We start from the raw sequence: 56,210 nt of genomic DNA, 5'->3' as shown, positions 1-56,210 counted from the left end.
CGCTGGCCAACGTCTACCTGTGCTTCGCCGCGCTGCTGATGGCGGGCCTGGACGGCATCCAGAACAAGATCCACCCAGGCGAAGCCGCGACCAAGGACCTGTACCACCTGCCGCCGGAAGAAGACAAGCTGATCCCGACGGTGTGCGCCTCGCTCGAAGAAGCGCTCGAAGCGCTGGACCAGGACCGCGAATTCCTGACCCGCGGCGGCGTGTTCAGCGACGGCATGATCGACGCCTACATCGAGCTCAAGAAGGCCGAGGTACAGCGCATGCGCATGACCCCGCACCCGGCCGAATTCGACATGTACTACTCGCTCTGAGCTGCGAAGAGATCATTGGATGGCGCCGCATGCATACGTACGCGACGGTGCCGGATCGCCCTGTTTCAACGATGGAAAACACAGTGAAAAAACAAAATGCAACGGCAGCCAAGGCCGCCGAGACGGACGCCATGCTATTTCGTTCGCTGGTCGGCGATACCGATGAAAAGCTCTCCAGCAAGGTATTGATCGATCGCCTGCAACTGGCCGGGATTGCCCCCGACGATCCGCGCGTGGCGCGCCTGATCGGGCAACTCGAGCGCGAGCCGGGCCGCCTGCCCGATCTCACCCAGGACCAGTTTGCGAAGCTCGCGCAAAGCTGCGCGGTATTGCTGCAGAAGGCCTTGCAAGGCAGGCTGGTACTGCCCGACTTTCCCAGGTTCTGCGCCAAGATCGCCGAGATCTATGTCAAGGCCAAGTCCAACAACGGCGGCAAGGTGGCCGCCTATATTCCCCAGTTGGCCAAGGTGCCGGCCGATAAATTCGGCGTGGCGGTGTGTACCGTCGACGGCCAGCGTTTTGCACTCGGAGACGCCGGCGAGCATTTCAGCATTCAGTCCACGTCGAAGCCGGTCAGCTACTGCCTGGCGCTGGAAGAGCTGGGAGAAGAAGTCGTGCACCGGCATATCGGACGCGAAGCCAGCGGCAGCGGCTTCAACGCCATCACGCTCGATGCGCGCGGCCGTCCACACAATCCCATGATCAATGCCGGCGCCATCATGGCCTGTTCGATGGTGCGTCCTGGCGCCAGGCCGGCCGACCGCTTCGATTACGTCATGTCGGTATGGCAGCGCATTGCCGGACACCTGAAGCCGGTATTTAACAACGCCGTGTACCTGTCCGAAAAACAGACCGCCGACCGCAATTTTGCGCTGGCTTATTTCATGAGCGAGAAAGGCAGCTTCCCCGAAAATACCGATCTGGTGGAAACGCTGGAATTGTATTTCCAGTGCTGCTCGATCGAGATGAGCTGTGAAGCCATGGCGCTGTTGGCCGGGACCCTGGCCAATGGCGGCGTGCATCCACTCAGCGGTGAACGCATCTTCCAGTCGAGCACCGTCAAGAACTGCCTGTCGCTGATGAATTCATGCGGCATGTACGATTTTTCGGGCGAGTTCGCGTTCACGATCGGCCTGCCCGCCAAGTCCGGCGTGGGCGGTGGACTGATGGTCGTGATTCCCAACATCATGGGTTTGTGCATCTGGTCACCGCCCCTGGACGACAACGGCAACAGTGTCCGCGGTATCGAGTTCTGCCGCGAGCTGGTGCGCGCGTTCAACTTCCATAATTACGACAGCCTGGTGGCCAGCGATGGCGCCAAGACCGATCCGCGCAAGAAGCCGCTGCAAGCGAAGCTGGATGGCATCATGGCGCTGTGCTGGGCTGCATCGCAAGGCGATGTGGGCGAGATGCAGCACCTGCTGGCAAGCGGCGTCAGCGTCAACGAGGCGGATTACGATGGCCGCACGCCCCTGCATTTGGCGGCATCCGAAGGGCATGCGCAGGCAGTGGAATTCCTGATCCATCATGGCGCATCGGCTAGCGCGCGCGACCGTTGGGGCAACACGCCGGGCGATGACGCCGGACGCGGCGGCTATCAGGAAATTTCGGCCTTGCTGGCTGCCTGAGAACAGCGCCACGGCAGCGCGCGGTACCGGCAGGCGGCCCGGCGTGGCCGCGCCGGCGGGGGCTCGGTACTACTACTGAGGCCGCAACAGGTCGAATACTGAGAAGGCCGCATTTTCCGTTGAAGGTCCGAGCAAGCCTGATTTGTTTGGGCTATACTCCGCTCAGTCTTCTATAGGACTTCCCGCTCAATGGACGCCAGGGATATCGACTGGCCTACCTGACAATCCGTGTCAGCGCGTCATATCCATGCTGCCTGCAACGCGGTCCGGCTGTTATCCAGCCGACCGTTGCCTTGCCTTCGCAATGCGTCGGTTGCCGAGCTTTGTTGTAGTTCTCACGGACCGCGACAGGTCCCGACAACCCGTTCCTTATCGGTGCCTCCATGCCGCCAGCAGGCGGCGTGGAAACATTCCTTTACCGAGCCATTGAACTTTTTAAATCTGATTGCATGCCAGGCCATCGCAAACATTTTTCAGGTGATACTCGTATGCGTACCTCGCTTCTTGTTGTCCTTTCTTGCTTCATTGTTGCATCGTGCAGCAAAGCACCCGCGCCATCCAACGACAAGCCGGTCGACGTCGTCCTGATCGGCGCCGGCGTCATGAGCGCCACCCTGGGCACCATGCTCAAGGAACTCGATCCGGAACTCTCGATCCAGATGTTCGAGCGCCTCGATTCGGTCTCGGCCGAAAGCTCCGATGCGATGAACAATGCCGGCACCGGTCACTCCGGTTTCGCCGAGCTGAACTACACGCCCGAAATGCCGGACGGCACCATCGACACCAAGAAGGCTGTCGACATCAACGAACAGTTCGAAATCTCGAAGCAGTTCTGGGCCTATCAGGTGCACAAGCAGTACCTGGGCGCGCCGAACACCTTCATCAACAATGTGCCGCACATGGCCTTTGTCTGGGGTGACGACAACATCAACTACCTGCGCAAGCGCTACGCCGCGCTGCAAAAGGAAAACCTGTTCAAGGGCATGCTGTTCACCGAGGATCACGAGACGATCCGCAAGTGGGCGCCGCTGATCATGAACGGCCGCGACGCCAACCAGAAAGTGGCTGCGACCCGCATGGACATCGGGACCGACGTCAACTACGGCACCCTGACCCGCAGCATGATCAAGCACCTGACCGGCACCCACGGCATGACGCTGAACCTGCGCACCCAGGTGGAAGACATCAAGCGCGGCGAGAACGGCCTGTGGAACGTGACCGTCAAGAACCTGGCGGACAACAAGCTCAGGACGGTCAGCGCGAAGTTCGTGTTCATCGGCGCCGGCGGCGGCGCGCTGCCGCTGCTGGAAAAGACCGGCATTCCTGAAGCCAAGGGCTACGGCGGCGTCCCGGTCGGTGGCCAGTGGCTGGTAACCACCAACCCGGCGCTGATCGAAGCGCACCACGCCAAGGTGTATGGCAAGGCGTCGGTCGGTTCGCCGCCGATGTCGGTGCCGCACCTGGACACCCGCATCATCGACGGCAAGAAAGCCCTGCTGTTTGGACCGTTCGCGACCTTCTCGACCAAGTTCCTCAAGAACGGTTCGTGGATCGACCTGCCGGCCTCGATCGGCACCGGCAACGTGCGTCCGATGGTGCAGGCCGGCATCGACAACATTCCGCTGACCAAGTACCTGGTCGAGCAGGTGATGAACTCGCAGGAAGACCGCGTGGCCACCCTGCGTGAATACCTGCCGGAAGCCAAGATGGAAGACTGGGAACTGGTCAACGCCGGCCAGCGCGTCCAGATCGTCAAGGACGACCCGGCGAAGGGTGGCCTGCTGCAGTTCGGCACCGAAGTCGTTACATCGAGCGACGGTTCCGTCACCGCCCTGCTGGGTGCATCGCCAGGCGCCTCGACCGCCGCGCCGATCATGCTGAAGGTGCTCAAGGCATCGGCCTTCCGCGACAAGCTGGAAACACCTGCATGGCAGGCCAAGATGCACGAGATGATTCCTTCGTATGGCCGCAAGCTGAACGACGATCCGGCCTTCGCCAACCAGATCCGCCAGCAGAGCAGCGCTGCGCTGGGCCTGAAGGCGATCACGCTGGACGTGGCGGCGGCGACCCAGGAGTAATCGTGTAGGAATTGGCTGTGGCTTGGGCCGCAGCGGTATCAAAAGACCCCGGTGCTCGACAGCACCGGGGTCTTTTTTTTATCGGCATCCTCGGGCCGGCGAGGACTCGGGCGCCGGCATGGCCGGTGCGGCGCATTGTCCGATGGCATACCAGCCTGCGACGCCGGTCATCGGTCCCGTGCGCGCCCTGTGCATGCGAGGTCTTGTCGCCAAGCCTGACGAGTGCTACTGCCATGGTCATCCTCGCTGTGGACGTTCAGGACATCACCGCCAGCAGCTCGAGCCTGAGCTCCTTCATGCCGGCCGGGACGTAGATCGACATCGACTGCGCCTTGAGCATGCGCTCGTACATCGCCCCTTTCGCCTCCAGGATGAAGTAGCAGGTGTCGGGCCGCACCGGAATCGCGGCCGGCGGCTGCGGCGTGTACAGCAGGCGCACGCCGGGCAGTGCCGAGAGCACGAACTTCTCGACGTCGTCCGGTGCGCCGACCTTGAAGCGCAGCGGCGCTACCTCGACCAGTTCCAGCGCCGGGATGTCGGCCGAGACGGCGATATAGAAGGTGGTGGTGTCGTCGATCTTGCCCGAGTCGAGCATGCCGATGTGGTAGCAGGGCCGCACCTCGCTCAAGGCGATGCCGAAGTACTTGGCCGAAATGACGGTATCGAGCAGCTCGCGCACGAGCAGGTACAGCTTGGCGAAGGCGGGACCGGGATCGTGGTGCTGGTAACTGGGCAGGTCGGCCAGGGTCCAGCTCCTGGAAAACGTCATCAGGCCGCCGGCCACGTCCAGCAGCGCCTCGAACAGGCGCTCGGGGTGCAGGGCCGGATGGTTGAAATGGTGCGACAGCGTGGCATACGCCGAACTGGCCGTGTGCAGCAGCCAGAACGACGACATGTCGCCCGAGCGGAATTCGATCACGTTGCGGGTCGGTTCGCGGTGGTGGCCGTACAGCGCGCCGACCTTGGCCTGCAGCGCGTCGAGCAGGCGCCGCAACTGCTGGAACAGTACCGGCGCCGCGCCCAGCGACAGCGATGGCGGCACCAGCGCCGGATCGAGCTCGAAGCCGCCGGTGCTGCTCCTGCGCACGCGCAGCAGCGGAAAGTGGATATAGGGGTCGCGCGGCTCGAATTCAGAGACCAGCCGCAGTGCGCGCTTCAGGTAGGCCAGCTGCACCGGCGCCGCCTGCGTGTACAGGTCGGGCGTTTCTTCATTGGCCTGCAGGAAGCGGGTGATGTTGGCCGCCTGCCCCGGCTGGACGAAGTTGGCGTTGAACGGTTTCAGGCCCGGCAGCGCCGCGTAATAGGTCACTGCCTGCACCGCCTGCTGCAACTGGTTCAGGTCGACGGCGCCGGGCAGCGCGTCGCTGCCCGGCGCCTCGTAGATCTCGCCGTCCTGGAAGCGCAGCGACAGCCCCAGCACCCGCAGCATGCCGCTGGCCAGGGCCTCGCGGTCGATCTCGAGCTGCTCGACCCCCCATGCATATGGATGCGCCGCCTTGACGCCCTTGTACAGGCAATGCTCGTGATAGGCATCCTGGCGCTGGAAATGCTGCGGGCGTAGCAGCAGGCCTTCGCCCCAGAGAACTTTACTGGTCATGGCTGGGATTCCCCACATTGTCTTTGCGAGAGGAAACGATAACGACGAGATGCCGTTGTGCATGTGAAGTTGATCAAAGGTTCGCACTGAACACCGTGGCAACATGCGATTGGTTTTCAATGCGCAACACTTCACCATGGGCGCGCGACGCCGAAGGGAGAACGATGAAGGGATTCACGCCGGACCTGTTCGACCGCCTGCTCGGTCAGCCGCAGCGCGATGGCGTGGCGGCCGCGCGCCTGAACCTCGAGGAACTCAAGGATGCGGTGGCGCGCGACCTGGAAGCGCTGCTCAACACGCGCTCGACTATCCAGGACGGCGCGCTGGCCGCGTTTCCCGAGTGCGGCCAGTCGATGGTCGGCTATGGCTTGTGCGACTTCGCCGAGCGCTCGCTGTCCAGTCCCACCGACCGGGCCCATATCTGCGCCTGCATCGAGCAGACCATCGCGCGCCATGAACCGCGCCTGCAGAACGTGAAGGCATTGCTCGAGATGCGCGACGACGCCGCGCCTTCGGTCAACCGCCTGGGTTTCTCGATCACGGCGGTGCTGGTGGCGAGCCGGTCGCAAGAGCCCGTGAACTTCGACGCCGTACTGCAGCCGTCCACGCTCCAGTACAGCATCCGCAAGGCCGGCCGCGCGGGCGCGGCCAGTGTCGTGGCAAGCGTCGCGGCAACCGCAGCCGCGGGGGCCTGAATTGGATCAGCTGCTGCCCTATTACGAAAGCGAACTGGCCTACCTGCGGCGTAACCTGCGCGAGTTCGCCGAGCGCTATCCGCGCATCGCCGGCCGCCTCTTGATCAGCGGCGAGGTCTGCGAAGACCCGCATACCGGACGGCTGATCGAATCGTTCGCGTTCTTGAATGCGCGCATCGCCAAGCGCCTGGACGACGATTATCCCGAATTCACCGAGGCGCTGTTCGACGTGCTGTATCCGCACTACCTGCGCCCTTTTCCCTCGTGCTCGATCGCACGCATGGACGTCGCCGCCGCCGCCAGGCAGCAGACCTCGGTGGCCACCATCCCGCGCGGCACCAAGCTCACCACGCGGCCCGTGCGCGGCGTGGCCTGCATCTTTCGCACCGTGTACCCGGTCGCGATGGCGCCGCTGTCGCTGGTTTGCGCGGCGTTCTCGCCGATCATTCATGCGCCGGATGGCGCGCGCCTGCCCGCCGGCGCCACGGCGAGCATCAGCCTGTCGCTAGCCGTCACCTGCGAAGGCGGCGGCCTCGATGCCATCGACCTGCCAAAGCTGCGCCTGTTCCTCGACGGCGAGCCGTCGTTCTGCGCGGCACTGCGCGACGCGCTGCTGGCGCGCACGGTCGCGGCCTACGTGCAGGTCGAGGGCGGCCACTGGAGCGCACTGCCGGCGCTGCCGGTGCACGCCGCCGGCTTCGTCGAGGACGACGCGCTGATCGACTTCCCGGCCCGATCCCACGCCGCCTACCGCCTGCTGACCGAGTACTTCTGCTTCCCCGAGAAGTTCAACTTCGTCGACCTCGACCTGGCGCTGCTGGCGCGCAGCCTGCCCCCCGGCACGCGCCGCTTCAGCGTGCACCTGGCCCTGAATGGCATCCGCAGCGACTCGAACCTGGCGCGCATGCTGGCCACGCTGTCGACCAACAACCTGGTGGCGGGCTGCACCCCGGTGATCAACCTGTTCGCCCAGCACGGCGAGCCGGTCCGCCTGACCCATGTCACGGCCAGCTATCCGGTGCTGGCCGATGCGCGCCGCGCCTATGCCTATGAGGTCCATGCGATCGACGAGGTCAACCTGGTGCGCCAGACGGCGCAGGGCGAGACGGTGGTGCGGTTCCAGCCCTTTTATTCACTCAAGCATGCGCAGACGGCGGAACAGAACGGGCATTACTGGGCCCTGCGCCGCGACGACACGATGGCCGAGCGCAGCCCGGGCTTCGAGACGCAGATCTCGATCGTCGACATCGACTTCGACCCGGCCGAGGTCGAGACCACGACCCTCAACCTGGAGCTCAGCTGCACCAACCGCGACCTGCCGCTATTACTCAGTTACGGCCAGCCGGGCGGCGACCTGTTCCTCGAAGGCGGGTCCAGCGTGCGCGAGATTTCCTTCCTGCGCAAGCCGAGCCCCACCTGGCGCTTCGCGCGCGGCCGCAGCGCCCACTGGCGCCTGATCTCGCTGCTTTCGCTCAACCACCTGTCGCTGGCCGACGGCGGCGTCGACGCCTTCCGCGAGATGCTGGCGCTGCACGACCTGCCCCGTTCGGCCGCCTCGACGCGCCAGGTCGGCGGTATCCTGGCGATCGCCTATACGCCCACCAGCGCCTGGTTGTCGGGCAATCCCTTCAATTGCCTGGTGCGCGGGGTCGAGGTCAGGATCAGCATCGACGAGGAGGCCTTCGTCGGCAGCGGCATCCACGCCTTTGCCCACATCGTCGAGCGCTTCCTGGCGCTGTACGTGCACGCCAACAGCTTTACCCAGCTGGTGATCGTGTCCCACCAATCCGGAGAGGAGCTGCTGCGATGTGCGCCCAGAAGCGGCGAGCTGAGTCTCCTGTAATCGAACGCCTGCTGCGCGAGCCGTGGCGCTTCGAGTTCTTCCAGGCAGTGCGGGTGCTGGAGCTGTGGCTCAAGCGCCGCGGCCGGCCTTCGCACGGCCTGGTGGCCGACATGCTGCGCTTCCGGAACTCGATCTCCCTCGGCTTTCCGGCCAGCCAGCTCGAGACGATCGAACCGGAGCTGCGCGACCTCGACATCGGCATGCCCTTCGACATGCCGGTCGACGCCGCCGCGCTGGGCGACGCGGTGCAGCGTGGGACCTTGCACCGCCTGCACCTGACGCCCGCCTTCATGGGCCTGCTGGGCGGGCATGGCGTGCTGCCGGCCCACTACACCGAACGCATCGCCGAGCACCAGGCGCGCCACAAGAACGAAGACGAGGACGAGGGCCCGCGCGCCTTCCTGGACGCCTTCTCGAACCGCTCGCTGGCGCTGTTCTACGAAGCCTGGCGCAAGTACCGCCTGCCTTTCAAATACCAGCTGGACGGGCAGGATGCCTTCCTGCCCCTGCTGCTGTCGCTGGCCGGCCTGGGTGACCCCGCGCTGCGCCGGCGCCTGGCCGGCGCCCGGGAGGGCGCCGTGCTGGACGAATCGATCGGCTATTTTGCGGCCGCCATCCGCCACCGGCCGGTGTCCGCCGTGCAGCTGGCGCGCGTGCTGTCGGAATACTTCGGCGCGCAGGTCGAGGCCGAGCAATTCATCGGTTCGTGGTACGACGTGCCGATCGCCCAGCAGAGCGTGCTGGGCCAGGACAGCGCCGTCCTCGGCGCGCGCGCGATCGCCGGCGCGCGTGTCTGGCAGCGCAGCCTGCGCCTGCGGCTGGTGGTCGGCCCGCTGGCGCACGCCGGCTTCCAGGGCTTTCTGCCGGGCGGCCTGGCGGCGCGCGCGCTCGAGAGCGTGCTGGCGCTGTTCACCGGCGTCGCGCTCGAGTACGAAATCGAGCTGGTCCTGCGCGCCGCCGACGTCCACAACACCACGCTGGACGAACATCACCCCGGCCGCCTGGGCTGGGACGCCTTCCTGGTGCTGGACGCCCCGCCGGGCGACCGCCACGACGTGCACTACGACCTGCATGCGGCGTGCCGGCCGTCCTCGTGACCGCCATCCGCCCTGTCGAACGCACCGCCGTCGCCCGATGGCGTATGCTGGCGATGTCAGGCCTCGCGCCTCAATGAACGGGAATGGTGATGAGCGAACGTATCATCTCGGCGATCAAGCTGGGCGGCCAGCAACTGGCGGCCGTAGTCACGCTGCCGGGGCCGGAACGCTACGAGTATTTCATCAAGCGCGTGGCCGACGCGCGCGAAGTGTGGGGGCTGTACCAGGACGGCTGGGCCCTGGCCAAGACCGACGACGGCACCCTGGTGTTTCCGATGTGGCCGGCCAGCGACTATGCCAGCCTGTGCGCCGAATACGAATGGGACGGCTACGACGCCCAGGCGTTCTCGCTCGAGGAGCTGATCGACGAACTGCTGCCGCAGCTGGAAGAAGACAGCGTCTTGCCGGGTGTGTTCTACACTCCGGGCGACAAGGGCATCACGCCCAGCGTCGTCCAGCTGATCGGCGACCTGGAGGACGAACTGCGCAGGACCTGACGATCGATTCCGGCTTCCCGCATTTCACAACCGCGCCAGCAATTCGTCGACCACGTCCAACTGCACCGGTTTGGTGAGATGGTGGTCGAACCCCGCTTCGCCCGAGCGCCGGCGGTCGCTCTCGGCGCCCCAGCCGGTCAGGGCCACCAGCACGATTCCTTCCAGTTCGGCCATTGCGCGCAGCGCGCGCGCCACCTCGTAGCCGCTCATGCCCGGCATGCCGATGTCGAGGAACGCGACGCGTGGACGGAACTCGCGCGCCAGCGCCAGCGCCTGGCAGCCGTCATGCGCCACCCGGGTGACGTGGCCCGAGGTATCCAGGATCATGGACAAGGTCACCGCGGCGTCCATATTGTCGTCCACTACCAGCACCTTCAGGCCGGCGCCGCCGTCGCGTTGCGGTGCGCGTACGTCCTGCTGGTCGGAGGCCTGGCCATTCCCGAGCTCCGCCAGCGGCAGGCGCACCGTGAAGACGCTGCCGGCGTTCGCGCCGTCGCTCTGGGCAACCACGCTCCCGCCATGCATCTCGACCAGGCGCCGCACCAGCGACAGGCCGATGCCGAGCCCGCCCTGCGAGCGGTCGACGGTGCGGCCGATCTGGCTGAACATCTCGAACACCCCGCCCAGCGCGTCGGGGGCGATCCCGACCCCGGTGTCGCTGACGGCGATCACCGCTTCGGTCCCCTCGCGCCGCACCGACAGCCGGATGTGGCCGTGCGCCGGCGTGTACTTTGCGGCATTGTTGAGCAGGTTGGCGACCACCTGGGCGATGCGGGTGGTGTCGGCGTCGACCAGCAGCGGCAGGTCGGGCAGGTCCACCGCCAGCGTGTGCTGGCTGGCCTCGATCAGCGGCAGGCTGGTCTCGACCGCGCTGGACAGGATCGGGCGCAGGTCGGCCTGCTGGCGCTTGAGTTCGAGCTTGCCGCCGCTGATGCGGGCGACGTCGAGCAGGTCGTCGATCAGGTGCACCATATGGCCCACCTGGCGCTCCATCATTTCCCTGACCTTGCCGACCGCCGCCGGCTTGTCGCCGCCCAGGCGCATCACCGACAGGCCGTTGCGAATCGGCGCCAGCGGATTGCGCAGCTCGTGCGCCAGCGTGGCCAGGAACTCGGTCTTGCGGCGGTCGGCCTCGGCCAGGTCGTCGGCCAGCCGGCGCAGCTCTTCCTCGGCGCGCTTGCGCGCCGAGACGTCACTGAACAGCAGCGCCACCTTGCGGCTATGCTCGCCCCCGATACGGCTGGCGTAGACGTCGAACCAGCGACCCATGGCCGGCGCTTCGTTCTCGAAGCGCGCCGGTTCGCCGGTGAGCGCCACCCGGCCATAGGTCTCGAACCAGAAATCGTCCAGGCCGGGCAGCATCTCGCGCGCCGTGCGGCCCACCGCGTCCGCCAGGCCGGTGTGCCGTTCGAACATCGGGTTCATCTCGAGGAAGCGGTAGTCGCTCGCCTTGCCGGCGTCGTCGAAGATCATCTCGAAGATGCAGAAGCCCTGGTCGACCGACTCGAACAGGGTGCGGTAGCGTTCCTCGCTGGCGCGCAGCTGCTCCTGGACCAGCTTGCGCTCGGTGGTGTCGAGCACGATCGCGACCAGGCCCTCGAATTCGCCATCCGGGCCGCGCAGCGCGTTGACGCTGCTGGTGGCCGACACCTGCGAGCCGTCCTTGTGCAGGTAGTACTTGTCGAGCGCCACGCCGCTGGCGCCGGTCTTCAGGCGCTCGAGCGCGTCCAGGGTCGCCGCGCGCGACTGCGGCGCGGTGACTTCGGCCACGCTCATGCCGAGCAGCTCGGCTTCGCTGCGGCCCACCATGTCGCAATACTTCTGGTTCGCCAGCACGATGCGGCCCAGCGTATCCGTCTGGACCACGCCCGTGGCGGCCTGGCTGACAATCTTCTCGAAGCGTTCGTGGCTGGCGTGCAGCGCGCGCTCGGCCTCCATGCGCTCGGCCCCGGCCCGCACCTGCTCGGTGATGTCGCGCGAGATGGCCAGCAGGCGCGTACCCTGGTCGCCACTGGCGGCGGTACGGCTGATCATCACGTCCCACCATCTGGGGATGCCCTTGACCGTCGGACAGGCGGCGCTGAAGTGGCCGGTATCACCCGCGCGCGCCGCGTCCAGGGCGCGCGCGATCGTCGCATGGCACTCCTGCGGCCACAGATCGGTCCAGGGCTTGCCGCGCACCGTCTCGACATCGTCGATTTCCATCGACAGCAGGCCGTGGCGGTTGATCGCCACCAGCACGCCATCCGTGTCGAGCACCTTCACGCAATCGGGAAGGGTTTCGAACAGAGCCCATCCCAAGGTGATCGTGTCCGGTTGCGGCGTGGTGGCGTGGTCTTCCTGCATGCATGTCATCCCGATAAAACGTCATCTATACCACAGCGTTTCGAGCAAAGGCCCCGGCGCCCTGCGAATGTCACAGAAATGTTAAAAAATTCTGGTGGGAAAGCGCAAGGGTAATCCATTGATGTCATCAAACTGTGACCAAACTGTCACAGCGTCGTCATCTTGCCTTACTACTATTTGGAGACTTTTCTTTCCCCCAATAGAAACAGGATCTCCTTCCGTGAACAAGCCGACCGATTTCTCCCGCATCCCTGCCGAACATGATGATGTCGATTCGAACGATTCGTCGAACGAACATTTCAGCGACGTTCTCCAGAAACGCCTGAGCCGCCGCAATATGCTGCGCGGCGGCGCCGCAACGGCCGCGACCGCCCTGCTGGGCAGCTTCGGCCTGACCGGCTGCGGCGGTTCGGACGACGATCCCGTCACCCCGCCGACCAACCCGCCTGCCGGCACTACGCCACCGCCGGCGCCAGTCGAGAAGCTGCTCGGCTTTACCGCCGTGGGCAAGAGCCTGGCTGACACCGTCGTGGTCCCGGCCGGCTATACCGCCACCGTCCTGTATGCACTGGGCGATCCCCTCACCAGCAGCACCCCGGCCTACAAGAACGACGGCACCGATACCGATTTCGAGAACCGCGCCGGCGACCACCACGACGGCATGGAATTCTTCTCGCTGTCCGACAGCGGCGGCGTCTCGACCACCGGCGCAACCCGCGGCCTGCTGGCGATGAACCACGAAGCTACCACCAACGAAGGCCTGCCGTCGTTCTTCGTGCACGCCAATGGCGGCACCAACGCGCTGCCACGCCCGGCTTCCGAAGTCGACAAGGAAATGGCGCTGCACGGCCTGTCGATCGTCGAGGTGCGCAACAACGGCGGCAAGTGGGAATACCTGGCGGGCTCGACCTTCAACCGCCGCGTGCACCAGCAGACCGAAGTGCACATCTCGGGCCCGGTGCGCGGCAACGCCCTGGTCAAGACCAAGTACTCGCCGGACGGCACCAAATTCCGCGGCACCATCAACAACTGCGGCACCGGCCGCACTCCCTGGAACACTTACCTGTCGGGCGAGGAAAACTGGGCCGGTTACTTCACCCGTTCGAGCACCGACAACGCCGCGCGCGGCGACAAGAGCGTGGCTTCGCTCAACCGCTACGGCATGTCGCAGGGCGCGGGCTCGCGCCACGGCTGGGAAACCGGCGGCGCGGACGACAAATACCAGCGCTGGAACATCAGCAAGACCGGCACCTCGCTCGATGGTACCGATGATTACCGCAATGAACTCAATGGCGAAGGCTATATCGTCGAGATGGACGCCTACGACAAGACCCGTCCGCTCAAGAAGCGCACCGCGCTGGGCCGCTTCGCCCACGAAAGCGCCTCGTTCGGCCGCCTGACCGCCGGCCAGCCGCTGGCCGTCTACATGGGTGACGATTCGCGCGGCGAATACATCTATAAGTTCGTGTCGACCGCGCCGTGGAATCCGGCCGACTCGATCGCCGCCGACCGCATCGCCACCGGCGACAAATACCTCGACAGCGGCAAGCTGTACGTCGCCAGGTTCAACGCCGACGGCAAGGGCCAGTGGATCGAGCTGAACATCGCCAACGCCGCCATCGCCGCCTACGCGAGCTACAAGTTCGCCGACCAGGCCGACGTGCTGGTCAACGCCCGCCTGGCCGCCGACGCCGTCGGCGCGACCAGGATGGACCGCCCGGAATGGTGCGCCGTGAACCCGGCCAACGGCGAGATCTACTACACGCTGACCAACAACAGCAACCGCCGCATCGAACCGGGCAGCTCGAGCCAGCAGGCCCCGGACGCGGCCAACCCGCGTTCGTACACCGACATGAAGGGCACCACCGCCCAGCTGGGCAACTCGAACGGCCACATCATCCGCGTGCGTGAAGATGCCGCCGGCTCGGCCGCCACCGGCTTCACCTGGGACGTCTACCTGTTCGGCGCCGAAGCCGCCGCCGACGCCTCGCGCATCAACCTGTCGGGATTGACGGCCGACCAGGACTTCTCGAGCCCGGACGGCCTGGCCTTCAGCCAGTCGACTGGCATCTGCTGGTTCCAGACCGACGACGGCGCCTATACCGATGTCACCAATTGCATGATGGTGGCCGGCCTGCCGGGCAAGGTTGGCGACGGCAAGAAGGTCACGCTGAGCTATCCGAAGACCGATGGCTCGACCCTGAACGTCGACACCTTCGTGGGCAAGGCCGCCAGCGCCGATACGCTCAAACGCTTCCTGGTCGGTCCGAAAGGCTGCGAACTGACCGGCATTACCGAGACCCCGGATGGCAAGGCGCTGTTCGTCAACATCCAGCACCCGGGCGAAACCACTGCCGCGGCCAATGTCGGCGACGCGACCAAATACACCAGCCAGTGGCCGGCGAATGCGGGCTACGGCGCCGGCAAGCGCCCACGCTCGGCGACCCTGGTCATCACCAAGAACGACGGCGGCCGCATCGGTTCGTGATCGCCCGGTAACGTCGTCCGGGCCGAAAGGCGCGAAGGGGCCGGTTGCGCGAGCAGCCGGCCCCTTCTTTCATGCCTCGCTACGGATGAGCCGGGTGGCAATTGGGCAGCGCTTGCCGGGCAGTGGCTGTTCCTGGTCCCGGCGCGGCTGGAGGGCGTGGCCTAGCAGCGCCCGGTCGCTCAGGCGAGCGGCAGCAGCACGCCGCGCGTTGCCTTCACCAGCGCCGCGCCCATGCGCTCCAGCCGTGGCGGCTGGATGCGCCACGCATGCCAATAAAGCGGCACGTCGTGGAACAGCGCCGGCGCCAGGTCGACCAGTTCAGCGGACGCAAGGAAGGCCCCGCACTGCTCTTCCGGCAGCATGCCGTAGCCCATGCCGTGCCGTACCGCGTGCACGAAGGGATCGCTGGCCGGTACGTAGTGAAACGGATAGGCGCCGTCCGGCAGGCCGAAGTGGGTGAGTAGAAAAGAAGACTGCATCGCATCCTTGCGGTCGAACACCACCAGCGGTGCGCGTTGCGCCGCCGCGCGCGTCATCCCGTCCGGGAACCAGCGCCGCGCGAACGCTGGCGAAGCCACCATCCGGTAGCGCATCACGCCCAGCGCCCTGGCGCTGCAGCCGCGCATCGGTTCCGTCTCGCCCGAGATGCAGGCCACCGCGTGGCCGCCCTCCAGCAACGCAAAGGTATGGCCCTGGTTGTCCAGGACGAATTCGACCAGCAAGCCTTCCGCATCGAGGATCGGCGCCAGCACGGGAAGCAGCCAGGTCGCCAGCGTGTCGTTATTGACCGCCAGCGCGACCCGCGCCGGGCCCGGGTCGTCGGTCATCTCCGCCAGGAATTCCGATTCGAGCAGCGTGGAGCGGCGCAGGTATTGCAGCAGCCGGGCGCCGGGCGCGGTCGGGCGGCAGGGACGGCTGCGCACCAGGAGCGGCGTACCGAGGTCTTGCTCGAGCGCCGCGATGCGCTGCGAGATGGCCGACGGCGTGACCTTGAGCTGGGCCGCCGCCGCTTCGAGGCTGCCGCAATCGATGGCGGCCAGGAAGGCGGCGCTGCGGCGAGGATCGATGCTCATGATTAATTTTTCTTAAGTAGGTTGAATAATCATGAATATAATTGAAGCAAGCCAGCCTGGCTGGGATAGTGGCGCTTTCGCACGGAGGCTGTCATGTTTTCGCATCAGGTTTATCTACAAGGGCTGGTCCTGGGCGCTGGCCTGATCATGGGCATCGGCGCCCAGAACGCCCACGTGCTGCGCACGGCGGTGCGCGGCCGGCACGTGCTGCCGACGGTCGCCACCTGCATCGTCGTCGACGTGATCCTGATCGCCGCCGGCACCGCCGGTCTGGGCGCCCTGATCGAAGCCTCGCCGCTCCTGATGGCGGTGGCGCGCTACGGCGGCGCCGCCTTCCTGGTCTGGTATGGGCTGCGCTGCTGGAAGAGCAGCCTGCGTGGCGGCGCTTCGCTGGCGGCCGATCCGTCGGCGCAGGCGCAGACGCTGGGCGCGGCGCTGGCGACCGTGCTGGCGCTGTCGCTGCTCAATCCGCACGTCTATCTCGATACCGTGGTGCTGCTGGGCGCCGTCGGCAGCAGCCTGGCGGCGGACCAGCGCAGCTCGTTCGCGCTGGGCGCCATCACGGCCTCGATCCTGTGGTTCTCGGCGATCGGCCTTGGCGCGCGCCGCTTCGCCCCGGTGCTGGCGCGGCCGGCGGTGTGGCGCGTGTTCGAGGCGCTGACCGGCGCCATGATGCTGGTGCTGGCGGCGTTGCTGTTGATAGACAGCTGAGCGAAAAAGTAACTCGTGGGATGTTGTCCGGTGTAAAGTTGCTATTTCTCCATCCCACCGCCCCGGAGGCTGCTTGAACCGCTTGACCCTGAACGTCCTGTCCCTATGCCTGGCCGCCGCCGGCTGGTCCGCCGCCCACGCCGCCGACGTGGTCATTACCGCCGACCGCCTGCTCGACGTGAAGAGCGGCCGCATGATCCAGAATCCCGAGATCCTGGTGCGCGACGGTAAAGTCGTCAGCCTCAAGCCGGATGCCGCCACGCCGGCCGCGCCGGACGCCACCCGCATCGCCCTGCCTGGCATGACCCTGCTGCCCGGCCTGATCGACATGCACGTCCACCTCGATTCGGATCCGACCTACGGCGGCTACAGCGGACTCGAATACAACGACCGCTTCTGGTCGGCGCTGGCCGTGGCCCATGCGGGCAAGACGCTGGACGCCGGCTTCACCACGATCCGCAACCTGGGCGCCTCGGACTGGAACGACGTCGGCCTGGGCCAGGCGATCGCCGCCGGCAAGGTGCGCGGCCCGCGCATCGTGCCCGCGGCCTGGTCGTTCGGCGCTACCGGCGGCCATTGCGACAGCACCTACTTCCCGCCCTCGATGGAAGAGAAGAACCGCTATAACGCGGACAGCCCGGACGAGGCGCGCAAGTCGGTGCGCGAGCTGCGCAAGTACGGCGCCCAGGTGATCAAGATCTGCGCCACCGGCGGCGTCTTCTCGCGCAATACCGAACCGGGCCAGCAGCAGATGAACCTGGCCGAGATGCGCGCCACCGTGGAAGAGGCCCACCAGTGGGGCCTGCAGGTGGCGGCCCACGCCCATGGCGCGGCCGGCATCAAGGACGCGATCCGCGCCGGCGTCAACACGATCGAGCATGCGAGCCTGATCGACGACGAAGGCATAGCGCTGGCCAGGAAGCACGGCGCCTGGCTGTCGATGGACATCTACAACGGCACCTACACGGCCGCCGAGGGCAAGAAGAACGGCGTGCTGGAAGATAACCTGCGCAAGGACCGCGAAGTGACCGAGCTGCAGCGCCAGAACTTCAGGAAAGCCCACGCGGCCGGGGTCAAGATGGTGTTCGGCACCGACGCCGGCGTGCATCCGCACGGCGGCAACGCCAAGCAGTTCGCGGTCATGGTCAAGTACGGGATGACGCCGCTGCAGGCGATCCAGGCCGCCACCGTGAACGCGGCCGAAGCCCTGGCGCGCAAGGACGTCGGCATCGTCGAACCGGGCCGCTATGCCGACATGGTGGCGGTGAAGGGCGATCCGACGGCCGACGTCACCTTGCTGGAGGCGCCGGCCGTCGTGATCCAGGGTGGCGCCATCGTCAAGGGCTCGGCGCTCTAAACCGTCTCCAGGCGCTCCAGCAATGGAGCGCAGCGCTCCTTGAGCAGCGCATGCAGCAGCTTCACCGCGGGCGAAAACTGCTTGCGGTGCGGGCACACCAGGTTCAAGGGGGTGGCTTCGCCGGGCACGGCCGGCAAGACCACCTCGAGCCTGCCCGCTTCGACGTCGCCGCACACGTCGAGCCAGGATTTATAGGCGATGCCTTCGCCGGCGACGGCCCAGCGCCGCACCACGTCGGCATCGTCGCTGACCAGCGCTCCCTTGACCTGCACCACCTGTTCTCCTTCCGGCGGCGCAAAGCACCAGCGGTCGTAGATCCGGCCGCGCAGGCGATACGCCAGGCAGCCATGGTCGGCCAGCGCGGCCAAGGTGGCCGGGCGGCCGTGCCGCGCCAGGTAGTCGGGCGAGGCGACCAGCACGCGCCGGTTGTGCGGCGCCACCGCCAGCGCGATATAACTGGCGTCAATGATCTGGCCGTAGCGCAGCGCGATATCGACCGGATCGCGAAATACGTCCGCCACCTGGTCCGACACCAGCAACTGGATGTCCAGGCCCGGATGCATGCGCCGGAATTCCGAGATCCAGGGCAGCAGGACGTTGCGGCCGAAGTCGGACGGCGCGGCCACCTGCAGGGTGCCGGTCAGCTGCGCATCCTCGCCGCGCAGGCCATCGGCGCCGTCGCGCAGCGCCTGCAGCGCATCCTGGGCGAACGGCAGGTAGCGCTTGCCCTCGTCGGTCAGGCGCAGGCTGCGGGTCGAGCGGGCGAACAGGCGGATATCGAGTTCGCGTTCCAGCCGGCCGATCGCGGCGCTGGCCTGGCCGGGTAGCAGGTTCACTTCGCGCGCGGCCTGCGAAAAGCTGCCCAGTGCGGCGGCGCGCACGAACAGCGACAGGTCGTCGAGGCGGATCATTTTCTCTCCCACAGTGAAAGTGAAACCCTGCCGTGGCACTGTTTCGCGGTGTGGCTTATCCCTAGAATCCTCGTCACTGCTTATTCACCCAAGTTATCCACTGCATCTCCGGAGAAGAAAATGAAAGCGATAGTCTATACCCAACACGGCCTGCCCATCGACGACCCGCAGGCTCTGGTCGACACCGATCTGCCGATGCCACTGGTCGGCCCGCACGACCTGCTGGTCGAAGTGCGCGCCGTCTCGGTCAATCCGGTCGACACCAAGATCCGCCTGGGCGCCGCGGTGAACGAGCCGCGCGTGCTGGGCTGGGACGCCAGCGGCGTGGTGCGCGCCGTGGGCTCCGCCGTGACCCTGTTCGCGCCGGGCGACGAGGTGTTCTATGCCGGCTCGATCGTCCGTCCCGGCTCCAACAGCCAGTTCCAGAGCGTCGACGAGCGCATCGTCGGTCGCAAGCCACGCAACCTGGGCTTCGCCGAGGCGGCCGCCCTGCCCCTGACCTCGATCACGGCCTGGGAGTTGCTGTTCGATCGTTTGCGCGTGCCGGAAGGCGGCGGCGAAGGCAAGTCGCTGTTGATCATCGGCGCCGGCGGCGGCGTCGGCTCGATCCTGATCCAGCTCGCGCGCCAGCTCACCAGGTTGACCGTGATCGGCAGCGCCTCGCGCGACGCCACCCGCGCATGGGTCACCAGGCTGGGCGCCCACCACACCGTCGACCACACCCGCCCGATGCAGCCGCAGCTGGCCGAACTGGGCCTGGCCAACGTCGACATCGTGATCAGCCTGACCCACACCGACCACCACTACCCGGACATCATCGAAGCACTGGCGCCGCAGGGGCAGCTAGCGCTGATCGACGACCCGGCCACGCTCGACGCGGTGCCGCTCAAGCGCAAGTCGATCTCGCTGCACTGGGAACTGATGTTTACCCGCTCGATGTTCGGGACGGCCGACATGGTGCGCCAGCACGAGCTGCTGAACCGGGTGGCGGCGATGATCGAGGACGGCGCCTTGACGACCACGCTGGGCGAACACTTCGGCGTCATCAACGCCGCCAACCTGCGCCGCGCCCACGCCCTCATCGAGAGCAACCGCGCGATCGGAAAAATCGTCCTCGAAAACTTTTAAAAGCCAGATCGCTTAAGATCGGCGGGTTAACTTCATCACGCAAAGGAACACCATGGATATTCTCTCGGCCGCAACGAAGCGCCATACCGCCAAAGCCTACGACGCACAGCGCCGCATCCCCGAAGAGGTGATGCAGCAGGTGTACACGCTGTTGCAGAACAGCCCGTCGTCGGTCAATTCCCAGCCGTGGCACTTCATCGTCGCCAACACGCCGGAAGGCCGCGCGCGCATCGCCAAGGCGGCCCAGGGCGGCTACGCCTACAACGCGGCCAAGATCACGGACGCGTCGCACGTGATCGTGCTGTGCGCGCGCATCGACATGGACGAAGCCCATCTGAACGCCTTGCTGGACCAGGAAGAGCGCGACGGCCGCTTCCGTGACGCGCAGGCGCGCGCCGGCCAGGACGCAGCGCGTCGCGGCTATGTCTACCAGCACCGCTTCGGCGCCAAGGACGTGGCCCAGTGGCTCGAGAAGCAGGTCTACCTGGCGCTGGGCACCGCGCTGCTCGGCGCGGCCACGCTCGAGATCAACGCCACGCCGATGGAAGGCTTCGACCAGAAGATCCTGGACGCGGAATTCGGCCTGAACGAAAAAGGTTTGACCAGCCTGGTGCTGGTGAGCTTCGGCTATTCGTCGGAAGGCGACTTCAATGCGGGTCTGCCGAAGTCGCGCCTGGCGCAGGAAGCGACGTTCAGCTTCATCTGATCGCGCGATCAGGCCACTCTCGGGTGGCGCCAAAGACGGCGTGCGATGCACGCCGTTTGTCGTTGACGCGCCGAGCCACGGTATCGCGACATGCATGTTTGGCTCAAATCGAGGGATCTACGTCCAAAGCGTCATGCCGCCTCTCCGTAGACTGTTCATATCGACAGCGAAACACCCACCACGGAGAACATCATGCACATGACTGACAACACCATCCTCATTACCGGCGGTGCATCGGGCATCGGCCGCGGCCTGGCGGAAGCCTTCCACGAGCTGGGCAATACCGTGATCATCGCGGGCCGCCGCAGGGCGCTGCTCGATGAGGTCGTGAGCGCCAATCCCGGCATGCATGCGGTGTAACTGGACATCGCCGACCCGGCCAGCATCAAGCGCGTCGCGGCCCAGCTCACGCAGGATTTCCCGAACCTGAACGTGCTGGTCAATAACGCCGGCATCATGCCTTTCGACGACGCGGCCGGCGAGATCGACGAAGACACGATGCTGTCGACCGTCACCACCAACCTGCTCGGTCCGATCCGCATGAGCTCCGCGCTGCTGGGCCACCTGAAACGACAGCCGCGCGCCACCATCGTCAACAACACCTCGGTGCTGGCCTACGTGCCGCTGGCCGCGACCGCCGTGTACTCGGCCACCAAGGCGGCCCTGCACTCGTACACGCTGTCGCAGCGCTTCATGCTGCGCGATACCTCGGTGACCTTGCAGGAAATCGCGCCGCCATGGGTCAACACCGATCTGGTCCACAAGGGCGACGATCCGCGCGCCATGCCGCTGGAGGCCTTCATCGAGCAGACCATCGCCGGGCTGGCGACGGGCAAGGAAGAAGTCGTGGTCGAGTCGGCCCAGCCGATGCGCGACAACGCCGGTCCCGGCGAGCACAGGCTGGTCAACGAGTTCAACGCCTACCTGGCTGCGAACCCGATTCCGACGCACTAGGATTGCGACGGCGCCGGAGTATCGCCCTGCCTGGTCGGCGCGCAGTGCGAATTCTCGAGCACGAGCTCCTTGTAGATGGCGAGCGGCGGCATGCCCAGGGCAGCGCGCCGCTTCTCCACTTTCTCGCGGTCGTCCATCGTGTTGAAGTCGAAATTGCAGGGCTGTTCGGACGGCGCCATCAGCTGCGTTCCATACAGCTGCGGCCGGCCTTCGGCTACCGCGACCCGGTCAGCCAGGTAGGCGAAGCTGGGGCGCACCGGCTCGGCGCGCTGCGCAGCCATCTTTTCGAGCAGGGACAGCGTGTATTTTTGAAACGCCACATCGTGGTCGGCGTGCTGGACCAGCAGCCAGGCGTTGCCCTGGGCCTCTTCGCCATGCCTGTCCTTGTCCGGAAAGCCGCATTGTTCGAACAGCGCCTTGAGCCACGCCGTATTGGCGCGGTCGACGATCCCCATCTGCTGCATCAGTTTTTGCTGGTCCGGATCGGCCATCCGGCTGAAATCGAGACGCCCGCGCAGCGCCTGGTCGGCGCTGGCGCGTGTGGCGAGTTCCTGTGGATAGGTGTCGCAGCCGGCATGGGCCGGCTGGGCGGTGAGGATGGCGGAGATCGCGATCCCCAGGGTGGCAGGCAAACGGCGCATCGGTGCTCGGGCAAAATGGACGAATGGCCGAGTGTATGCGGCGCTGGCGCCGCGGTCCATTCGTCCTGCATGAACTGCCGCCTCAGGACAGCCGGCGCAGCTGCTTTTCCATGAACACCGACTGGATGCCGATTCCGCTGCGGTGCGGATACACCTCGTCGCGCAGCGACTGGAAGCCGGCGCGCTGGTAGAACGGCACCGCATTGAGCGAGGCCGACAGGAACAGGCGCGCCAGGCCCCGCGCGCGCGCCATCGCTTCGAGCTGCCGCAGCAGTTGCAGGGCGATGCCGCGGCCCTGGTGGCTCGGCTCGACGAAGGCGGCGTCGAGCTCGCCCGTGTGCAGGTTGAGCACGGCATAGCCCACGACCTGATCCTCTTCCTCGGCCACCACCGCGCCGCCGGCCTGGACCAGCAGCGGCAGCGAGGCCGGCGCCGGGGCGGCGCACCAGATATCGATCACGGCGGCCGGATAATGCGCGGAACAACCGGCGCGCACGGCCCGGGTGCGCAGTTCCCATAATGTGGACAAGTCGGCCTGGGTGGCCGAGCGGCGCGATGGCATGGCCGTCTCCATGGATAATGGCGATACACCGATACTACACTGCGTGCTCGGGGGCGGGCGGGCTTCCCGTAGAGCAGCCGTGCGCCGGCGCTCCGTCGCCGGCGTTATGCTGGATTGCTGCATTCGTCACGGATTCTTCTTCTGGAGCAAGCCTATGAATAAGCCCACGAAGCGCGCATTCCTGGCCACCCTGCTGTCCGCCGTGGCCTTCACCGCGTCCGCCCACCACGGCTGGAGCGAATACGACGCCAAACAACCCCAGCAGCTGACCGGCACGATCGAGGAATCCGGTTACCAGCAGCCGCATGGCTTCGTGCGCCTCAAGACTGCCGACAAGACCTGGTTCGTGGTGCTGGCCCCGCCGGGCCGGATGGAAAACCGCGGGCTGGCCAAGGACATGCTGGCGGTCGGCGGCCAGGTGACCGTCTACGGCTATCCCAACCGCAGCAAGCCGAATGAGCTGCGCGCCGAACGCATCACGGTCGGCGACAAGGTCACGGAGCTGCGCTGAACCTGGCGCCCGACTTTGTGCGACAGGCGGCCGCCTGGGCCGCCGCGACGCCGCTGGCCCAGGCCTTGCGCGACGATGCCTGGCTGTATCCGATCGTCGAGATCGTCCATATCGTCGGTTTCACGGTATTGGTAGGCGCGGCGGCGATGTTCGACCTGCGCCTGCTCGGCTTTGGCCGCGTGCTCCCCGTACAGGCGCTGGCGCGCCACCTGCTGCCGTGGTCGTGGGTCGGCCTGCTGTTGATCGTGCCGAGCGGCCTGCTGATGTTGTCGACCCAGCCCGAGCTGCTCGGTAACGACGTATTCCTGCTCAAGCTGGCGCTGATCGTGGCGGCCGGTGTCAATGTGCTGGTCTTTCACGCCGGACCCTGGCGCAGGGCCGCTCGCTGGCCAGACATCGCCCCGGCCTGGGCCAGGCTGCATGCGGTGCTGTCGCTGCTGCTCTGGATCGCCGTGATCGCCTGCGGACGCTTGCTGGCCTATGTCTAGCGCGCACCCAGCGGCGTACGGCCGGGCTTCGTGCTACAGTCTATTGCCGCTTTTTCCACCAGCCACCATGCTCAAACAGTTCTCCACCTTCGCCGTCGCCTGCGCGATCGCCGGCACCGCCCAGGCCGCGATGCCGGTCTATGGCTTCGTCGTCAAGAACACCTATCCCCACGACCCTGGCGCCTTCACGCAAGGGCTGTTCTATCGCGACGGCCACCTGTACGAAAGTACCGGCCAGTATGGCCGCTCGACGATCCGCAAGGTGGAACTCAAGACCGGCAAGGTGCTGCAAAAGGCCGATTTGCCGGCCGAGGTGTTTGGCGAAGGCTCGACCGCGGTGGGCGCCAACCTGGTCGGCCTGACCTGGACCTCGCAGGTCGGCTATGTGTTCGACCTCAAGACCTTCAAGCTCAAGCAGAGCTTCAAGTACGAGGGCGAAGGCTGGGGCCTGGCGAGCGATGCGACGCAGGTGTACATGAGCGACGGCAGCTCCTTTATCCGCATCCTCGACCCGAAGACGATGAAGGAGCTGCGCCGCGTGCAGGTGACGGCCGAGGGACGCCCGGTCGAGCGCCTGAACGAACTCGAAATGGTCGATGGCGAGCTGTACTCGAACATCTGGGGCAGTGAACTCATCGCCCGCATCGATCCCGCCAGCGGCAAGGTGGTCGGGGTGATCGACCTGACCGGCCTGCTGCCGCCCGGCCAGCGCGGCACGCAGGAAGTCGACGCCGTCCTCAATGGCATCGCCTGGGACGGCAAGGGCAAGCGCCTGTTCGTCACCGGCAAGCTGTGGCCCAAGCTGTTCGAGATCGAACTGGTCCCCAAGCTCAGGAAATAAGCTGCCGCGCCGGGCTAGGCGCGATCGGTCACGTCGATCACCACCTTGCCGAAGTGCGCGCCGGAGGCCATGTGGCGATACGCTTCCTGGGCCTGGCCGAACGGGAACACGCGGTCGATCACCGGCTTGACGCCGCCCACGTCCACGAAGCGCATCACGTCTTCGAGCATGGTGCGGCTGCCGACATAGATGCCCACCAGGCGCTTGGCGCTGGCCAGCAGCGAAGCCGGATTGACTTCGCCGCCAAAGCCGCTGACGCCGCCGATGATGGCGACCGTGCCACCCATCGCCGCGCTCGACACCGAGCGGTTGACGGTCCCCTTGCCGCCCACTTCCAGCACCACCTGGGCGCCGACGCCATGGGTCAGGTGCAGCACTTCATCGTGCCATTCCGGGATGCTGTGATAATTGATCGTGTGGTGGGCGCCCAGCGCGCGCGCGCGCGCCAGCTTGTCGTCGCTGGACGAGGTGACGATGGTGCGCAGGCCCGCCGCGCGCGCCAGTTGCAGGCCGAGGATCGAGACGCCGCCAGTGCCCAGCAGCAGCACGGTATCGCCCGGCTTGACGTGATTGCTGGACACGAAGATCGCATTCCAGGCGGTGACCGCCGCGCACGGCATGGTGGACGCCTCGATGAACGAGAGGCCGGCCGGGATGACGGCCAGCGCTTCCTCGTGCAGGATGACTTCTTCGGCCAGCATGCCGTCGATATCGCCGCCCAGGCCGTGGCGCACTTTCTCTGGCGTCGGCCCGCCTTCGAGCCAGTGCGGGAAGAACGAACCGGCAACGCGGTCGCCCACCTGCACGCGCGTGACGCCGGGACCGACCGCCAGCACTTCGCCGGCGCCGTCCGAGCAGGGGATGATCGGGTCGTCGACCGTGACCAAATAGTTGCCGCTGGCGACCATCAGGTCGCGGTAGTTTAGCGAGACCGCATGCACGCGGATGCGTACTTCGCCCAGGCCGAGGTCGCGCTCGGGGTAGTCGATGCACTGGAGGCCCTCGATGTTTGCACCAGGCAGGATTTGGTAGGCCCGCATAAATTCCTCTCTATGGTTGATCGTTCTTGAATGGATGGGCAGGGATCACATCGGCTTGGCCACCATCAGCCAGAAGATCACGATGAACGCCGCGAACGCCGGCACGCCCAAGGTCACCCAGATCCTGAAATAACGCCAGTACAAGGCAGGCAAGGGGGTGTCGTTGCGCGCCGCTTCGGCCGCCAAGTCGCGCATGCGGATCTGCAGCCACACCACCGGCAGCCAGCAGGCGCCGGCGATCACGTACAGGATGATCGACCACATGAGCCACTTGCCGTGCAGCGGATAGCCGGCCAGGTGGACCATGTAGAAACCGGTGAGCGGCTGGAGGATGGCGGTGGTCGCCGTGAACAGCCAGTCGGCGATGACGACGTATTTCGCTACCACCGCGATCGCCCGCACGTCGCGGCTGACGTTCGCGAACAGCATGTACCAGGCCGATCCGATACCGGTGCCGAACAGCAGCGTCGACGAGACGATATGCAGCCACTTCAGCACCACGTAATCCATTATTTTTCCTCGAGTTGATACAACAGCCAGATCGCGGCCAGCATCGGCAGGTTCTTGGTCAGCGGGCCATAGGGATGCAGCAGGAATTCAGGCAGCTTGAACGCTATCACGATCGTATAAAACCCGATCAGTCCCAATTGTGCGAGCCATAGCCAGCGTCGCCGCGCCAGGAACAGGATGCCCAGTCCCAGCAGCAGGTCGAAGCTCGCTGCGCCATACAGCATCAGGGGCTGCAGGTCGGGCGGGATGCCGGTCGAGGCCAGCAGCTCGTAGCTGGCCTCGACCGGATACAGGCCGAACGACACGATCGCCGTCATGATCCACACCGCCGCGATGCTGTAGCGAAGCATCGGTAACAGCCAGCCCAGCTTGGCGCGCGCGCGTTCGCCATCCGGGTCGCCGATGAACTCGTTCGGCGAGCGCGGCAGGTGGCCCAGCAGCATCGCGGTCTGCATGACGTCGGCCGTGTTGTCGCGGTCCAGCATGCTGAGCGCGTCGCGGCTGATCAATGAACCCGGCAGGATGCCGGCCGCCAGCCGCGCCACCGGTCCCGGCAGCGTCAGCACGCGCTGGCGGCCCATGCCCATGCTGGAACGCAGCAGGCCAAGATAGTCGGTGAACGGCATCGCCTGCGGCCCCACCAGTGGCACCCGCATCGAGGTCCCGGCGCCGGGCGTCATCGGCAGGCGATGCTTGAGCAGGCCGACGATGGCCAGTACCAGGTCATCGACGTGGATCGGCTGCACGAGCTGCGGTTTACTACCGAAGCGCAGGGTCAGCGGCATGCTGGCCAGGCTGCGGAAGGTGCGCGCGCTGGCGCCGTCGCGGCCATACACGAGCGAAGGCTGGACGATATAGGAGCGCAGCGGCAGCGACGCCAGGAAGTCGTCGGCGTCGCGCTTGGACAGGTGGTACGGTGTCTGCGCATCGCGGTCGGCGCCCAGCGCGGACAGCTGGATCACCATTTGCACATCGTGCGATTCGGCGCAGGCGGCGAACAGCGCGCGCGGCGCGTCGCGGTGCAGGCGGGCGAAATTCTGGCGTCCGCTTTCGCGGAAAATGCCGACCGTGTTGATCACGGCGTCGATGTGCGACAGGCGCGCCGACCATGCGGATTTATCGGTATCGTTGGAAAAATCGGCGTGGATATAGCTCAAGCGGGGGTCATCACTCTCCGGAAGCCTGGCTTGCGGTGCCCGCACCGCGCACACGACGTGGTGGCCTTCGGTCAGCAATGCCTGCAACAGGTGTTGCCCGATGAAACCGCTTGCCCCCGTCAGCAATATCCGCATCCGTCTTCCCTTCACATCAAGTAAAAGAGGATTGTATGGAAAATACGGCATTACAGCGCGCACTCATCTCCGGTGCGACGTCGAGCGTGCTCTCGACGGTGGCGATGTCGCTGGTCGGCAAGATTCAAACAGGCAGCGCCTACGCGCCGACCAATGCGGTCAGCCACTATGTGCATGGCAAGAAGGCAGGCTACCGCGACCGCTTCTCGCTGCGCTACACGGTGCCGGGCTATCTGATCCACCATGCCAGCGCCACCTTCTGGTCGTTCGTGTTCGAACGCACCCTTGGGGGAGTGATGGACGGCAAGAATCCGATGGCCATCGCCGCGGCATCGGCGGCGACGTCGGCGTTCGCCGCCTTCACCGACTACAAGCTGACGCCCAGGTCGCTACAGCCGGGCTACGAGAAGCGCCTGTCGCGCAATGCGCTGGGGGTGGTGTATGCGGGGTTTGCGATCGGGCTGGCGATCGGCGCCATCCTGACGCGCAAGGACGAAGCGCCGAAATAAACGGCGATCGGCGCGAGCGAGCGCCCGCGCCGGAGTGACATCAGTGTGCGGCGGCCTTCTTGCCGCGCAGGCGCTGCACCAGCATCACGGCCGCCAGTACCACGGCGCCGACCAGCACGCCGACCAGCGCGTCGACCACGATCGGCGCCACGGCGGCCAGCACCGGGCCCACCGCCGGGATGTCGGTGAGCGAGGCGGCGACTCCCTGCGAGAAGTGATGCACGGCTTCGATCCCGTGCGCGATGATGCCGCCCCCGACCATGAACATGGCGGCGGTGCCGACCACCGACAGCACCTTCATCAGGCGTGGCGCAGTCGCCAGCAGGCCCTTGCCGAGGCCACGCGCGGCGCCGTTCTGGCTCTGGCTCAGGTGCAGGCCGGCGTCGTCCATCTTGACGATGGCCGCCACCAGGCCGTAGACGCCGATCGTCATCGCCACCGCGATGGTGACCAGCACCGCCGCCTGCTGGCCGAGCGCCACGCCGGCCACCGTGCCGAGCGAGATCACGATGATCTCGGCCGACAAGATGAAGTCGGTGCGCACCGCACCCTTGATCTTGTCCTTTTCCATCTGCACGATGTCGACCTGCGGGTTGGCGACGGCCGCCTTGTGCTTGGCCTTGCGCGCCGCGTCGTCCTGTGCGCTGTGCAGGTATTTGTGGGCCAGCTTCTCGAAGCCCTCGTAGCACAGGAAGGCGCCGCCGACCATCAGCAGCGGCGTGATCAGCCAGGGCAGGAATACCGAGATCGCGAGCGCGGCCGGCACCAGGATCGCCTTGTTGACCAGCGAGCCCTTGGCCACCGCCCACACCACCGGCAGTTCACGGTCGGCCTTCACGCCGGTGACCTGCTGCGCATTGAGCGCCAGGTCGTCGCCCAGCACGCCGGCGGTCTTCTTGGCTGCGACCTTGCTCATCGCCGCCACGTCATCGAGGATGGTGGCGATATCGTCCAACAGGGTGAATAAACTGGCTCCAGCCATGGGTGATGCTCCTTCATAGTAAGTTGACACGATATTAACCGAGGCGTGAAACGGCGGCTACACGCTTCGCCGCGCCGTTCGGCGCGGCTTTTTGCGCTTCATCCCCGGAAATCTGCATCCCGTCGCTTTTACCGGGCGACTTCCGGTTCGCGTACGTATAGTCCACGCTGAAGGTTGCGGTACTGCAGCCTCGTCCCCCCAACGAAGGAGATCATTCCATGAATACCGATTCGATCCAGCCTGCCGCTCCCGTCGCCGTCGCCGCTCCCGTCCGCCGCGCGCGTCCACCGAAACGCAAGACCCGCATCACGATCTATCTCGACGACGAAGTACTCAACGAATTTCGCAACCTGTCCGAGCGTTGCGGCACCGGCTACCAGACCCTGATCAACGCCGCGCTGCGCAACCGCCTGGGTGGCCCGGTCATCGAATCTGGCGTCGCATAAGGCTTCCTTTCGAATTTCCCTCTGGGCGCGGCATTACACATAGCAATATTTATGCTAATCTTCCCGCTCTTTTAACCCCGGAGGGATTTATGAAAAAAGGCGAACTGATCGCAGAATTCGCGAAGCGCACCGAGATGTCGGGCGCAGCCGCTGGCGACGCCGTGAACACCATCATCGAGATCATCACCGAGCGCCTCAAAAAGGGCGACACGGTGGGCATCACCGGCTTCGGCACCTTCTCGGTGACCAAGCGCGCCGCACGCAAGGGCCGTAACCCTGCAACCGGCGAAGTGATCAAGATCGCGGCGTCGAAGAGCCCGCGTTTCTCGGCTGGCGCGACCCTGAAGGCAGCGGTCAACCCGACCAAGAAGAAGTAATCAGTATCCGGCCTGGCGTCGCGCCCCGTTCGCGGGTCGCGCGCGCTGGCTGAAGTTGTCGCAAGTTCGATGTCCTGCCGTACCCCCTCCCCCGCAGTCCTTTTCATTTTTTCGCCGCCATGAGCTTCGCCACCTGGATCGCCTTCGTCATTGCCGGTTCCCTGATCGCCATTTCGCCCGGTTCCGGCGCGGTCCTGTCGATGTCGCATGGCCTGGCCTATGGCCTCAAGAAGGCCAGCGCGACCGTCCTCGGCCTGCAACTGGGCCTGGTGCTGGTGCTGGTGATTGCCGGCGCCGGCGTCGGGTCCCTGCTGCTGGCGTCCTCGGTCGCGTTCACCGCCGTCAAGGTGATCGGCGCGCTGTACCTGATTTACCTCGGCATCAGCCAGTGGCGCGCGGCCCCGGCGCCCGGCCCGACGGCGTCGACCGCCGGCCTGGAAGCCCACCCGTCCTTCGGCAAGCGCGTGCTGACCGGTTTCCTGACCAATACCACCAACCCGAAGGGCATCATCTTCATGGTCGCGGTGCTGCCGCAGTTCATCTCCAAGGATGCGCCGCTGCTCACCCAGCTGGCGATCCTGGGCGTGACCATGGTGGCGATCGATTCGATCGTGATGCATGGCTATGCCGCCCTGGCCGCCTCGATGCAGCGCTTCATGCGCGATCCGCGCCACATGCGCCTGCAGAACCGCGTGTTTGGCGGCGTGCTGGTGGTGATCGGCTCGATGCTCTTCTTCGTCAAGCGCCAGGCGGCCTGACACAGGTCGCGCCGGCTTATATTTCCGTATGCCGGCAGATGCAACTTTGTGTAACCCGCGTTGTCCACGCGGAAGCTCGAGCGTTGTAATGAGGCTGGCCCATCCCGTCCGCGTTCCTTTCCGGAGCCTGTCATGACCCAACGTTTCGCCCCCACCGCCGCCCTGCTCGCGCTGGCCGTGTTTTCCACGTGTGCACCCGCGCAAACCGTGCTGCAAACCGATCCTTCCGGCCAGGTCCAGGGCGCCGGCGTGCTGGAGACCGAGCCGCCGGGCCGCGTCGGCCGTGTCTCGCTGGTCCAGGGCCAGGTCGAGATCGGCGGCGCCATCGGGACCGAAGGCGGGGCCGAGAGCAGCGCCGCGGTGGTCAACTGGCCGATCACCACGCGTAGCCTGATCACTACCGCGCCCGGCGCGCGCACCGAGATCCGCGTCGGCTCCACGTCGATCCGCCTGGACGGCGACAGCGCGCTCGAGTTCACCGAACTGGACGACGACAGCCTGCGCCTGCGCCTGCACTTCGGCAGCGCCAGCATTCGCGTGATGAACAGCGACGTCGTGCCCGAATTCGAGCTGCGCACGGCCCAGGCCACGGTGCGCCTGACGCAACCGGGCCGGTTGCGGGTGGACGCCGACCGCGAGCCCGACACCAGCCTGGTGAGCGTGCTCGATGGCGAAGCCCAGGCCGACGGCGCCGGCGCCAGCCTCACGATCCGCACCGGCCGCAGCGCAGAGGTGCGCGACGACGACGTGCGCACCCTGCAGGCGCGACGCGACGCATTCGATGATTGGGCGCTAACGCGCGACCAGACCCTGGTGGCCGAGCAGTCGTCGCGCCACATCGGCACCGAGATGACCGGCTACGAAGAGCTGGACCGCTACGGCAGCTGGAGCACCAGCTCAGACTACGGCAGCCTGTGGACGCCGACCACCGTGGCAGCCGACTGGACGCCCTACCGCGACGGCCAGTGGAGCTATATCGCGCCGTGGGGCTGGACCTGGGTCGACAACGCGCCGTGGGGCTATGCGCCGTTCCACTACGGCCGCTGGGTGCAGGTGCACAATCGCTGGGCCTGGGCCCCGGGCCGCCTCGAGCGGCGGCCGGTGTGGGCGCCGGCGCTGGTCGGCTGGGTCGGCGGCGGCAACTGGAGCGTCGGCTTCGGCGCGCAGCAGTTGCACGCGCACGGCTGGTATCCGCTCAGCCCCCACGACCGTTACGTGCCCGGCTACCGACTGTCGGACGAGCGCCTGCGCCGCCTGAACGACTGGCGCCACGCCACCCGCCGCGCCGCCCAGAACCGTCCTGGCCAGCATCACGGCCTGACCGTGGTGCCGCGCGAGCACTTCGGCGGCCGCGGGCCCGTGCTCGTGCCCAGGGCGCCGCGCCCGGACCGTCCGCAGCTGGCGGTGCCGCGTGGACAAGGCAGCGCCCCGCCGCCGCCGCTGGTGGCGCGCGCCGCCTTGCGCGATCGGAACGATGAGCGGCGCGACCTGCTCGACCGCCGGCCGGTGCGCCTGGAGTCCGGACGCGTGACGCAAGACCGGGTCGCGCAAGACCGGGTCACGCAAGACCGGGTCGCGCAAGACCGCTTCGGGGCCGATCGCGGCCGGGGCGACGCCGACCTGATGGCGCGCCAGCGCGAGAGCAACGAGCGCCTGGCGCGCGAACGCGCGCAGCAGCAGGAGCGCCGCCAGGACGAACGCGATCGCATGCAGCGCGACCTGGACAACCGCCTGCAGGCCGACCGCCTGGGCTTCCAGCGCGACCGCGACCAGCGCGAACAGCGCGAGCGGATGCGCGAGCGGGCCGAACGCATGCAGCAACAGCAGCAGCAACGGCCGCCGGTGCTGTCAACGACGCCGGCGCCGGCGTTTTCGCGGCCTGAACCGCGGCCGATGCCGCGTCCGGAGTCACGTCCTGAACCGCGCCCGCCTGCGCCGCCGATGGTGGCCGCGCCGCCGCAGCGTCCATCCCCGCCGCCGCAAATGGTCGCGCCGCCACCACCACGCCCGCAGCCCTCCGCGCCCGCCTTCGCGCCGCGCGGCGACAACAATCCACGCGCCCATACCGATTCGCGTGGCCGGCAGATCCAGGAACGCTGAAGGGGATACTGACAGCGGCGCTGAGGAAATCCCCGGCTTTGGCTACAATGCGCCTTTGCACAGGCGCTTTTACACAGGATTGATTTATGGACCCCAAAGAATCCCTCATCGAATACCCGAGCGAGTTCCCGATCAAGGTGATGGGTGCGACCCACATCGATTTCGCTCCGACCATCGTCGCGCTGGTGACCCAGCTGGACCCGAGTTTCCATGAAGGCAAGCTGGAAACCCGTCCTTCGGCCCAGGGCAACTACACCGGCCTGACCGTCACCGTCACCGCCACCAGCCGCGAGATGCTCGACGAGGTGTACCGCACCCTGTCGACCCATCCGATGGTCAAGATGGTGTTGTAAGCGCTGTTGTCACACGGTCAAGCAGGCCGTGCCTGCCGCATCGGCGGGCACGGCCCATCGCCCTGGCTTATAATCACGAGGCTGTCCACACTACGGCCCGATGCCTCGTCCTGATTCCATGTCCTTGATCCACCCCGCTTCTCCGCTGGTCCGTGAGCTCGGCCGCGCCGACTACGAACCCACGTTCGCCGCTATGCGCGCCTTCACCGACGCGCGCACGCCCGAGACGCGCGACGAGCTGTGGATCGTCGAGCACCCGCCCGTGTTCACGCTGGGACTGGGCGCCGATCCGGGCCATGTGCTGGCGCCGCACGGCGTGCCGCTGGTCCAGACCGACCGCGGCGGCGAGGTGACTTACCACGGCCCGGGCCAGGTCGTGATCTACCTGTTGATGGACTTGCGCCGCAACAAGCCAGGCGGCAAGCTGTACGCACGCCAGTTTGTGGAAAAAATCGAACAGGCGGTCATCGACGTATTAGCGGCGTATAATCTTGCCGGTGAGCGCATCGCCGGCGCGCCCGGCATCTATATCGCCGAAGGCCCGCGCAAGGGCGCCAAGATCGCCGCGCTCGGCCTCAAGGTGCGCGGCAACGGCTGCACCTATCACGGCGTGTCGCTGAACGTGGGCATGGACCTGGCCCCGTTCACCTGGATCAACCCGTGCGGCTATTCCGGGCTGGCCACGGTCGACATGCGCACCATGGGCGTCGACGCGCCGCTGGCCGATGTCCAGCAGGCGCTGGCCAGGGCCTTGACCGAGCATCTCGGCCAGTCGCTGGTACCCAACAGCGTCCAACCGAACAAACCAACTGACCCCCCTGAAGGGCAACGAGCCAAATGACTTCCGAAATCGATACCGGCATCGCCTCCGCATCCGCCTACAACGCCAGCGAAAAGCAGAAAGGCGCCAGCAAGACGTCGCGCATTCCGATCAAGATCGTGCCGATCGCGGACGTCGAGCGCCTGAAAAAGCCGGACTGGATCCGCGTCAAGGCGGCCACCGCCTCGTCGCGCTTCTACGAGATCAAGGACATCCTGCGCGCCAACAACCTGGTGACGGTATGCGAGGAAGCCAGCTGCCCGAACATCGGCGAATGCTTCGGCAAGGGCACCGCGACCTTCATGATCATGGGCGACAAGTGCACCCGCCGCTGCCCGTTCTGCGACGTCGGCCACGGCCGCCCTGACCCGCTGGACGTCAACGAGCCGGGCAACCTGGCCAAGACCATCGCCGACCTGCGCCTGTCGTATGTCGTGATCACCTCGGTCGACCGCGACGACCTGCGCGACGGCGGCGCCGGCCACTTCGTCGAGTGTATCCAGAAGACCCGCGCCTTGAGCCCGAACACCAAGATCGAAGTGCTGGTGCCGGACTTCCGCGGCCGCCTCGAGAAGGCGCTGAACATCTTCGCCGATGGCCTGCCGGACGTGATGAACCACAACCTGGAAACCGTGCCGCGCCTGTACAAGGAAGCGCGCCCGGGCGCCGACTACACCCACTCGCTGGTGCTGCTGCGCGACTTCAAGAAGAAGTACCCGAACGCGGTCACCAAGTCGGGCCTGATGGTCGGCCTGGGCGAGACCGACGAAGAGATCCTGCAAGTCATGCGCGACATGCGCGAGCACGATATCGACATGCTCACCATCGGCCAGTACCTGGCGCCGACCAACTCGCACCTGCCGGTGCGCCGCTACGTGCACCCGGACGTCTTCAAGATGTTCGAAGAGAAAGCCTACGAAATGGGCTTCGTGCACGCCGCCGTGGGCGCGATGGTGCGTTCGTCGTATCACGCCGACCAGCAGGCGCATAACGCGGGCGTGGCGGCTTGAGCGATTGCGCATCGCGATATCTCAAGGGATGGTTCGCCATCCCTTTTTTGGTCGAGTGATCTGCGTTATCCGTTTGTTTTAAAGCTATCCATGCTCGCTATGAGCTTGGCACCACAACTGGTGACGTCATCCTCGAAAGCGATCGGGACGCCCTTGATGCGATGGCGGGGCGAACCGCTGACAATCGTGCATTCCGTGTGTCCGGGAATGGGGCAGGTGCATGTATCGCCGACGCAGGCGACCGGGATTCCTCCAATGTTGACATGTGTGGCGTTGGTGCTGATGACCTTGCCGCCATGGGATGTGGAATCGCCCAATCGAATCACCTTGCGCATGTTCGTCTCCAGGTGAGCTACAACATGCTGCTTTCGTTGAGAATCGCGCCTACCGTCGGCGGCTTGTAGTTCTCAGGTGCGATTGCTGGTGTGACCTGATGCTGGAAAAGGTCCCGATGTTTTTGCGCTTCGCGCGCTTTTTCCGTTGGCGGGCTGATGAAGACAATGCTGGCGCCCGTCGGGTCGCGCAGGTTCACGGCCGCCGACACGCCGCCTTCGTAGTAACTTCCCATGACGCCGACGGCCATCTGCACGAAGAAAGTGCTGGCACCGGTGTTGCCGAAGCGATGATCGGTATTGATGAACTGTGCGGTCTTGCTGGTGTCGAGCTCCGGCCCTCCCTGCACGGCGTAGTTGTGCAGCGTGGTTTCGAAGGCGATCTGCTGTTCGGCCTGTTTGCCAAAGGCCCCGATGATCCGGGCCGGGCCTTTTTCACGTTCGATAGCCGGCAATGTTTGCAGGGCCTCCATCCAGCCAGCTTCCAGGATTTTCTGACGTGCGTCGCGCCGCTTGACCGGTTGCCCGTGCTCGTCCTCGAACTTGACGAAGACGGGGCGGTGGATGAAGCCGAGCGTTGGCAGCTTGTCGAAGGCTTCCATCTGGTTGCGGTTCCACGGGACTGGGAACCACGGGGTAGGCTGCCAGTCCTTTGGCGGATCGTTGAGCCAACGACGAAAGGCCGCAAGCGAGATGTTGGGTTGTTCCTGGTCGAATACTGGGCGCTTGGCAAAGATGGCGGCTGCGGCAAGCCATTCGGAAACAGTCGGCAAGCGACCAATCTGAAGCTCGTCCGGTTTGGCCAGCTTTGCTGGCGTAGGCACAGTTTCCTTCAGCCTGTAATACATCATCCGCAGGTTCTCCTGCAGGTAGTCATTATCTGGATCATCCCATATGTAGGGACGCAGCGGCTCAACTCGTTCGCGCCGGGCCAGCACGAATACAGCCGTAGCGTCGGGCATTTCAGGAATGTAGTGTCCATCTCTTATCTGCGGAGGAGTGCCCGGTGCGGCAAGGGAGTCCCGCGTGGCGCTGCTGTCGTCAGCCAGCAAGACAATATAGGGAAGGTCAGGATGAGCGTCGAAGAATTCGAACACTTGCTCTAGCAACTGATCGGGACGTTCGCCGAGAGCCCATGGTCCGGTGGCGAATAAATGCCAAGCCATTCCTGTCCCTTCTGCACTTGCAGCGAGTCCTGGCTCAGGAGAAATTTCGCTAGGTTGATATGCTGGGTGATTGATTGGGCCGCCTGCATAGAAAGATGGCACGCCCCAGAACATCGGAGAAGACTCGACGCCATTTTCTAGTGCATCGCACGCACGTGCGCCGCTGACTCCTGTCTTGTCGAACGAGCTCCACTCGTACTTGTTAGGGTCCTGCTCACGGATGCTGGTGAATGACGTTCCCTTTTGCAGAATATCCCATAGCTTCCCTTGTCGATATTTTTCGACCGTGACGCCCAAACCAAGTACTTCCAGTACATATTCACGTCGGGCTTGTGCGTTGTTTGCCGCTGCCTCTAGTTGCTTGAGCTGGTGGATCTTGTGCTGCCATGCGCTTTCGCGTGCATCCGCCTTGAAAGACGCTACTTGCCAACTGCTGCCAAACATAACGATGACAACTATCAGGGGTATCCCGAACCACCGCATTTTGTCCATCGTCGTCTCCATATCAAGATTCAGCAGTTCCGGGTTAAAAAATCTGAAATCGTAGATTAACCACAGTACTAACAGCAGCGGATACACGGCAGCTGCGCCGGCAACATACCGCCAAGTTTTGGGCCGCTTGACTACCAAGTCACCTACGAGGACAGGACTGCTCATGGCTTCTCCTTTAGCAGGGATGGCCGGGTGATCGGTCCTCCAACCATTTCGGAGATGATGATATTTGACAGTGAACCCATCAAAAAGGGCAGGCAGGACGGTAATTGACCCAAGCTGTAGTACTTCATGTTCCCTTCGATAAGCTCGCGCCGCCATTGCGGCTCGCATTCGTAGTAGATACTGAATTGTTTAAGAAAGTTTTCCCAAGTCAGTGTGCTTGGCCGTGGCTTGTCACTAGGTTTCTCTGGTTGTTTCAACCGCCAATCCCCTACCGCACACAGGTAAGCGTAAAACTTCGGATCGCTACACGCCTTGCCGCTTCCAATAGCAACGTCGTAGGCCGTTACCTGCCGATGGTTGTTGCGACTGTCAAAGATGGCGCTATGAAAGGACTTGGCGCTGAACTCCTGCTGCCAGCGCTTGCGCGCCGCATTCGGGCTTTCGCGTAGCCAGGCAACGACCTTGCCATCGGGGTAGCGCATCGCGCGGACGACGGTGAACTTGTTCTCTTCAGTAGTGCCTTTCGGATTCTTTTCGGCGTTGTATGCCGACTCGATGCGGTCCAGATCGGGACGATAAAGCGGTTGCTGGACGGCCGGATAATTGACACTCCCCGCCGGGTCCGGCCGCACTTCGGGATGGACGCGCATACCGCGCTCGCTGGCAATCGCGATCGCCGCCGTGATGGGATCGATTTCCTCGCAAGGGCCGCGCTCTGCCGCGCTGAGCTTCGAGTGGTAAGAGTGTGCTGGCACCTTGTCAGCGTCGATCTGGTTGCCGCGCATGTCCGCCTTGCAGGGCTTATGCAGAAGTTCGCCGGTGATCCGCCGAATCCCATGGCACTGATCTTCGAATTTGACTGCCTGCTCGAGCGGCCATTTCGCCACCGGCAGCGATGCCCGGAATGCGCGTGCACTTTTTTGAACATGAGCGTGGTCATCCTCGCCTTCGATGCGTAAGGCGAAATCATGGGGTGCTTGCCCGACCAGTACCGGTACGGTCTTGCGCGTACGCGGGTCCTGTCGCTGCTTCGACGTGAAAACGCGCTGGCGGAAGCCGTCCCCGAGTTCCTTGAGCGGCATGCGCGTGACAGTAGAACGCACCCACTCTGTCCGTGTCACGACATCATAGTCGCTCCCCCGGCCGAGTTTGCGTTTCACCTGCACCTGCTTTGCTTCGGTTCCCTGAATGTGGTCAGGAACGCCCTGCCAGCCAATCCCTTTCATGTTTTCGAGAGCGACCGTCATGTCTTCTGGGCTGAAATAGAGATAGACCTTGCCCCGGTTATCGCGATCGCTCTCGGACTTCCAGCGTCCCTCGACCATGCCGCCGCAGTCCGCTTCACTGATCTTCGCGAAGACGGGAAAATCTGTTTTCCCTTTGACGACACCGTGAATGATGTTAACCAAGGTCTGCAACCTGCCATGTAAGCTCTGAGGCCCGGCAATACGGTGGTAATGCGGCTCCATCGCTGCATCTTTGCCGCCAGCAAAGAAATTGGCGATATCGGCAGTCCAGTCCAGGTCTTCCTCGAGGCTGTATGGAGGATGCGTCAGGATGAGCGTATCGGCCGTGCGTTCGCCCAGTTCCATCAAAAATGCCTGGGCGAGCAAGCTCAGCAGGCATCCCTGACTGTGGGCGACGACGGTAACCGTGTCGTTCGGCTCGTAACTGCGAATCATGGCGATCAATGCAGCCAGGCGCCGCGCCGCGAGCACCATGTACATGCGGCCCGGGCCATCCTTCAGCGGCCGCAACGGGTCACGGATGAGGTCAGCAGGCGCGCCGACGCCGCGGTTCCACATGTCGGGCAGGGTGCTTGTCGCGTTGGCAAATGGTCCTCCGCCCTTTGATAAATCCTTGTCCAGGCGTGTGCCGTAACGGTCGGTCTTCTGGCCGTTGACGGTTCGTGTGTGCGTGCCGAGTTCGCGAAAGCCCCAATAGAATGGAATGGCCGGGCTGTCGGTGCCGGTCGTTATCTTGCGCTTGAAATAGGTTGCATCTGGATCGTCGACTACCTCGCTCTTATCGGCCGGCGCCGAATATTTTGCAGCTTGGAAACGGCGTGACAGGCGTTGTTCGAGACCGGCGCACAGCCCTTCCTCTACTTCACCGTAGCCGGTACCGACGTCGTTCACGCCATGCACGATGATGATATTTCCGGGCTTGTCGCGCGGATGTTCGATGATCTTGTCGGACGCGCGCTTGTTCAATAACGTCGTGCACGCGTAGCCTGCCACGTATGCAGGCTTCGGGTAGGTCTTCTTTGTCGAGTCTGTCATATGCCGCCTCCGGACTGGGCTATTGGTCGCCACCACGCATCAGGATGACTTCGGCGATATGCATGGCGTCGCGTTCGATGAGCACGGATTTGCCATCGGCGGCGCTTCGTGTTCTCAGATGGGTGCCGTCACTAAGCCCGATTTCCAGCATGGCGTCCTTGACGTTAGCACCCGGTGGCTTGCCGCCATTTTCCAACGGAGTACCGGCTGGATAGCGCACCTCGAGCTTCTGGTCGGCACCACCTTCGTCAAACTTCGGGAATTGGGGTGCCATGCTCTCGGGTTCTTCGTACAGGAAGTCCGGTGCGTGAAACCTGAGCGCGTGCTTGCTCCCCAGGACAACCGGACCATCGCCTAATTTCAGAAACGAACCGTCTTGCGCCACCAGGAGGACGACCTTGCCAGATAGTGTGATCGTGCCTTCGGTGGCGCTTACCTGCAGATTCCTGGCTGAGTTGATGTCGGTGTCGTCGTGCTGACTCTGAAGCAGCAGCTTGCCGAAATGGGCAATGCCGGTAAGGCCATCGTTCTGGGCGAACAGGGAAATGCCTTTTCCCGCATTCACGCTGAAGCGCTGGCCGGCCGTCATCTGCAGATGCTGTTTCGCCGCGGTGTCGATGTTTCGGGCAGAGTAGCTGACGATGGCTTTCGAGCTAGCGAATCCGATACCCGATGGAGACGTGATGCCGATGACCGGTTCAGCTGGCTCGGATGCCTTGGGCGCGGTGTTGCTGCCGTCTTCCCACTTTCTGAAGCGTGTCAGCAGCGCATCCTGTTCGGTGGAGTCGATTGGCATGCCGTTGTGCTCGGCCGAATAGTCTCCGAGCGCAGTGCATAGTTCGCCACATTCGCGTAATAGTTCCAGGTAGTCGTCGCGCGCGAGCTGGCCTCCCCTGGCGCTCGCTCCTCCCAACAGCTTCCATGTACTCAACAGGATACCCTTTGCCGCATGCAACGCGATCGCTTCGTCGCTGCGCAGCTCCGCGCCTTCGCCACGTGGGGCTGCGCCGCCATCCCGGCGTGGTTCGGTCAGGTAGCCAAGATTGATTTCCGTTGCCGCATGATCGCTCGCCAGTTGCGCGCTGATCTGGCCGGTCGTGTCGTCCAGCCGCAGCTGGTTGCCGCGGTCGCCGCGAACCTCACGTGAGCGGATCCCCGACTGGTATCTGGTGTTCGGCAATTCCCCCTCATGCCGGAACACGGGAGGTGGGCCACTGCCGTTGTACAGTTGGCCGATGATGACTGGCTTGTCCGGGTCCCCGCCGGCCCAATCGACGAGTACCTCCGTGCCCACTAGGGGGAGCAGGCGCGCGCCACACTGGGTGACGGCGCCATGACCGTTGCCGGCCCAACTGGAAGCCACACGTACCCAGGCCGAATCGGCGTCGGAATCGGAGCTGCCGGCGCCATTGGCGTGAGCATGGTCTCGTGGGCGCGTCCCCGGGAAGCGGATCTTGACGCGACCCATTTCGTCACACCAGATCTGCTCATTCGCCGGGCCGACGACAATTGCGGTCTGCAGCGCTGGACGTGGCGCCTTGGCGCGCGGAGGTACGATTCGTATGCCACGGCGAACACAGCGGAAGCTGGTCTTGTAACGGATCGGCTCCCCGTCGTTATCGGAGAAGACCGCATAATCTCCCTGGCCCCAGCCGCTGCGGTTGAACAGACGTTCGACGCGGCTGCCGATTTGGACCGGTAGATTGTTTTGCGCCATAATCTGCTGCGCCGTAATGACGAACTCACGTTGCTCCCTGACGTGGGTATCGACTTCTGGATGGCCTTCAAGACTGAACCATTCACCCACCGCCAGGTCGCGCACCCCGCCTTCGCCGTGAAAGCTCTTGGCTTCATACTCGTAATGGGCCATTCGCGATTCACCCAGCTCGGCCAGGTCGCGCGCGCTGTCGCCCAAGTGGGGCGCGGCGACTTCGTAGTCTTCCAGGTTGGCAGCAAGCAGATTCCCAAGTTCGCCATGGTCGATCTGTGATTGCGTATCCGTTTCCATGAACACGGCACCGGATGGATTCTTGTAATCCCAACTGTGGATAGCAGCACTGCCCGGTTGCAGGGTATGCACGCCGCTTCAGCCGGTGATGGCATCGTACTGCTCCGTACCGGCATCCCGATGAAAGCGTATGCAACCTGCGTTGTTTCGCTGCAGATGACGGGCATCTTTGAATAGGAACAGCGTGTGTCCGATCGGCGTCTGCTGTTGGCGCTGCCGTGTGAGGGCGTCCGGCAGACCGTACTTGAAAAACCAGGCAATACCGCGACGCTGGAGCAAGCGCCGGATGAAGGCAGCATCGGACTCGTTGTGTTGCATGGTGAATTCGCGCTTCGCGAGCGCGTTTTCGAGCCCGGGGTCGATCTGCAGTTCAAAGGTCGCACGTAGTACGGAATTGCGCTCATGCCATTCAACTACCAGTCGCTTGATGACTTCCAGTTCGTTCAGATTGCGAAATATACGGGTGTTGATCCGGCTTTCCATTACCGATAATGCATCCCGCATGACCACCTGGTAGGTCGCAAGACCACCATCGCTCTGGCCGGACGCCGCCTCGGTGACTATTCCACAAATACGCCGCAGATGTCCCTTATCGGTCACTATGCGAAGCTCAGCGGGTACGCCGATAAAACCCTGCAAGGCAAGCGTTGCGCTATACGCTACGCATAGAATGCGGTACTCGAAACCGCCGCATACGGATTCCTGTCCGATCACCCTTTGCGGTACCAGTACATCGTCACGGACGCCGTCGGCGCAGCCAAGCCCCAATCCCAGCGGACGACTTGCGCCGAACGCTGGTAGAGCCAGTCCAAAACTTTCAGCCAAATGATCTGCCATAGCTGGTCCTTTCGATCGACACCAAACTCCATGCTGGCCGCTGTCTGGTCGGTTCGACGGCAGTCCAGCAAAAGCATCGTGGCAGATTGGAAACGACCAAAATTGAGCCGTCACAGATAAACGTTGCATCTGGAAAAAATTCCAACCCATGAGAAGACGGTGCAGTAGCGCGACGATATCCCGGCGTGATGGACTATATGCGTGAATACGACATCGATATGCGCATCAGTGGCCAATAGCTGGGGGCGAGCAGCTTGTACGAAGCAGGTATTGAGGCTTAGGCGCCCGCCCGGCCAGGCTTGCGATAACGGCTCGGTGATGGCAGGCCCTGTATCCTGAAATGGCGCCGCAGCGCTTTTGGGCAAACCCAGTCCGGCCAGATCGGCGACGGTGTCGATCGCCAGGCCTGGCCGCGTTTCCAGCAACCTTCCGCCAGCGCGACCCGTTCGCGCACCGGCCAGGCCAATGGGCCCAGCGCGCGCAGCGGGCCGGCTTCCACGGCGCACACCGCATGCGCGCACCAGGGAATGCCGGGCTACGGGCGTTCGAGGGCGAACAACGCCACCGCGCAGTCGAATTCAAAGGTGCACAGGCCGTCGTAGGCGAGGATGGCGACGGAATGGGGCATGGCGCGTTGTTACCAGTTTCCGTCATCCCGGCCCTGCCTTCGCCCCTCCTCTGCTGCCACACTGCGGGCTCTTTCAACGGGGAGCGGTCACCATGACGTCACCCGATTCCGCGGTCCCGGCGGCACCGAGCGACAGGACGCTGGCGCATCGCAGCGCGGCCTTCACATACGAGGCCGATTGCGCCGACGTGCATGCGGAGCTGGTCGAGGCCAAGCTGCGCGACTATCCATGGACATGCTGTTCGTCGTCTATTGCGCCGGACCGCACCGCAATGGCGGGCACCGTGACACCGAGCGCCTGGGAGGCGGGGGCGGCGGGTCAAGCTGATGATCGGCGGGTCACGGGATGGCTGGACGAAGCCATGAACTCGTGAAAGGTCGGGACGCCTGACGGACCATGCGTCGGCCGCTTACGCGCTATAGTGGCGGCAAGCGATTTTGACGCATTCATCATGAGTAACTACCAAGATAATCTGCCTTCAGACAATACCGAGACCGACGACGCTTTCCTCGAGCGAGAACTCGGCCTGGCCGCGCGCGGCATCGAACTGGTCAAGATGGAAGGCCGCGTCTTCCTGCGTTTCTCGGGCGAGATCCAGTACGAGGGACTGCGCGTGCCCTACCGCCTGGTGCCGGGCCGCGGCGTGCTGGCCAAGCCGAGCAAGTGGCGCAAGATGGACTTGCTGGCGCGGCGCGAGCTGATCGAGGAACGCACGGGCGAAGCGGACCTCCAGCGCCTGCATGCCGAGACCGAGGAATTCGTGCGCGACATCGCAGAAGACGCCGACGAATTCGGCTGGGACCCGATGCTATTTCTCGACGTGCTCGACGAGCTGGAAACCTCGGAGCCGGCCGAATACGTGTTCCAGCGCATCTCGCAGCGCCTGACCCACGCGGTCGAGCGCGAGTCCGAAGAGCGTCACGCGGCGCGCACCAAGGAGAGCATCAACCTGGCCGAGTATCCGCGTTCGTTCGAGGTCGCCAGCCGCATGCAGCGCAAGTTCATCGCCCTGCTGGGGCCCACCAACTCGGGCAAGACCCACCGCGCGATGGAAGCGCTGGCCAAGGCCGGCAGCGGCGTCTACCTGGCGCCGCTGCGCCTGCTGGCGCTGGAGAACTACGAGCGCCTGCAGGCCGCGCGGCCGCATGGCGAGCCGATCAAGGTCAGCCTGATCACGGGCGAGGAACGGCGCACGGAAGAGGGCGCGACCCACGTCGCCAGCACGGTCGAGATGCTCGACACCAAGACGCCGGTCGAAGTGGCCGTGATCGACGAGATCCAGATGCTGGCCGACCGTGACCGCGGCGCCGCCTGGACCACCGCCGTGGTCGGGGCGCCGGCCAACGTCGTGTACCTGGTCGGCGCCCCGGAAGCGCGGCGCGCGATCGAGGCGCTGGCCGAGCGCCTGGAAGTGCCGCTCGAAGTCCATGTGTTGAAACGCATGGGGCCACTGTCGATGGAACCGAACAGCGTGCGCAAGCTGTCGAACCTGCGTCGTGGCGACGCCGTGATCTGCTTCTCGCGGCGCGAAGTCTTGATGTGGCGCGACATGATCACCGAGAAGGGCCTGTCGGTGGCGACTGTGTACGGCAACCTGTCGCCCGAGGTGCGCCGCGCCCAGGCCGAGCGTTTCCGTGAAGGACAGGCCGACATCGTGGTCGGCACCGATGCGCTGGCGATGGGCCTGAACATGCCGATCGAGCGCATCGTGATGACCACCACGGTCAAGTACAACGGCGTCGAGGAAGAAGAGATCCCGGCGGCGCTGGCCAAGCAGATCGCGGGCCGGGCAGGGCGCTATGGCGTGCACGAGGAGGGTTTCGTCGCCGGCTATGACGACGACACCCACCATGTGATGCGCGCACTCATGAAAGAGAAGATTCCGCCGGTGGCCGCCACCGGCTTCGCGGTCGCGCCGTCGCTCGAGCAGCTGCACCGCATCTCGGCGGTGACGGGCGAGACCTCGCTGGTCAAGCTCTTGAGGCGCTTCGTCCACAATATCGACGTGCCGGACGGCTTCTTCTATCCGCGCATTACCGAGGAACAGAACGAGCGCGCCGAATGGCTCGACACGCTGCCGCTGTCGGTGGCCGAGAAGTTCATGCTGTCGCTGGTGCCGATCTCGAGCCGCGTGCCGGTGCTGCAAAGCGCCTGGGAACACTGGGCGCTGTCGCTGGCCAAGAAGAAGGTGGTCAAGCTGCAGCCGAACCCGAATCCACAGCACCTGTTCACCATGAACCTCCAAGAAGTCGAGGATACCTGCCGCGTGTATTCGGCGTATGCCTGGCTGGGCTACCGCGAGCCGGAATACTTCCCCAGCATCGAACTGGCCCAGGAGCTGGCGCGCGAGGCCGCGGAGCGGGTCGATGCGATCTTGCAGCAGCAGAATTCAGCGGCGCGCAAACGGCAAGGCGGCAGGCCGGGCGGCAAGCAGGGCGGCGGCAAGCGGCGTTGAGCGCGGCCGACTAGACGCTTTACTCGAACCGGGTGCGCGTTCCCGGTGTACGATGCCGTTTTTTACAACAACATCGAGACACCCGTGAATACCAAGCACACCCCGGAAACCTTCAACGAGTTCGGCGCCAAGTTCCTCCCTGGCCACCTGGGCATCCACATCCTCGAGGTCAGCCCCGGCAAGCTGGCCGCCGAGATGAAGGTCGAGCCGCACCTGCTGGCCCCCAACGGCTACCTGCACGCCGGCAGCGTGGTCACCCTGGCCGATACCTGCGCCGGCTATGGCTGCGTCAGCAACCTGCCGGAAGGCGCCCAGAACTTCACCACCATCGAACTCAAATCGAACCACCTGGGCACCGCCCGCGAAGGCACGCTGGCCTGCACCGCCACCGCCGTCCACCTGGGCCGCACCACGCAGGTGTGGGACGCTACCGTCACGGACCAGGCCAGCGGCAAGACCATCGCCCTGTTCCGCTGCACGCAAATGATCCTCTACCCGAAGGCGTAAGGAATCAGCCGGCCAGTTCCTTCTCGATCAGCTTGTGGACGGCCGCGAAATCAGGTTCGCCCACATAGGTCTTGATGATGCGGCCCTGCTTGTCGATCAGGAAGGTGGTCGGGGTCAGGGTAACGTCGCCGAACTGGCGCGCGATATCGCCCGCCGAATCGAGCGCCACCTTGAACGGCAGCTGGCGCTGCTCGGTGAAGTTGAGCACGTAGTCGGGCCGGTCGTACTGCATCGCGACCGCGACGAACTCCAGGCCCTGGTCCTTGTACTTGTTGTAGGTCGCGACCATGTCCGGCATCTCCTTGACGCAGGTGACGCAGGACGTGGCCCAGAAATTCACCATCACGACCTTGCCGCGCAGGGACTCGGTGGAGATCTTCTCTCCGGCGATGCTGATGAAGGTGACGCTAGGGGCCTGGGTCGTGCTGCTGAACGAGGCATAGCCGATGCCGGCCAGGGCGAGCACCACGGCGCCGATGGCGGCGGGCTTGAACCAGGAACGGGGAGCGGATGAAGGCGTGGATGCGGTCATGGTCGATCGGATAAAAAAAAGCGGCAGGACCATTATAGTCCCGCCGCCCTCGAAGGTTTGACAGACCTTCCGGATTAGTCCAGCGAAGCCTGCGCAGGGCTGTTCTGCCGCACGCGCGCGTCTTCCTCGCTGATGTATTCGAAGATCTTCACCACGCGGGTCACGCCCGAGACGCCCTTGGCGACATCGGCGGCGATATTGCCTTCGCGCGGAGTGACGAGGCCCATCAGGTAGACCACGCCGCGTTCGGTGGTGACCTTGAACGAGATCGCCGACACCGTCTTCATGTCCACCAGGCTGGTCTTGACCTTGGTGGTGATCAGCGCGTCGTTCGAGCGCGAGGTATAGCTCGACGAACCCGAGATCTGCAGCTCGTTGATGACCGATACCACGTTGGCGATCGCGCGCACCTGGCGCTCGGCCGCCTGCTTCATCGCTTCGTCGCGCACTTCGCCGGTCAGCAGCACGCGGCGGTTGAAGCTGGTGACGTTGATATTGCCGGCGTCGCCGGTGACTTTGCGCATCTCGAGTTCGGCCTTGACCGTGATCGACTTGTCCTCGGTCTGGGCGCCCAGGGTGCGGCGGTCGACCGTCGAGACGGCGCCGGCCACGCCAGCGCCGACGATCAGGCCGAAGCAGCCCGACAGTGATGCCGCCAGGGCGGTACCCAGCACGACTTTGGTCAACAGCGCGGCCATGGGCCGGCGGGTATTACGCATTCTCGTCTCCTCCGAACAGCGCGACGTCGATGCCGTCGCAAATGCAGTGAATGGCGCACAGGTGGACTTCCTGGATGCGGGCGGTGCGCGCATGCTGGACGTTGATGTGCACGTCGGCGTCGGTCAGCAGCTTGGCCAGGGCGCCGCCGTCCTTGCCGGTGAAGGCCACGATGCGCATCTCGCGCTCCAGGGCCGCCTCGACCGCGGCCAGCACATTGGCCGAGTTGCCCGAGGTCGAAATCGCCAGCAGGATGTCGCCGGCCTGGCCGAAGGCCTGCACCTGCTTCGAGAAGATCTCCCTGAAGCTGTAGTCGTTGCCGACCGCGGTGAGGATCGAGGTGTCGGTGGTCAGGGCGATCGCCGGGAGCGGGAAGCGCTCGCGCTCGAAACGGCCGACCAGCTCGGCCGCGAAGTGCTGGCAGTCGGCGGCCGAGCCGCCATTGCCGCAGGCCAGGATCTTGTTGCCGTTGGAGAGGGCGCCGAACATGAGTTCGACCGCCGCCGAAATGGAAGGAGCCAGGGTGGCGGCCGACTTCATCTTCAGGTCGGCGCTCTCCTGGAAGTGAGCGAGGATGCGTTGTGTATTCATAGCCGGGAATTATAGTGCAGTGGCAACCCTACCTGAGCAAGCCCAGTAAAAATTGCTTACACTTCAATGATGTTCCGCAACCAATCGATCTGCTCGCCATCGATGGCGACCAGGTCGAAACGGCAGGGAGGAGTGACGGGAAAACGCAACAGATAGACTTGCGCAGCGCATACGAGGCGGCGCATCTTGGCAGGGGTAATGCTGGCGGCCGCGCCGCCGTGCCCGCGGTCGGCGCGCTGGCGCACCTCGACGAACACCAGGGTTGCGCCATCGCGCATGATCAGGTCGATCTCGCCGCCCTTGCAGCGAAAGTTCTGCTCGACCGGGGATAGCTTATTGCGTCGCAAATAGGCGAGGGCAGCGCGCTCCCATTCCTGGCCCTGGGCCTGCCTTCTGGACAGGCGCGCGGGCCACATCTCATAACCCCGTGGAAACCGGTTCGAACACGCGGCGTGCGCGCGGCAGGCTGTCACCGCCGGCGTCGTCGGTGAGGATTTCGTCGTTCGGGCCCTTGTCGTTTACCACGACGCCGGTCTCGATGCGGCGGAAGGCGCGGTCGCCCTGTCCCATATTGACCGACAAGCGCCCGGTGGCGCCATCGAGTTCGAACGAGCCGCCAGGGCGCTGCGCCAGTTCGCGTGCGACGCGGTAAGCGTCGATGCCAAGGGCGTACAGGCGCTGCGGGTCGAGGCCCTGGCCGCCATTGCTGAAGCGCGGATAGCCGGCGACGGCCGGATGGTCGGGCTGCACGGTCCAGGGCAGGTCGAGGAAGCGCACGCCGACCAGTTCGGCCGGTACACTGGCCGGATCGAGGCCGGGGTTGACCGAGGCGGCGCCATAGGTCGGCAGCGAGGTGCCGATCGCGCTACGCACCTGGCGCAGACTGTTGGCGTCGAGCGCGGCATAGACCAGCTGCGGCGCTTCGCTTGATAAGCGCGCACGCAGCTCGGCCAGCGCATTGGCGTCGACATAGGCACCGTCGGCCGGCAGTTCGACGGTGGTCTGGCTGCGGCCGAGCTCGGACCAGCGCTGGCTGAAGGCGCCCGACAGGCGCTGCTGCCAGGCGGCGCGGCCGGTAATCACCAGGGCCTGGCCGGCCGGTTGCTCGCCGGCGGCCCATTCGGCGACCTGGCGCGCTTCGTCTTCGAGCGACAGGCCGATCACCAGCATCTGGCGCGGCAGCGGGGAGTTCAGTTGCGGGTGGTTCAGGGCGATGGTCGGCTTGGCGACCGCGCCGCTGGTGGCCAGGGCCGCGACGGCGGAACGCGCCAGCGGGCCGACCACGATATCGTTTTGCTCGGCCGCGCCGTGATAGGCGTCGAGCGCCGCCTGCGACGAGTCGCCGGTCGGCACCAGGTTGACGGTGACGCCTTCAGGCTGCTGTCCATGCGCCGCCATGAAGCCGGCGCGCACCGCCTCGGCCGGCTGGGCCAGGGCTTGCGAATCGAGCGGCAGCAGCAGCGCCATGCGCACGGCCGGCCCGGTGTAAGGCGCAGACACGGATGCCGACGGCGACGACGGGCGCATGCTGCCGTCGGCGCTTGGCGGCAGTTCGACCGGATTGGTTTGCACACCACTTTCAGGACGCGGCGGGGGCGTGTAAGCTGGCGCCGGCGGCGGCGCATTTGTGACCGGCACCCCGGGACTGCACACGCCACCCGGCATGCCGCAACCGGTATCGGGAGGCAGCGGCGTGCTGCCGCAGCCGGCCAGCAGTGTCAATACGGCAGCAGCGAGCAAGCCCGGTAGATTTTTTTTCTTCAGCATCGGAACCCTTTATGACAGATCAGCAGACCATCGACATCGCCCGACTTCCCGTCATGGGCGAGGCGGCCCAGCAGTCCTATCCTACCGCAACGCTGTACGTCGTGGCTACTCCGATCGGCAACGTCACCGACATCACCCTGCGTGCGCTGCACCTGCTGGCGCTGGCCGACGTGGTCGCCTGCGAGGACACGCGCAAGACCGGCGCACTGCTGCAGCGCTTCGGTTTGAGCCAGCCGACCATCGCCGCGCACCAGCACAACGAGCGTGAAGTGGCGGACAAGATCGTCGAGCGCCTGCGGGCCGGGCAGCGCGTGGCGCTGGTGTCCGACGCCGGCACGCCGGGCGTGTCCGATCCCGGCGCGCGCATCGTCGACGCCGTGCGCGCCGCCGGCCTGAACGTGGTGCCGCTGCCCGGTCCGTCGGCCGCGATCGCGGCGCTGTCGGCTAGCGGACTGGTCAACGACCGCTTCCACTTCGTCGGCTTCCTGCCGGCCAAGGCCAGGGGCCGCGAGGCGGCGCTGGCATCGCTGGTGCGCGAGACCTCGACCCTGGTGTTCTATGAGGCGCCGCACCGCATCGTCGATTGCGTGGAGGCGCTGGCGGCGGCTTTCGAGCCGACCCGGCAGGTGGTGTTCGCGCGCGAGCTGAGCAAGATGTTCGAGGAAGTGCACCGCTGCGAGCTGAAGGATGCGCTGGGTTGGGTCAAGGCCGACCAGCACCGTGAACGGGGTGAATTCGTGGTGCTGGTGGCGGGGGCGGTCGAGGCTTCTGACGCGGAAGACGCGCAGGCCGAGCGCATCTTGCAAATCCTTTTGCGCGAGTGCAGCGTGAAGCAGGCGGCGAACCTGGCGGCGCAGATTACGGGTCGCAAGAAGAATGCGCTCTACGAGCGGGCGTTGCAGATCAAGGGTGAATGACAGCCCCTGCTCACCACTTGCACCCTGAATCTTTCTTGTCCATCAATAAATAAACTGGCGCCAGCAGCCCGCCGGGAATACCGTCCTTGCAATCGCGCCGCTTGGCTTGCTGGATGCTGCGCGCCAACTTCGACTCGGTCTGCAAGGCCGGTTCAGGAAATTGCGCCAGCGCCGTGCCTGCCTTCGACGGATCGCGCAGGTTCGCATTGGCGCGCGCCACTTCGCGTGCGGCGTTCATGTCGAACCTGGGCGCCGGCGCCGATGCCTCATCCTGTTGCACGACGAATGGATCGGGCGCGACGCTGGCGCTTTCCGGGACCGCGATGACGGCTTGCGGTGGCGTCGGCCGCGTCGCGCGTGGTGCGACGGGTGCGCTCGGGGCTGCCGGTGCGGGGCGGGCGACTTCCGGCGCGGGTGGCGGCGGTAGCGGTGCAGGAGGCGCGATCATGACGGAGAGCACCGTCGGTTCGGCCAGCCCGATCTCCATGGTCTTGAACGTCGTATTCCGATACGCCAGCAAGAACAAGGCGTGCACTGCGATGGATACCGCGACGCCGGCGATAATGCGCCGGTTGCTTCGTTGCAGGCTGACCGGCTCGCCAAAGCTTAGCGCCATATGCATGACATACCTACCTCAACTTAACTTTAGAAAACTACCAGCTCACTATTTTGCAACGAAAACTTGACCGGGTCACGCGAAACCGATATGATCTCGCTTCTTCGGAGTGTAGCGCAGCCCGGTAGCGCACCTGGTTTGGGACCAGGGGGTCCAAGGTTCGAATCCTTGTACTCCGACCAGCATTAAGAAAAAAGCCGACAACGTGAGTTGTCGGCTTTTTTCGTTGTGGCCCGGTTTTTCGATGCGGTGGGTTGCGCCGACTGTCGACGCGTGGACAGCATAGCCATCCACCCTGACGCCGCGGTGGCGGTGCCTGCCTACCCGGCGCGCTTGGCAGCGATCGCGTTGCCGGCGCGGCTGATGCTCTTGCGGCCCAGCTGCTGCGAGATGAACAGCCCGGCGTCGACCACCTGGTCGAGATCCACGCCGGTCTCGATGCCCAGGCCCTGCATCAGGTACAGCACGTCCTCGGTCGCCACGTTGCCGGTCGCGCCCTTGGCGTAAGGGCAGCCGCCCAGGCCGGCCACCGAGGAGTGGAAGATCGCCACGCCCACTTCCAGCGCCGCATAGATGTTCGCCAGCGCCTGGCCGTAGGTGTCGTGGAAGTGACCGGCAAGTTGCGCGATCGGGAATTCCTGCGCCGCGCGCAGCATCACGGCTTGCGTCTTGCGCGCGGTCGAGACGCCGATGGTGTCGGCGATGTCGATCTCATCGCAACCGAGGTCGCGCATGCGCGCCACGACGTCGCCGACGGCGTCCAGCGGGACGTCGCCCTGGTAGGGACAGCCGAAGGCCGTGCTGATCGAGCCGCGCAGGCGCAGGCCGTGTTCCCTGGCCGCGCGCGCCACCGGCTCGAAGCGCGCGATCGATTGGGCGATCGAGCAGTTGATGTTCTTCTGCGAGAACGCTTCCGAGGCCGCTCCGAACACGACCACCTCGTCGGCGCCGCCGCTGAGTGCGGCCTCGAAGCCCTGCATATTCGGCACCAGCGCCGAATAGATGGTGCCGGGACGGCGCTCGATGCGCGCCAGCACCTCGGCGCTGGTCGCCATCTGCGGCACCCACTTGGGCGAGACGAAGGCGGCCGCCTCCACGTTGACGAAGCCGGCACGCGCCAGGCGCTCGACCAGTTCGACCTTCACGTCGGCGTTCAGGGCTTCCTTCTCGTTCTGCAGGCCGTCGCGCGGACCGACTTCGACGATCTTGACCCTGGTTGGCAGGGTGGGTTGGTGGGGCATGTCAGTATCCAAGTTGGCGGTCGACGAGGTCGTCGACGGGTTGGCCGTCCTCCAGCGCTTTCACCTTGTCGGCGATCTGGCGCACGGCGTCGAGGCGCATGGTGAGCGCCGAGATATGCGGGGTGAGGTTAATCCGTGGTTCGTTCCAGAACGGATGCGGGGCCGGCAGCGGTTCGTGGCGGAACACGTCGAGCGTGGCGCCGGCGATGTGGCCCGAGCGGATCAGCGTCATCAGGTCGGGTTCGGCCAGGATCGCGCCGCGCGAGACGTTGATCAGGTAGGCGCCGGGCACCAGCTTGCCCAGCCGATGGCGGTCGAGCAGGTTGGTCGTCTCGGGCGTCAGCGGCAGCAGGCAGACCAGCACGCGCGTGCCATGCAAGAAATCATCGAGTCCCTCCATGCCGGCATAGGTCGGCACGCCGGGGATATCCTTCGGGCTGCGGCTCCAGCCGCGTACCGGAAAGCCGAAATGGCGCATCGCCTCGACTACCGGCATGCCCAGCCGGCCCAGGCCCATGACGCCGATCGTGAACGACTCTTTCGGATGCTGGGGCAGCGGATTCCAGGCGCCGTGGCGCGCCTGCTGTTCGTATTCGTCGAAGCGCCTGAAGTAGCGCAGCACCGCGTGCGCCACGTACTCGGCCATCTGCACGCCCATGCCGGCGTCGCCCAGGCGCACCAGCGGCACACGTGGCAGGGCCTCGCCGAACTTGAGCACGGCGTCGACGCCGGCGCCCATCAGGAAGATCGCCTTGACCTCTTGCAGCTGGGCCAGCAGGCCGGGCGCCGGGTTCCACAATACCGCGTAATCGCAGGGGGCCAGCAACTGGCCCTCCTTCCAGGTGACCGTCTCGACGCCTGGCATCACGGCCGAGAGCTCGCGCTCCCACGGCTCGATGACGCCATCGCCCCGGTACAGGACAATGCGCATGTCTCCCCCTCGTTTTTGTCAGGGTGGTTGTTGTAGGTGTTCTTTACGCTGCCTTGAAAGCCAGCAGCGGCGCGCCATCCGCCACCTGGTCGCCGACCTGGTACAGCACTTCTTCCACCAGGCCATCGCTCGGCGCGGAAATGGTATGTTCCATTTTCATCGCTTCCATGATTACCAGCGGCTCGCCCTTCTTGACGTCCTTGCCGGACTGGGCCAGCACCGCGACCACCTTGCCCGGCATCGGCGCCGTCAGGCGGCCGCCGGCGGCTTCAGTCTCGCCGGCATGTGCCATCGGGTCATTGTACGTCAGCGTGTGATGACGGCCCCCGGTAAACACATGGAATGCGTCGCCGTCGCGGCGCACGCAACCGTGCAGGGCGGTGTCGCCCAGGTGCAGGGCGAGTTCGGCATCATTTCGCGATACCAGCGCGACGCGCTGGCGCTGGCCGTCGAGGTCGATTTCCCAACTATCTTTGTGGTAGGTCAAACCGACGCGGTAGTCGCCGTACTCGTCGGCGAACGACAGCGTGCGGCGGTAGTCGCCATTCATGCGCCAGCCGCGCGCCTGGCGCCATGGGTCGACATCGTTGGCGGCGCCGTGAACAGTTTCCGTGTCAAGGAGGGCGAGCGCGGCCAGGGCCAACGCGCCGAGCGGGGCAGGGGCCGCAGGCGGGAAAAGTGTTGATTGGTTGCGCTCGATCAAACCCGTATCGAGATCGGCGCGCGAGAACGCCTCGCCTTCGACCAGGCGCTTCAGGAAGGCGAGATTGGTGGCCAGGCCGACGATACGGAACTCGGCCAGGGCCTGCGCCATGCGCGCCAGCGCCTGGGTGCGGTCGGCGCCCCAGACGATCAGCTTGGCGATCATCGGATCGTAGAACGGCGAGATCGCATCGCCTTCGCGCACGCCGGAATCGACGCGCACGGCGGCAGGCGCGATTGCTCCACCGACACCATCGGCGCCGAGCTCGAACGCCACCGCCCGCGGCACGTCCATGTGGCGCAAGGTGCCGATCGACGGCAGGAAGCCTTTCTCCGGGTTTTCGGCATACACGCGCGCCTCGATCGCGTGACCGTGGATGGCCAGTTCATGCTGCTTCTTCGGCAGGGGCTCGCCGAAGGCGACGCGCAACTGCCATTCGACCAGGTCGGTCCCGGTGATCATTTCAGTCACCGGATGCTCGACCTGCAGGCGGGTGTTCATCTCCATGAAGTAGAACGAGCCGTCCTGGTTGGCGATGAATTCCACCGTGCCGGCGCCGACGTAGCCGACGGCGCGCGCGGCGTTCACCGCCGCTTCGCCCATGGCGGCGCGGCGCGCGGCCGGCATGCCGGGAGCCGGCGCTTCTTCGAGCACCTTCTGGTGGCGGCGCTGCACCGAGCAGTCGCGCTCGTGCAGGTAGACGCAGCTACCCAGGCTGTCGGCGAATACCTGGATTTCGATGTGGCGCGGGCGGATCAGGTATTTCTCGACCAGCACCTTGGCGTCGCCGAACGAACTGATGGCTTCACGCTGGCATGAGGCCAGCGCGGCCTCGAAATCCTCCGAACGCTCGACCACGCGCATGCCCTTGCCGCCGCCGCCGGCACTGGCCTTGAGCAGCACCGGATAGCCGATGCGGTCGGCCTGCTGGCGAAGAAAAACAGGGTCCTGTTCGTCGCCATGGTAGCCCGGCACCAAAGGCACGTTGGCGCTTTCCATCAGCTGCTTGGCGGCCGACTTCGAGCCCATCGCGCGCATCGAGGAGGCCGGTGGGCCGATGAACACCAGGCCGGCGGCCTGCACCGCATCCGCGAACTCGGCGTTCTCGGACAGGAAGCCGTAGCCGGGATGGATCGCCTGCGCGCCGGTGGCCTTGGCCACTTCGATGATCTTCGCGCCTTTCAGGTAACTGTCCTTGGCGGCCGCGGGGCCGATCAGGACTGCCTCATCGCACACCGCGACATGCTTGGCGCCGGCGTCGGCTTCCGAGTACACGGCGACGGTACGAATACCCATGCGGCGCGCGGTGGCGGCGACACGGCAGGCGATTTCGCCACGGTTGGCGATGAGGATCTTGGTGAACATGCGCTTTATCTTTCGCTTATGGTTGTTCGGAGGTTGGCGCGGCCGTGTCTCCCCGGTCGCGCAGGACGGTGCATCAGCAGCCGCAGGCTTCCTTCTGCACCGAATCGAGCGTGGCGGCGCGCGTTTTCAGGCCCAGCTTGGCCAGCAGCACGCGGTCGTCGTCGGCTTCGGGGTTGTCGGTGGTGAGCAGCTTGTCGCCGTAGAAGATCGAGTTGGCGCCGGCCATGAAGCACATTGCCTGCACCGCTTCGCCCAGCTCGCGGCGGCCCGCCGACAGGCGCACGCGCGCCTGCGGCATGGTGATGCGCGCCACCGCGATGGTGCGCACGAATTCAATCGGGTCGAGCTTTTCCATGCCGTGCAGCGGCGTGCCAGCCACCTGTACCAGGTGGTTGACCGGCACCGATTCCGGATACGGATTCAGGTTCGCCAGCTGGGCGATCAGGCCGGCGCGCTGCTCGCGCGTCTCGCCCATGCCGACGATGCCGCCGCAGCAGACCTTCAGGCCCGCTTCGCGCACGCGGCCCAGCGTGTCCAGGCGGTCCTGGTATTCGCGGGTCGAGATGACGTTGTTGTAGAAGTCGGGCGCGGTATCGATATTGTGGTTGTAGTAGTCCAGGCCCGCCTTCTTGAGCTGCTCGGCCTGGCCGGCCTCCAGCATGCCCAGGGTGGCGCACGTCTCCATGCCCAGCGCCTTCACTTCACGCACCATGGTCTCGACCTTTTCCATGTCGCGTTCCTTCGGGCTGCGCCAGGCGGCGCCCATGCAGAAGCGGGTCGCGCCGCTGGCTTTCGCCGCGCGCGCCGCATCCAGCACGGTGTCGATGTCGAGGATCTTCTTGGCTTCGACGCCGGTGTCGTAGCGCGCCGCCTGCGGGCAGTAGCCGCAATCTTCCTCGCAGCCGCCGGTCTTGATCGACAGCAGGGTCGCCAGTTCGACGTCGCCGTCCGGGAAGTGTTCGCGGTGCAGGGTCGAGGCGCGGTGCATCAGTTCGGGGAACGGCAGCTCGAACAGCGCGAGCACGTCGGCCAGCGGCCAGGTCGCGTTCTCCGCAGGCTTGATGGCGGCCGCAGGGCGGTGCAGGGCGACGGTATTCATATTGGACATGGTGGTTCCTTCAGGACTGGCCACGCGTGGACGGCCATCCCGGCAGTCCAGCGAGATCGATGAATTCGGCCGCTGCGGCGGCCGTCGGTGTTTGCAGGCGCGGCACACGGCCCAGCAGCGGCGCCGGGATCCGCTGTGCCAGCGCCTCGATGTTTTCTTGCTCGAAGCCCATCTTGGGAT

General features: G+C 65.2%; 52 protein-coding genes, 1 tRNA gene and 2 pseudogenes (2 of these 55 cut by a window edge). 29 read left to right on the top strand and 26 right to left on the bottom strand.

Annotated features, from left to right (window positions below; all coding sequences use genetic code 11):
• The 3 genes from glnA to mqo form a co-directional block, all read left to right on the top strand.
• Window positions 1-320, top strand: the end of a protein-coding gene (glnA, locus tag AC56KW_RS09425) for a type I glutamate--ammonia ligase (protein ID WP_497170467.1). The gene continues 1,096 nt to the left of window position 1, outside the view; the window shows 320 of its 1,416 coding nt (coding positions 1,097-1,416); its start codon lies off the left edge, out of view; its stop codon occupies window positions 318-320.
• 83 nt (window positions 321-403) lie between these two features.
• Window positions 404-1,948 (top strand): glutaminase A, encoded by a 1,545-nt coding sequence (glsA, locus tag AC56KW_RS09420; RefSeq protein WP_497170466.1) that lies wholly within the window; start codon window positions 404-406, stop codon window positions 1,946-1,948.
• A gap of 488 nt (window positions 1,949-2,436) precedes the next feature.
• Window positions 2,437-4,026 carry a malate dehydrogenase (quinone) gene (mqo, locus tag AC56KW_RS09415; RefSeq protein ID WP_497170465.1) on the top strand — a complete coding sequence of 530 codons (1,590 nt, stop codon included), beginning with the start codon at window positions 2,437-2,439 and terminating at the stop codon, window positions 4,024-4,026.
• A 256-nt stretch (window positions 4,027-4,282) separates the two neighbouring features.
• Here mqo and tssK read toward each other — a convergent pair whose 3' ends face one another.
• Window positions 4,283-5,623, bottom strand: coding sequence for a type VI secretion system baseplate subunit TssK (tssK, locus tag AC56KW_RS09410; protein ID WP_497170464.1), 1,341 nt, complete (start codon window positions 5,621-5,623; stop codon window positions 4,283-4,285).
• A gap of 164 nt (window positions 5,624-5,787) precedes the next feature.
• Here tssK and tssE point away from each other — a divergent pair, with 164 nt between their 5' ends.
• The 4 genes from tssE to AC56KW_RS09390 all read left to right on the top strand — a co-directional run bounded on the left by tssE (window position 5,788) and on the right by AC56KW_RS09390 (window position 9,755).
• Window positions 5,788-6,318 (top strand): type VI secretion system baseplate subunit TssE, encoded by a 531-nt coding sequence (gene tssE / locus AC56KW_RS09405; protein ID WP_497170463.1) that lies wholly within the window; start codon window positions 5,788-5,790, stop codon window positions 6,316-6,318.
• Between the two features lies 1 nt (window position 6,319).
• Window positions 6,320-8,161, top strand: a complete 1,842-nt coding sequence (gene tssF, locus AC56KW_RS09400; RefSeq protein ID WP_497170462.1) for a type VI secretion system baseplate subunit TssF — start codon at window positions 6,320-6,322, stop codon at window positions 8,159-8,161.
• Window positions 8,125-9,258 (top strand): type VI secretion system baseplate subunit TssG, encoded by a 1,134-nt coding sequence (gene tssG / locus AC56KW_RS09395; protein ID WP_497170461.1) that lies wholly within the window; start codon window positions 8,125-8,127, stop codon window positions 9,256-9,258. Before tssF ends, tssG begins: the two co-directional genes overlap by 37 nt.
• A gap of 89 nt (window positions 9,259-9,347) precedes the next feature.
• Complete coding sequence (locus AC56KW_RS09390; protein WP_497170460.1) at window positions 9,348-9,755, top strand: DUF2750 domain-containing protein; 408 nt, start codon at window positions 9,348-9,350, stop codon at window positions 9,753-9,755.
• Window positions 9,756-9,779: 24 nt separating this feature from the next.
• Here AC56KW_RS09390 and AC56KW_RS09385 read toward each other — a convergent pair whose 3' ends face one another.
• Window positions 9,780-12,101, bottom strand: coding sequence for a hybrid sensor histidine kinase/response regulator (locus AC56KW_RS09385; RefSeq protein WP_497170459.1), 2,322 nt, complete (start codon window positions 12,099-12,101; stop codon window positions 9,780-9,782).
• Between the two features lie 220 nt (window positions 12,102-12,321).
• On the opposite strand from AC56KW_RS09385, the gene AC56KW_RS09380 reads away from it, so the two are divergent.
• Complete coding sequence (locus AC56KW_RS09380; RefSeq protein ID WP_497170458.1) at window positions 12,322-14,589, top strand: PhoX family protein; 2,268 nt, start codon at window positions 12,322-12,324, stop codon at window positions 14,587-14,589.
• A 179-nt stretch (window positions 14,590-14,768) separates the two neighbouring features.
• Here the strand turns inward: AC56KW_RS09380 and AC56KW_RS09375 are convergent, their stop codons facing one another.
• Window positions 14,769-15,662, bottom strand: coding sequence for a LysR family transcriptional regulator ArgP (locus AC56KW_RS09375; protein ID WP_497170457.1), 894 nt, complete (start codon window positions 15,660-15,662; stop codon window positions 14,769-14,771).
• Between the two features lie 93 nt (window positions 15,663-15,755).
• Between AC56KW_RS09375 and AC56KW_RS09370 the strand changes: the two genes are divergently transcribed.
• Window positions 15,756-16,373: a LysE/ArgO family amino acid transporter gene (locus AC56KW_RS09370; RefSeq protein WP_497170456.1), complete on the top strand. Its 618-nt coding sequence runs from the start codon at window positions 15,756-15,758 to the stop codon at window positions 16,371-16,373.
• A 73-nt stretch (window positions 16,374-16,446) separates the two neighbouring features.
• Window positions 16,447-17,730 carry a Xaa-Pro dipeptidase gene (locus AC56KW_RS09365; protein WP_497170455.1) on the top strand — a complete coding sequence of 428 codons (1,284 nt, stop codon included), beginning with the start codon at window positions 16,447-16,449 and terminating at the stop codon, window positions 17,728-17,730.
• Here AC56KW_RS09365 and AC56KW_RS09360 read toward each other — a convergent pair.
• Window positions 17,727-18,641, bottom strand: coding sequence for a LysR family transcriptional regulator (locus tag AC56KW_RS09360; RefSeq protein ID WP_497170454.1), 915 nt, complete (start codon window positions 18,639-18,641; stop codon window positions 17,727-17,729). The two genes, AC56KW_RS09365 and AC56KW_RS09360, sit on opposite strands and share 4 nt — an antisense overlap.
• Window positions 18,642-18,761: 120 nt before the next feature.
• Between AC56KW_RS09360 and AC56KW_RS09355 the strand changes: the two genes are divergently transcribed.
• From AC56KW_RS09355 to AC56KW_RS09345, 3 genes and pseudogenes are all read left to right on the top strand, one after another.
• The gene (locus tag AC56KW_RS09355) at window positions 18,762-19,769 is read left to right on the top strand and encodes a zinc-binding alcohol dehydrogenase family protein (protein ID WP_497170453.1); all 1,008 of its coding nucleotides are present in this window, start codon (window positions 18,762-18,764) and stop codon (window positions 19,767-19,769) included.
• Window positions 19,770-19,821: 52 nt separating this feature from the next.
• Complete coding sequence (gene nfsB / locus AC56KW_RS09350) at window positions 19,822-20,475, top strand: oxygen-insensitive NAD(P)H nitroreductase (RefSeq protein WP_497170452.1); 654 nt, start codon at window positions 19,822-19,824, stop codon at window positions 20,473-20,475.
• 192 nt (window positions 20,476-20,667) lie between these two features.
• Window positions 20,668-21,429 (top strand): annotated as a pseudogene (locus AC56KW_RS09345) (SDR family oxidoreductase).
• On the opposite strand, the gene AC56KW_RS09340 reads toward AC56KW_RS09345, so the two are convergent.
• On the bottom strand, window positions 21,426-22,070 hold the full coding sequence (locus tag AC56KW_RS09340) for a DUF6624 domain-containing protein (protein ID WP_497170451.1): 645 nt from the start codon (window positions 22,068-22,070) through the stop codon (window positions 21,426-21,428). The pseudogene AC56KW_RS09345 and the gene AC56KW_RS09340 overlap by 4 nt on opposite strands.
• Window positions 22,071-22,152: 82 nt before the next feature.
• Window positions 22,153-22,632 (bottom strand): GNAT family N-acetyltransferase, encoded by a 480-nt coding sequence (locus tag AC56KW_RS09335; protein WP_497170450.1) that lies wholly within the window; start codon window positions 22,630-22,632, stop codon window positions 22,153-22,155.
• 154 nt (window positions 22,633-22,786) lie between these two features.
• Between AC56KW_RS09335 and AC56KW_RS09330 the strand changes: the two genes are divergently transcribed.
• The 3 genes from AC56KW_RS09330 to AC56KW_RS09320 all read left to right on the top strand — a co-directional run bounded on the left by AC56KW_RS09330 (window position 22,787) and on the right by AC56KW_RS09320 (window position 24,472).
• Window positions 22,787-23,143, top strand: coding sequence for a DUF6152 family protein (locus AC56KW_RS09330; protein WP_497170449.1), 357 nt, complete (start codon window positions 22,787-22,789; stop codon window positions 23,141-23,143).
• Between the two features lie 17 nt (window positions 23,144-23,160).
• Window positions 23,161-23,631: a DUF6644 family protein gene (locus tag AC56KW_RS09325; RefSeq protein WP_497170448.1), complete on the top strand. Its 471-nt coding sequence runs from the start codon at window positions 23,161-23,163 to the stop codon at window positions 23,629-23,631.
• Window positions 23,632-23,698: 67 nt separating this feature from the next.
• Entirely contained in the window at window positions 23,699-24,472 is a 774-nt protein-coding gene (locus AC56KW_RS09320) for a glutaminyl-peptide cyclotransferase (protein ID WP_497170447.1), read from the top strand.
• A 14-nt stretch (window positions 24,473-24,486) separates the two neighbouring features.
• Here AC56KW_RS09320 and AC56KW_RS09315 read toward each other — a convergent pair whose 3' ends face one another.
• From AC56KW_RS09315 to AC56KW_RS09305, 3 genes are read right to left on the bottom strand one after another with little or no spacing between them, the layout of a single operon-like run.
• The gene (locus tag AC56KW_RS09315; protein WP_497170446.1) at window positions 24,487-25,512 is read right to left on the bottom strand and encodes a zinc-dependent alcohol dehydrogenase family protein; all 1,026 of its coding nucleotides are present in this window, start codon (window positions 25,510-25,512) and stop codon (window positions 24,487-24,489) included.
• Between the two features lie 45 nt (window positions 25,513-25,557).
• A complete protein-coding gene (locus AC56KW_RS09310; protein ID WP_497170445.1) occupies window positions 25,558-26,022 on the bottom strand; it encodes a DUF2269 family protein in 465 nt (154 codons plus the stop codon).
• Window positions 26,022-27,314, bottom strand: coding sequence for an SDR family oxidoreductase (locus AC56KW_RS09305; RefSeq protein ID WP_497170444.1), 1,293 nt, complete (start codon window positions 27,312-27,314; stop codon window positions 26,022-26,024). The genes AC56KW_RS09310 and AC56KW_RS09305 overlap by 1 nt, the downstream gene beginning before the upstream one ends.
• 35 nt (window positions 27,315-27,349) lie before the next feature.
• On the opposite strand from AC56KW_RS09305, the gene AC56KW_RS09300 reads away from it, so the two are divergent.
• Window positions 27,350-27,823: a hypothetical protein gene (locus AC56KW_RS09300; protein ID WP_497170443.1), complete on the top strand. Its 474-nt coding sequence runs from the start codon at window positions 27,350-27,352 to the stop codon at window positions 27,821-27,823.
• A gap of 40 nt (window positions 27,824-27,863) precedes the next feature.
• Here AC56KW_RS09300 and AC56KW_RS09295 read toward each other — a convergent pair whose 3' ends face one another.
• Window positions 27,864-28,805, bottom strand: coding sequence for a DUF808 domain-containing protein (locus tag AC56KW_RS09295; protein ID WP_497170442.1), 942 nt, complete (start codon window positions 28,803-28,805; stop codon window positions 27,864-27,866).
• Window positions 28,806-29,023: 218 nt separating this feature from the next.
• Between AC56KW_RS09295 and AC56KW_RS09290 the strand changes: the two genes are divergently transcribed.
• The 7 genes from AC56KW_RS09290 (at window position 29,024) to lipA (ending at window position 34,669) form a co-directional block, all read left to right on the top strand.
• Window positions 29,024-29,251, top strand: coding sequence for a BrnA antitoxin family protein (locus AC56KW_RS09290; protein ID WP_497170441.1), 228 nt, complete (start codon window positions 29,024-29,026; stop codon window positions 29,249-29,251).
• 89 nt (window positions 29,252-29,340) lie between these two features.
• Entirely contained in the window at window positions 29,341-29,628 is a 288-nt protein-coding gene (locus tag AC56KW_RS09285; RefSeq protein ID WP_005664253.1) for an HU family DNA-binding protein, read from the top strand.
• 119 nt (window positions 29,629-29,747) lie between these two features.
• Window positions 29,748-30,386 carry a LysE family transporter gene (locus AC56KW_RS09280; protein ID WP_497170440.1) on the top strand — a complete coding sequence of 213 codons (639 nt, stop codon included), beginning with the start codon at window positions 29,748-29,750 and terminating at the stop codon, window positions 30,384-30,386.
• A 132-nt stretch (window positions 30,387-30,518) separates the two neighbouring features.
• On the top strand, window positions 30,519-32,486 hold the full coding sequence (locus tag AC56KW_RS09275; RefSeq protein ID WP_497170439.1) for a DUF6600 domain-containing protein: 1,968 nt from the start codon (window positions 30,519-30,521) through the stop codon (window positions 32,484-32,486).
• Window positions 32,487-32,572: 86 nt separating this feature from the next.
• Window positions 32,573-32,839, top strand: coding sequence for a DUF493 family protein (locus AC56KW_RS09270; protein WP_497170438.1), 267 nt, complete (start codon window positions 32,573-32,575; stop codon window positions 32,837-32,839).
• Window positions 32,840-32,957: 118 nt separating this feature from the next.
• Window positions 32,958-33,680, top strand: coding sequence for a lipoyl(octanoyl) transferase LipB (gene lipB, locus AC56KW_RS09265; RefSeq protein WP_497170437.1), 723 nt, complete (start codon window positions 32,958-32,960; stop codon window positions 33,678-33,680).
• Window positions 33,677-34,669 (top strand): lipoyl synthase, encoded by a 993-nt coding sequence (gene lipA / locus AC56KW_RS09260; protein WP_497170436.1) that lies wholly within the window; start codon window positions 33,677-33,679, stop codon window positions 34,667-34,669. Before lipB ends, lipA begins: the two co-directional genes overlap by 4 nt.
• A gap of 65 nt (window positions 34,670-34,734) precedes the next feature.
• Here lipA and AC56KW_RS09255 read toward each other — a convergent pair whose 3' ends face one another.
• The 5 genes and pseudogenes from AC56KW_RS09255 to AC56KW_RS09235 all read right to left on the bottom strand — a co-directional run.
• A complete protein-coding gene (locus AC56KW_RS09255; RefSeq protein ID WP_497170435.1) occupies window positions 34,735-35,004 on the bottom strand; it encodes a PAAR domain-containing protein in 270 nt (89 codons plus the stop codon).
• 17 nt (window positions 35,005-35,021) lie between these two features.
• Window positions 35,022-36,824, bottom strand: coding sequence for a type VI lipase adapter Tla3 domain-containing protein (locus AC56KW_RS09250; protein WP_497170434.1), 1,803 nt, complete (start codon window positions 36,822-36,824; stop codon window positions 35,022-35,024).
• Window positions 36,821-39,106 carry a T6SS effector phospholipase Tle3 domain-containing protein gene (locus AC56KW_RS09245; protein WP_497170433.1) on the bottom strand — a complete coding sequence of 762 codons (2,286 nt, stop codon included), beginning with the start codon at window positions 39,104-39,106 and terminating at the stop codon, window positions 36,821-36,823. Before AC56KW_RS09245 ends, AC56KW_RS09250 begins: the two co-directional genes overlap by 4 nt.
• 19 nt (window positions 39,107-39,125) lie before the next feature.
• Window positions 39,126-39,902 carry a DUF2345 domain-containing protein gene (locus AC56KW_RS09240; protein ID WP_497170482.1) on the bottom strand — a complete coding sequence of 259 codons (777 nt, stop codon included), beginning with the start codon at window positions 39,900-39,902 and terminating at the stop codon, window positions 39,126-39,128.
• 30 nt (window positions 39,903-39,932) lie between these two features.
• A pseudogene (locus tag AC56KW_RS09235) lies at window positions 39,933-41,951 on the bottom strand (type VI secretion system Vgr family protein); the annotation flags it as partial.
• A gap of 720 nt (window positions 41,952-42,671) precedes the next feature.
• Between AC56KW_RS09235 and AC56KW_RS09230 the strand changes: the two are divergent.
• The 3 genes from AC56KW_RS09230 to AC56KW_RS09220 all read left to right on the top strand — a co-directional run bounded on the left by AC56KW_RS09230 (window position 42,672) and on the right by AC56KW_RS09220 (window position 45,542).
• Window positions 42,672-42,953 (top strand): hypothetical protein, encoded by a 282-nt coding sequence (locus tag AC56KW_RS09230; RefSeq protein WP_497170432.1) that lies wholly within the window; start codon window positions 42,672-42,674, stop codon window positions 42,951-42,953.
• 78 nt (window positions 42,954-43,031) lie between these two features.
• Window positions 43,032-45,035, top strand: coding sequence for a helicase-related protein (locus tag AC56KW_RS09225; protein ID WP_497170431.1), 2,004 nt, complete (start codon window positions 43,032-43,034; stop codon window positions 45,033-45,035).
• Window positions 45,036-45,119: 84 nt separating this feature from the next.
• Window positions 45,120-45,542, top strand: coding sequence for a PaaI family thioesterase (locus tag AC56KW_RS09220; protein ID WP_497170430.1), 423 nt, complete (start codon window positions 45,120-45,122; stop codon window positions 45,540-45,542).
• A gap of 4 nt (window positions 45,543-45,546) precedes the next feature.
• Here AC56KW_RS09220 and AC56KW_RS09215 read toward each other — a convergent pair whose 3' ends face one another.
• The 5 genes from AC56KW_RS09215 to AC56KW_RS09195 form a co-directional block, all read right to left on the bottom strand.
• Window positions 45,547-46,074, bottom strand: a complete 528-nt coding sequence (locus AC56KW_RS09215) for a TlpA disulfide reductase family protein (RefSeq protein ID WP_497170429.1) — start codon at window positions 46,072-46,074, stop codon at window positions 45,547-45,549.
• 74 nt (window positions 46,075-46,148) lie between these two features.
• Entirely contained in the window at window positions 46,149-46,793 is a 645-nt protein-coding gene (locus AC56KW_RS09210; RefSeq protein ID WP_497170428.1) for a BON domain-containing protein, read from the bottom strand.
• Complete coding sequence (locus AC56KW_RS09205; protein ID WP_497170427.1) at window positions 46,786-47,382, bottom strand: phosphoheptose isomerase; 597 nt, start codon at window positions 47,380-47,382, stop codon at window positions 46,786-46,788. The genes AC56KW_RS09210 and AC56KW_RS09205 overlap by 8 nt, the downstream gene beginning before the upstream one ends.
• A 56-nt stretch (window positions 47,383-47,438) precedes the next feature.
• Entirely contained in the window at window positions 47,439-47,798 is a 360-nt protein-coding gene (locus AC56KW_RS09200) for a YraN family protein (protein ID WP_497170426.1), read from the bottom strand.
• Between the two features lies 1 nt (window position 47,799).
• A complete protein-coding gene (locus AC56KW_RS09195) occupies window positions 47,800-49,149 on the bottom strand; it encodes a penicillin-binding protein activator (RefSeq protein ID WP_497170425.1) in 1,350 nt (449 codons plus the stop codon).
• Window positions 49,150-49,160: 11 nt separating this feature from the next.
• Here AC56KW_RS09195 and rsmI point away from each other — a divergent pair, with 11 nt between their 5' ends.
• On the top strand, window positions 49,161-50,066 hold the full coding sequence (gene rsmI / locus AC56KW_RS09190; RefSeq protein WP_497170424.1) for a 16S rRNA (cytidine(1402)-2'-O)-methyltransferase: 906 nt from the start codon (window positions 49,161-49,163) through the stop codon (window positions 50,064-50,066).
• A 10-nt stretch (window positions 50,067-50,076) separates the two neighbouring features.
• Here rsmI and AC56KW_RS09185 read toward each other — a convergent pair whose 3' ends face one another.
• Window positions 50,077-50,688 (bottom strand): hypothetical protein, encoded by a 612-nt coding sequence (locus AC56KW_RS09185; protein WP_497170423.1) that lies wholly within the window; start codon window positions 50,686-50,688, stop codon window positions 50,077-50,079.
• Between the two features lie 99 nt (window positions 50,689-50,787).
• Between AC56KW_RS09185 and AC56KW_RS09180 the strand changes: the two genes are divergently transcribed.
• Window positions 50,788-50,864 (top strand) — tRNA-Pro (locus tag AC56KW_RS09180).
• 138 nt (window positions 50,865-51,002) lie between these two features.
• On the opposite strand, the gene AC56KW_RS09175 is transcribed toward AC56KW_RS09180, so the two are convergent.
• The 5 genes from AC56KW_RS09175 to bioD form a co-directional block, all read right to left on the bottom strand.
• Window positions 51,003-51,923 carry a hydroxymethylglutaryl-CoA lyase gene (locus AC56KW_RS09175; protein WP_497170422.1) on the bottom strand — a complete coding sequence of 307 codons (921 nt, stop codon included), beginning with the start codon at window positions 51,921-51,923 and terminating at the stop codon, window positions 51,003-51,005.
• A 1-nt stretch (window position 51,924) separates the two neighbouring features.
• Window positions 51,925-52,854 (bottom strand): 2-hydroxyacid dehydrogenase, encoded by a 930-nt coding sequence (locus AC56KW_RS09170; RefSeq protein ID WP_497170421.1) that lies wholly within the window; start codon window positions 52,852-52,854, stop codon window positions 51,925-51,927.
• 43 nt (window positions 52,855-52,897) lie between these two features.
• Entirely contained in the window at window positions 52,898-54,922 is a 2,025-nt protein-coding gene (locus AC56KW_RS09165) for an acetyl/propionyl/methylcrotonyl-CoA carboxylase subunit alpha (protein WP_497170420.1), read from the bottom strand.
• A gap of 73 nt (window positions 54,923-54,995) precedes the next feature.
• Window positions 54,996-56,021 (bottom strand): biotin synthase BioB, encoded by a 1,026-nt coding sequence (gene bioB, locus AC56KW_RS09160; protein ID WP_497170481.1) that lies wholly within the window; start codon window positions 56,019-56,021, stop codon window positions 54,996-54,998.
• 19 nt (window positions 56,022-56,040) lie between these two features.
• Window positions 56,041-56,210, bottom strand: partial view of a dethiobiotin synthase gene (gene bioD, locus AC56KW_RS09155; RefSeq protein WP_497170419.1) — the end only. Its footprint extends 667 nt past the window's final position; 170 of the gene's 837 nt are visible here — the last part of the coding sequence; its start codon lies off the right edge, out of view; the stop codon is at window positions 56,041-56,043.

The sequence above is a fragment of the Telluria sp. RT2P19 genome (assembly GCF_059685725.1).
The sequence above is the reverse complement of the archived record's forward strand: the minus strand, read 5'-3'. Positions and strand labels throughout refer to the sequence as shown.

Excerpts from the sequence above, each read along its gene's own strand:
- mqo (WP_497170465.1), top strand. The coding sequence starts at position 2,437 with ATGCGTACCTCGCTTCTTGTTGTCCTTTCTTGCTTCATTGTTGCATCG.
- tssK (WP_497170464.1), bottom strand. The coding sequence starts at position 5,623 with ATGACCAGTAAAGTTCTCTGGGGCGAAGGCCTGCTGCTACGCCCGCAG.
- tssE (WP_497170463.1), top strand. The coding sequence starts at position 5,788 with ATGAAGGGATTCACGCCGGACCTGTTCGACCGCCTGCTCGGTCAGCCG.
- tssG (WP_497170461.1), top strand. The coding sequence starts at position 8,125 with ATGTGCGCCCAGAAGCGGCGAGCTGAGTCTCCTGTAATCGAACGCCTG.
- AC56KW_RS09390 (WP_497170460.1), top strand. The coding sequence starts at position 9,348 with ATGAGCGAACGTATCATCTCGGCGATCAAGCTGGGCGGCCAGCAACTG.
- AC56KW_RS09385 (WP_497170459.1), bottom strand. The coding sequence starts at position 12,101 with ATGCAGGAAGACCACGCCACCACGCCGCAACCGGACACGATCACCTTG.
- AC56KW_RS09375 (WP_497170457.1), bottom strand. The coding sequence starts at position 15,662 with ATGAGCATCGATCCTCGCCGCAGCGCCGCCTTCCTGGCCGCCATCGAT.
- AC56KW_RS09370 (WP_497170456.1), top strand. The coding sequence starts at position 15,756 with ATGTTTTCGCATCAGGTTTATCTACAAGGGCTGGTCCTGGGCGCTGGC.
- AC56KW_RS09360 (WP_497170454.1), bottom strand. The coding sequence starts at position 18,641 with ATGATCCGCCTCGACGACCTGTCGCTGTTCGTGCGCGCCGCCGCACTG.
- AC56KW_RS09355 (WP_497170453.1), top strand. The coding sequence starts at position 18,762 with ATGAAAGCGATAGTCTATACCCAACACGGCCTGCCCATCGACGACCCG.
- nfsB (WP_497170452.1), top strand. The coding sequence starts at position 19,822 with ATGGATATTCTCTCGGCCGCAACGAAGCGCCATACCGCCAAAGCCTAC.
- AC56KW_RS09340 (WP_497170451.1), bottom strand. The coding sequence starts at position 22,070 with ATGCGCCGTTTGCCTGCCACCCTGGGGATCGCGATCTCCGCCATCCTC.
- AC56KW_RS09335 (WP_497170450.1), bottom strand. The coding sequence starts at position 22,632 with ATGCCATCGCGCCGCTCGGCCACCCAGGCCGACTTGTCCACATTATGG.
- AC56KW_RS09330 (WP_497170449.1), top strand. The coding sequence starts at position 22,787 with ATGAATAAGCCCACGAAGCGCGCATTCCTGGCCACCCTGCTGTCCGCC.
- AC56KW_RS09320 (WP_497170447.1), top strand. The coding sequence starts at position 23,699 with ATGCTCAAACAGTTCTCCACCTTCGCCGTCGCCTGCGCGATCGCCGGC.
- AC56KW_RS09315 (WP_497170446.1), bottom strand. The coding sequence starts at position 25,512 with ATGCGGGCCTACCAAATCCTGCCTGGTGCAAACATCGAGGGCCTCCAG.
- AC56KW_RS09310 (WP_497170445.1), bottom strand. The coding sequence starts at position 26,022 with ATGGATTACGTGGTGCTGAAGTGGCTGCATATCGTCTCGTCGACGCTG.
- AC56KW_RS09305 (WP_497170444.1), bottom strand. The coding sequence starts at position 27,314 with ATGCGGATATTGCTGACGGGGGCAAGCGGTTTCATCGGGCAACACCTG.
- AC56KW_RS09300 (WP_497170443.1), top strand. The coding sequence starts at position 27,350 with ATGGAAAATACGGCATTACAGCGCGCACTCATCTCCGGTGCGACGTCG.
- AC56KW_RS09295 (WP_497170442.1), bottom strand. The coding sequence starts at position 28,805 with ATGGCTGGAGCCAGTTTATTCACCCTGTTGGACGATATCGCCACCATC.
- AC56KW_RS09290 (WP_497170441.1), top strand. The coding sequence starts at position 29,024 with ATGAATACCGATTCGATCCAGCCTGCCGCTCCCGTCGCCGTCGCCGCT.
- AC56KW_RS09285 (WP_005664253.1), top strand. The coding sequence starts at position 29,341 with ATGAAAAAAGGCGAACTGATCGCAGAATTCGCGAAGCGCACCGAGATG.
- AC56KW_RS09280 (WP_497170440.1), top strand. The coding sequence starts at position 29,748 with ATGAGCTTCGCCACCTGGATCGCCTTCGTCATTGCCGGTTCCCTGATC.
- AC56KW_RS09275 (WP_497170439.1), top strand. The coding sequence starts at position 30,519 with ATGACCCAACGTTTCGCCCCCACCGCCGCCCTGCTCGCGCTGGCCGTG.
- AC56KW_RS09270 (WP_497170438.1), top strand. The coding sequence starts at position 32,573 with ATGGACCCCAAAGAATCCCTCATCGAATACCCGAGCGAGTTCCCGATC.
- lipB (WP_497170437.1), top strand. The coding sequence starts at position 32,958 with ATGTCCTTGATCCACCCCGCTTCTCCGCTGGTCCGTGAGCTCGGCCGC.
- lipA (WP_497170436.1), top strand. The coding sequence starts at position 33,677 with ATGACTTCCGAAATCGATACCGGCATCGCCTCCGCATCCGCCTACAAC.
- AC56KW_RS09255 (WP_497170435.1), bottom strand. The coding sequence starts at position 35,004 with ATGCGCAAGGTGATTCGATTGGGCGATTCCACATCCCATGGCGGCAAG.
- AC56KW_RS09250 (WP_497170434.1), bottom strand. The coding sequence starts at position 36,824 with ATGAGCAGTCCTGTCCTCGTAGGTGACTTGGTAGTCAAGCGGCCCAAA.
- AC56KW_RS09245 (WP_497170433.1), bottom strand. The coding sequence starts at position 39,106 with ATGACAGACTCGACAAAGAAGACCTACCCGAAGCCTGCATACGTGGCA.
- AC56KW_RS09240 (WP_497170482.1), bottom strand. The coding sequence starts at position 39,902 with ATGCCAATCGACTCCACCGAACAGGATGCGCTGCTGACACGCTTCAGA.
- AC56KW_RS09230 (WP_497170432.1), top strand. The coding sequence starts at position 42,672 with ATGACGTCACCCGATTCCGCGGTCCCGGCGGCACCGAGCGACAGGACG.
- AC56KW_RS09225 (WP_497170431.1), top strand. The coding sequence starts at position 43,032 with ATGAGTAACTACCAAGATAATCTGCCTTCAGACAATACCGAGACCGAC.
- AC56KW_RS09215 (WP_497170429.1), bottom strand. The coding sequence starts at position 46,074 with ATGACCGCATCCACGCCTTCATCCGCTCCCCGTTCCTGGTTCAAGCCC.
- AC56KW_RS09210 (WP_497170428.1), bottom strand. The coding sequence starts at position 46,793 with ATGCGTAATACCCGCCGGCCCATGGCCGCGCTGTTGACCAAAGTCGTG.
- AC56KW_RS09205 (WP_497170427.1), bottom strand. The coding sequence starts at position 47,382 with ATGAATACACAACGCATCCTCGCTCACTTCCAGGAGAGCGCCGACCTG.
- AC56KW_RS09200 (WP_497170426.1), bottom strand. The coding sequence starts at position 47,798 with ATGTGGCCCGCGCGCCTGTCCAGAAGGCAGGCCCAGGGCCAGGAATGG.
- AC56KW_RS09195 (WP_497170425.1), bottom strand. The coding sequence starts at position 49,149 with ATGCTGAAGAAAAAAAATCTACCGGGCTTGCTCGCTGCTGCCGTATTG.
- rsmI (WP_497170424.1), top strand. The coding sequence starts at position 49,161 with ATGACAGATCAGCAGACCATCGACATCGCCCGACTTCCCGTCATGGGC.
- AC56KW_RS09185 (WP_497170423.1), bottom strand. The coding sequence starts at position 50,688 with ATGCATATGGCGCTAAGCTTTGGCGAGCCGGTCAGCCTGCAACGAAGC.
- AC56KW_RS09175 (WP_497170422.1), bottom strand. The coding sequence starts at position 51,923 with ATGCCCCACCAACCCACCCTGCCAACCAGGGTCAAGATCGTCGAAGTC.
- AC56KW_RS09170 (WP_497170421.1), bottom strand. The coding sequence starts at position 52,854 with ATGCGCATTGTCCTGTACCGGGGCGATGGCGTCATCGAGCCGTGGGAG.
- AC56KW_RS09165 (WP_497170420.1), bottom strand. The coding sequence starts at position 54,922 with ATGTTCACCAAGATCCTCATCGCCAACCGTGGCGAAATCGCCTGCCGT.
- bioB (WP_497170481.1), bottom strand. The coding sequence starts at position 56,021 with ATGAATACCGTCGCCCTGCACCGCCCTGCGGCCGCCATCAAGCCTGCG.